This window comes from Streptomyces sp. NPDC043746 (assembly GCF_056436485.1).
This window is the reverse complement of sequence record NZ_JBWKCM010000010.1, coordinates 155,306-197,388: the sequence shown is the minus strand read 5'-3', so window position 1 is coordinate 197,388 and position 42,083 is coordinate 155,306. Positions and strand designations below refer to the sequence as shown.

Sequence of the window (42,083 nt, the reverse complement as noted above, 5' to 3'; positions counted from 1 at the left end):
CCCCCCCCCCCCCCCCCCCCCCCCCCCCCCCCCCCCCCCCCCCCCCCCCCCCCCCCCCCCCCCCCCCCCCCCCCCCCCCCCCCCCCCCCCCCTCCTCCCCCCCCCCCCCCCCCCCCCCCCCCCCCCCCCCCCCCCCCCCCCCCCCCCCCCCCCCCCCCCCCCCCCCCCCCCCCCCCCCCCCCCGGGAGTCCCCTGCGGCCACCACGCCCCGGAGGACAGGGCGCCGCGACCGGGCCAGAGGACGGACGGTCGGCAACGTACGTCGCCATCGGTGACCGGCCTCCGACCGGCACCGACAGACCGACGGGCAGGCGGGCAGGCGGGCCGACAACGCGGGGCCGGTGCGGCTCCCGCGGCCACGCGTCACCGGCGCCGGTGAGTCCTGGCCCCGGCGCCCGGCAGCGCGCGCCACGGGCCCGGTGAGCCTGAGGCGCTGTCCGGGCCCGGCTGCGTACGGTCGGGGTATGACACTCGACCTCGACGCCTATTTCGCCAGGATCGGCTGGTCGGGGGAGCCCCGGCCCACGGTGGAGGTGCTGCGGTCCCTGCACCGCGCGCACGCCCTGGGCATCCCGTTCGAGAACCTGGACGCGGTGCTCGGATCGGCTCCCTCCCTGGACCTGGCCGACCTGGAGGCCAAGCTCGTCCGCGGCGGGCGGGGCGGTTACTGCTACGAGCACAACACCGTCCTCGCCACCGCCCTGCGCCAGCTCGGCTTCACGGTGACGCTGCTGGCCGCCCGGGTGGTCCTAGGTGCGGCGCCCGGCGACACCCGCCCGCGCAGCCACATACTGCTGCGGGTGGACGTGCCGGGCGTGGCGACCCCCTACATCGCCGATGTCGGGTTCGGGGACGTCGGCGCGCTCCTGGAGCCGATCGAGCTGGTCCCGGGCGCGGAGCTGCACGACGCACCGCGCCGCCACCGGCTCGTCACGGTGGCGCACGACGGGCCGCTGGAGATGTGGGAACTGCGGGCCGAGCAGGGCGGGAGCTGGGAGCCGCAGTACACCTTCACGCTGGAGCCGTTCGAGGGCCCGGACTTCGAGATGATCAACTGGTACGTGGCGACGAGCCCGCGCTCGCCGTTCCAGCAGGCGGTGTACGTGCGGCGCACCCGGCCCGACGCGTCCCACCTGGCGCTCGCCGGGCTCGACCTGGTCGAGCGGGCCGAGGACGGCACGGTCAAGGAACGGCTGCTGTCGGGCCGCGACGAGGTGGTGCGGGTGCTCCGGGACGACTTCGGCATCCGCGTACCGGAGGGCGCCGAGCTGCCGGCGTAGGCACGGGCGGCCACGCGGGCGGAACGCACGCGTACGGGCGCCGCGTCCGTCACCTGTGCGGGCGACGCGTCACCCGCACGGCACACCGCGCGCGGCCCACCGCCACCGCCCGCGTGGCGCATCTCACCCGCCCGGGCCGCTCACGCCCCATTCCAAGCCGCGACGCCGCCCTCACCGGCCCTTCCCACGGTCCGGGGCCGGGGCGGCCTTGCCGTTGGAAGCCGGAGCACGGCGACGGACGGGGCCGGAGCCCCGGGAACGGCGCAATCTCCGCGCACCCCGCGAAACACGGCCGTAAGCTCGCGGACATGCAGGTCATCCAGTCCACCAAGCTCGCCAACGTCTGTTACGAGATCCGGGGCCCCGTGCTGGAGGAGGCGATGCGGCTCGAAGCGGCCGGTCAGCGCATCCTCAAGCTCAACACGGGCAACCCGGCCGCGTTCGGGTTCGAGTGCCCGCCGGAGATCCTCGAGGACATCCTCCGCAACCTCTCGGGCGCGCACGGTTACGGCGACGCGAAGGGGCTGCTGTCGGCGCGGCGAGCCGTGGTGCAGCACTACCAGACCAAGGGGATCGACCTCGATGTCGAGGACGTCTACCTGGGCAACGGAGTCTCCGAGCTGATCCAGATGTCGATGCAGGCCCTGCTCGACGACGGCGACGAGGTACTCGTACCGGCTCCGGACTACCCCCTGTGGACGGCCTCGGTCGCACTGGCCGGCGGGACGGCCGTGCACTACCGGTGCGACGAGCAGGCCGACTGGATGCCGGACCTGGCGGACATCGAGCGGAAGATCACCGACCGCACCAAGGCCCTGGTGATCATCAACCCGAACAATCCGACCGGCGCGGTGTACGACGACGAGATGCTGCGCGCTCTCACCGAGATCGCCCGCCGCCACAACCTCATCGTCTGCTCCGACGAGATCTACGACCGGATCCTGTACGACGGCGCCACCCACACCCCGACGGCGGCGCTGGCCCCCGATCTGATGGTGCTGACGTTCAACGGGCTCTCGAAGAACTACCGGGTGGCCGGCTACCGCTCCGGCTGGCTGGCGGTCTGCGGCCCGAAGGCGCACGCCACCTCGTACATCGAGGGGCTCACGATCCTGGCCAACATGCGGCTCTGCGCCAACATGCCCTCCCAGCACGCCGTGGCCACCGCGCTCGGCGGCCGGCAGTCCATCGAGGACCTGGTGCTGCCGGGCGGCCGGATCCTGGAGCAGCGGGACGTGGCGTACGACCTGCTGACCTCGATCCCCGGGGTGACCTGCGTGAAGCCGAAGGGGGCGCTCTATCTCTTCCCCCGGCTCGACCCGAAGGTCTACAAGATCAAGGACGACCGGCAGATGGTGCTGGACCTGCTGCGGGCCGAGAAGATCATGGTCGTGCAGGGAACGGGGTTCAACTGGCCGGAGCCCGACCACTTCCGCATCGTGACGCTGCCCGCGACGGAGGAGCTGCGGGACGCGGTGACCCGGATCGGCTCGTTCCTGGACGGTTACGGGCAGCCGTAGGGCGAGCACGGCGGGGGGCGGGGACCGGGCGAGGCCGGACCGAATGTCAGATCGGGCGTAAACTTAGACTCGATCCAATGTAGGATGGATACCCAGCATCACCGGGAGGCCATCCATGTACGAGCCGATCCGCACCCCCTCGGTCCACAGCACGGCCGACGACGCGGACTTTCCGCACCGCAGCCGCGAGGAGGAGCTGGACATCCAGCTGGCCGGACACCTCGCCGCCCTCCTCGCGGTCACCGACGAACTCGGCTTCGGCGCGGCGGGCGACCGCATCGCCGAGCAGGTGGCGCGGCTGCGCGGCGCCCCGCCCGCCCGGCACGCCGCCCTGACCGACGCAGCCCCGGCGGCCCTGCACCGCCGCGCCCACGCCCTGGCGGGCCGCGCGCTGGTGGTGGCGGCCTCCCGCGCCGACACGACCGCGTCCATCCTCTCCGCCCAGCGGATGGACGCCCATGCCGAGGCCCTCGCCCCGGCATCCGCCGACAGCGCCGCCTCCGGGCAGCTGGTCGGCGCCCACTGACGGCCCCGGTCCGCGTGCCGGCAGGGCGCGCGGACCGGGCGCCACGTTTCCCCTCCCCCGGCCTCCGTTCTCCCCCTCCGCCCTGCGTCCTGCGTCGGGGCCGTCGCGTGCCGGCATGGCCGCTTCGTCTCCCGTACACCCGACGCAGCCAGGAATGTGGGCTTCCGGGCGCACGCTGCGTACGTGACGCGTCGTGGGAACCATCCTGGCGGTCCTGCTGGACCCTCGCCGCCAACGGCCTCGCCCGGCTGAAGACCGACGGCACCTCCGGCTTCGCCACCCGGGGCACACTGCTCATGGGCCCCCACCTCAAGGCGGCCGAGGCGGACCGGGCCTGGCGGCAGCTCGAAGGGGCCCTCGGGCAGGCCGAGTTGAGCGGCACGCTCTTCATCACGAGCACCGACCCCGCCTCGTCCGACCCGGCCTCCCGGTCGGACCGGCTGCGCAAGGCTTCACCACCCTCCGGGAGTAGCCGACCCAGGTGGACCTGCCACCGGCCGCGACCGAACATCTGGACTCGCTACGGGAGCGCTGGAGGGACTCCTGACGCCTGGCCGGGTCTCCGAGCCGCTGGCACGGGGCTCGGAAGGCGTGCACGTACTGGCCCGTGCGGTGCACCGGAGTCTCCCGGCGTCCGTGGACGCCCGCGTACGGACTCGGTGGTGGACCCGGATGGCCCCGCCGGCAGGACCCCGAGGAGCAGCTGGTGCGCCAACTCGCCCTGCTCGACGGAGAGGTGGAGGAGCTGGTGGCGGGGTTGCGGGAGGCGGAGGAGATCCGTCGGCAGAGCCCTACGCGCTACCTGGAGGACCGGGGCGCAGGCCGTCCCCGAAAGGCCGGAGAGCCGGGGGAGCCGAAGAGCCGGAAAGGGACGGCCCCCGGAACCTGAGGGGGTTCCGGGGGCCGTCAGGGCGTCCTTGGTCGGGGACTCCCTCGGGGGCTGGCGTCTTTGACAGCCCCCGTTCCGCGGCGGGTCGTCGTACCCACAGGTCAGGGCGGATGTCCGATGGACCCGGCCGCGGGGCTCGGAGTGCGGGACTGCGAGAGACCGGAGTCCGGGCGACCGGACCTCGGCCCGGCGCCCCGGTCCGGGGCTCAGCCCAGGCGGTCCACGAGCTTGCGGTACTCGTCCCACAGCTCCTTGGGCGTGTGGTCGCCGAAGGTGTTGAGGTGCTCGGGGACCAGGGCGGCCTCCTCGCGCCAGACCTCCTTGTCGACCGTGAGCAGGAAGTCGAGGTCGGCCTCGGCGAGGTCCAGGCCCTCGGTGTCCAGCGCGCCCTTGGCCGGCAGGATGCCGATCGGGGTCTCGACGCCCTCGGCCTTGCCCTCCAGGCGCTCCACGATCCACTTCAGCACGCGGCTGTTCTCGCCGAAGCCGGGCCACACGAACTTGCCCGCGTCGTTCTTGCGGAACCAGTTCACGTAGTAGATCTTCGGCAGCTTGGCCTGGTCCTTGTCGGCGCCGACCTTGATCCAGTGGTTCATGTAGTCGCCCATGTTGTAGCCGCAGAACGGCAGCATGGCGAACGGGTCGCGGCGCAGCTCACCGACCTTGCCCTCGGCGGCGGCCGTCTTCTCGGAGGCGACGTTGGCTCCGAGGAAGACACCGTGCTGCCAGTCGAAGGACTCGGTGACCAGCGGTACGGCGGAGGCACGGCGGCCGCCGAAGAGGATGGCCGAGATCGGGACGCCCTTGGGGTCCTCCCACTCGGGCGCGATGATCGGGCACTGCCCGGCGGGGACGGTGAAGCGGGCGTTGGGGTGGGCGGCGGGCGTGGTGGACTCGGGGGTCCAGTCGTTGCCCTTCCAGTCCGTGAGGTGGGCGGGCGCCTCCTCGGTCATGCCCTCCCACCAGACGTCGCCGTCGTCGGTGAGCGCGACGTTGGTGAAGACGGAGTTGCCCCACATGGTCTTCATGGCGTTGGCGTTGGTGTGCTCGCCGGTGCCGGGCGCGACGCCGAAGAAGCCGGCCTCGGGGTTGATCGCGTAGAGGCGGCCGTCCTCACCGAACCGCATCCAGGCGATGTCGTCCCCGATGGTCTCCACGGTCCAGCCGGGGATGGTCGGCTCCAGCATGGCCAGGTTGGTCTTGCCGCAGGCGGACGGGAAGGCGGCGGCGACGTACCTCGACTCACCGCGCGGCGGGGTGAGCTTCAGGATGAGCATGTGCTCGGCCAGCCAGCCCTCGTCGCGGGCCATGACGGAGGCGATGCGCAGGGCGTAGCACTTCTTGCCGAGCAGGGCGTTGCCGCCGTAGCCGGAGCCGTACGACCAGATCTCGCGGTCCTCGGGGAAGTGCGAGATGTACTTGGTGGTGTTGCAGGGCCACGGGACGTCCTCCTGGCCCTCCTCCAGGGGTGCGCCCAGGGTGTGGACGGCCTTCACGAAGAAGCCGTCGGTGCCCAGCTCGTCCAGGACGGCCTGGCCCATGCGGGTCATGGTGCGCATGGCGACGGCGACGTACGCCGAGTCGGTGATCTCGACGCCGATGGCGGAGAGCGGGGAGCCGACGGGGCCCATGCAGAAGGGCACGACGTACAGGGTGCGCCCGCGCATGGAGCCGCGGAAGATGCCGTTCTCCCCCGTGAAGATCTCCCGCATCTCGGCGGGGTCCTTCCAGTGGTTGGTCGGACCCGCGTCCTTCTCCTCCTTGGAGCAGATGAACGTGCGGTCCTCGACGCGGGCGACGTCGCTCGGGTCGGACGCGGCGTAGTACGAGTTCGGCCGCTTGATCTCGTCCAGCTTGGTGAACGTGCCCTTGGCGACGAGCTCCCCGCACAGGCGCTCGTACTCGGCCTCGGAGCCGTCGCACCAGACCACCTGGTCCGGCTGGGTGATGGCTGCGATCTCGTCGACCCAGGAGATCAGCTCCTGGTGGTGGGTGGGGACAGTGAGGGGAGCCGCGATGTCGCGCGCCACGATCGCTCCTTGAAGAGGGTGTGTGTTGTCAGGTGCCCCGTGGGGGCTGCGACCCGGATGCTTCGTACCCTTCGATCCCCTGGCGCTCATCCGGTGCCGACCGCACTCATTTGATCATCCGACCGTTTCGCCCATCTGTCCAGGGGGCCTCACACGTGAGCATCACCACTCGTATCCGTTACCTACGGTTGCGTAGGTAGCATGCCGATATGACTGACGCCGCTGCTGCCGCCGCGACCACCGGCCCGATCGAGGCGACGAAAGGACCTGTCGCCCTGGACCCCCCTCCCGTCAAACCCCGCCTGCGCGGCTGGCTGCACGCCGGAATGTTTCCCGCCGTACTGATCGCCGGGATCACCCTGATCGCGCTGACCGACAGCGTCGAGGGCCGGATAGCCTGCGCGATCTACGTGGCGACGGCCTGCCTGCTCTTCGGCGTCAGCGCGGTCTACCACCGGGGCACCTGGGGCCCGCGCGGCGAGGCGGTGCTGCGCCGGCTGGACCACGCCAACATCTTCCTGATCATCGCCGGGACCTATACCCCGCTGACCCTGCTCCTCCTGCCCGAATCCACCGGACGGCCCCTGCTCTGGGCGGTCTGGGCAGCCGCGGCGGCGGGCATCGCCTTCCGGGTCTTCTGGGTCGGCGCCCCGCGCTGGCTCTACACCCCGTGCTACATCGCGATGGGCTGGGCGGCGGTCTTCTTCCTGCCGGACTTCATGCGGACGGGCGGCATCGCGGTGCTGGTGCTGGTCGTCGTCGGCGGGCTGCTCTACAGCGCGGGCGGGGTGATCTACGGGATCAAGCGGCCGAACCCGTCGCCGCGCTGGTTCGGCTTCCACGAGGTCTTCCACTCACTGACGCTGGCGGCGTTCGTGGCGCACTACGTGGGCATCTCGCTGGTGGCGTACCAGCACGGATAGCCCGTCGGGGTACGCGAAGGGGCTGATCCGTACGGGCAGGGAAAGGGGCCGGTCGCAGCAGGCGACCAGCCCCTCGCGCACCCCTCCCCTTCGGCTCTACCCGCCGAGCTTCACAGCCAGCTCCCCCGCCTCCGTGGTCGGCGCGTCACAGGCGAAGTGCCGGCACACATAGGCGGTCGGCCGCCCGTCCTTGAGCGGCCGGTCCGCCAGCAGCGGGAACTCGGCCCCGGCACCCGGCCCCTCCCCCGCCGCGACGACCGCGCCCGGGGCACGGCCGAGCAACGCCGTACGGTGCAGCTCACCGCCGACGGGCCCGGCGACGGCCACCTCGCGGGGCCCGTCCAGCAGCGCTTCGGCCACGGCGAGACCCCACCCGATGAACCGGGGCGCACGCGGGGCGAGCGCCTTCACCACACCGAGCGCCCCTTCGGCGGCGGTGCGGTGGGCGTCGGACCCGGTGTACGCGGCGTACGAGAGCAGCGCACCGGCCGCCGCCGTCCACCCGGCCGGGGTGGCGCTGTCGGTCGGATCCTGCGGCCGGCGGATGAGCCGCTCGGCGTCATGGGCGGTGTCGTAGAGCTGCCCGCCCTCGCCGGTGAACTGCTCCAGCACGACATCGAGCAGGAACCCGGCGAACTCCAGCCAGGCGCCCTCACCCGTGACAGCGGCGAGTGCGAGGAACCCCTCGGCCACATCCCCGTAGTCCTCCAGCACCCCGGCGTTGTCTCCCGCGCGCCCGTCCCTGGAGGTACGCGTGAGCCGGGCGACCTCGCCCAGGTGGACCCGGACCAGCAGATCGGCGGCCTCGGTGGCGCGCTCGACCAGGTCGGGCCGGTCGAAGTAGGCGCCGGTCTCGGCCAGCGCGGCGATGGCGAGCCCGTTCCAGGCGGCGACCACCTTGTCGTCCCGCCCCGGCCGCGCCCGCTCCTCACGGGCCGCCAGAAGCCGCGCCCGCACGTCGGCGACGCGCGCGGCGTCCACGGGTCCGGCGTCCCCCGCCAGCCGGAGCACGGAAGCGCCCCCCTCGAAGGTGCCCTCCTCCGTCACACCGAAGTACGCGGCGGCGAAGGCCCCGTCCTCCTCGCCCAGCACCGCGCGCAGCTGCGCGGGAGTCCACACGTAGAAGGCGCCCTCGACGTTCTCTCCCTGCGGGCCCTCGCTGTCGGCGTCGAGCGCGGAGGCGAAACCGCCCTCGGCGGTCCGCAGCTCCCGCACCATGAAGTCGGCGGTCTCCAGGGCGATGCGGCGGGCCTCCTCGGACCCGGTGGTACGCCAGAGATGGGCGTAGACCCGGCAGAGCAGCGCGTTGTCGTACAGCATCTTCTCAAAGTGGGGAATCAAAGGTCCACCGACCCTCGGCGTGAGCACGTACCGGTGGAACCCGCCTCCCACCTGGTCGTACAGGCTCGAACGAGCCATCGCGCCGCACAGCCCCTCCGCCATCTCCAGCGCGGCCACGGAGCCGGCCCGCGCGTGGTGGCGCAGCAGGAACTCGATCACCATCGACGGCGGGAACTTGGTGTCTCCCTTGAACCACCCGCTCGCGGGATCGATGTCCCGGGTCAACTGGAGGAGCGCCAGGGCCTGAGTCTCCTCGGTGGGCGTCCCGGCATCCCTGGTACTCAGTTCCCGCGCGGCAAGGTCCCGAGTGATCTTCCCCGCGACTTCTCCCACCTCGTCCCGGCGGCTCGTCCAGGCGTTGTGCACGCCTTCGAGCACCTGACGGAAGGACGGCATGCCGTGGCGGGCCTCAGGCGGGAAGTAGGTGCCGAAGTAGAACGGCTCCCCGTCGGGGGTCATGAACACGGACATGGGCCAGCCGCCCTGCCCGGTGGCGGCTTGCACCGCCTCCATGTAGACGGCGTCCACGTCGGGCCGTTCCTCGCGGTCCACCTTCACGGACACAAAGTGCTCGTTCATGTACGCAGCGGTGTCGTCGTCCTCGAAGGACTCGTGCGCCATGACGTGACACCAGTGGCAGGCGCTGTAGCCGACGCTCAAGAACACGGGGACATCGCGCCGCCGGGCTTCTTCGAACGCGGCGGTCTCCCAGGGGCACCAGTCAACGGGGTTGTCCGCGTGCTGGAGAAGGTACGGGGACGTGGCCTGGGCAAGTCGATTGGACATACCCCCATCCTTGCGCACCCGCCGACGCCCGCCCATCCGCCACGGGGCAGCGTACGAACGGAGCCGGGCCGAACCGCCGAGCTGTCTTGCTCGCCGTCGCTCAGCGGGCCGGGGTCGGGTCAGCGCGGGTCACCCGCGCATGGTCGGTGTACCCGCGTCGGTAGAGGTCGTGGCCGGGATTCAGGCCGGTGTGCCTCAGCGCCCAGTCTTGGGCGGTCTCGGGATAACCCTGCGGCCCGGACGACTCGCCGCACCCGATGGCCGTGCAGAACAGTTCTGCCGTAATGCCGCCCTCAGGCGCGTGCTGGATCGTGTGGGCCACGTAGCGGTAGACGGCGCGCGTCATCAGCGCCGCCGGTACTTCTCGGCACACTTGGTGTGCCGGTAGACCACGGCGGGCGGTCCAGAGGCCGTTCCGCGATGCCCCGGCGGCAGATTTCAAGAGATCCGATCGGCTGGTCGCACTCGGGGCACGCCTCCCCGGTCGGGGCGAACGTCGCGTACTCGTCCCTGCGTGCGTCGGTATCGCTGGTGCTACTCGCCATCGCTGGTGTCCCCTCACGTGGTCCGATACCGACCACACCAGGAAGACCGGAACCCCAACTCACAGCCGATTGCACACGATTGCGAGCCACCTACGCGAGGGAGTCACGCGCCTTGGCCAGCAGCGCACGGGCCTTGTCGCCGTAAACGGCCATGTCGGCCAGCGTGGCGAACGTGTCGGCGTACGCCTTCACCTCACTCGGCTGAGTGATCGTGAGGTAGCCGGACACAAGCTCAACGCTCACTTGCGCCTTGTCGTAGATCCAGAACCCTTCAACGGGCATACGTGCCCGCTCAAGCCGCGCTGGGACCACGCCCAAGGTCACGTTGGGCAACTCGCCTTCAGCGAGGGAACGCAGGCGCGCTAGCTGTTCTGCTTGGGTATCGGCGTCGCCGTAGCCGTTCCTCAACACAGACTCCTCCACCAGGAACGCGAACCGGCGTTGCCCCTCGATGAGCACCCGCTGTCGTTCCATGCGGACGGCCACAGCGTCGGCCACGTCATCGACTGGCACGCGGCGTCGCTGGACGGCACGCGAGACAGCTTCGGTGTAGCTGTACGTCTGAATCAGGCCGGGCACGAGCCAGGAGGAGTAGGCCCGAAACCAACGGGTGCGCTCGAACAGTGGCCGCACGGATTCTTGCGCCCGTCGCAGGCCGGCGCGCTCCATCCGACGCCAGGACACCCACATGCCCTCAACGGCCCGTAGAGAGGCAATCAGGTCCTCTGTCTGGTCCTGAGCGCCGCAGGCTGCGCACCACGCGCGAAAGTCGTCCTCGCTGGGCTGCGTCTTGGCTGTTGAGATCCTAGACACCTTGGACGGGTGCCAGCCGCACAACGCGGCCAAGTCTTTGCCGTCAAGCCCGGCATCCTTGACCAACTCTCGTAGGCGGTCAGCAAGGAGTTGCCCGGCTTGCTGGACGCTAGATGATGCTGATTGGGGCATGACTCACTGGACCGGCTTGTACTCCCCGTGGGGCGTTGCACGCTCCCACACCATCTCGAAGGCAGACGCGACAAGTTGAGCGACTTCCGGTTCTGTCCGCCACTCCCGGTCAACGACTTCCCCGACGCCAGAGAAGTACGTGAACAACACCGCCTCGCCATCGAACATCCAGAGGTCAGTGCCCGGCAAGGGAATGTCAGCGGCCCGACGCCGAGGGAGCCAGCGAACCAGCTCACCCGCCGCGACATTGGCGAACGTCATGTCGTGCTCATACCTGATGTAGTCCGTGACCGGCTCCGAGACGATCCGGGCCCGCCGCATGACGACCCCGCGCGCTGTCGTCTCCTGCACTAGGTCACGCCAGGTACCCCACCAGTCCGGCAGCTTGGCCGGGTCGCTGTTGTACCTGTGGCCATCACGCCAGCGGGCAAACTCCGGATCGTCCGGGGTGTAGCTGTCGCGCATCTCCAGGTGTACGGCCGAGTGCCGGGCCTTGGAGAGCCCTTCACGTACGGGGTACTTCACCGTTGCCGTCCTCCGGTCGCGGGATGTACTTCAGCATCACGGCGGGGAGACGAATGATCGCCTCGTGATCCGGCACGTCCGTGCTGTGACCGGGGATGGAGCCGATCTCCTGGCACGCCTTCACCTCATCCTCGGTGGCCCTGTAGGACTGGATCAGCAAGTCTCCCGTGTCCTCATCGAACCAAATGGTCGGCGAGTCGTCCACGGGCGTGTTCGGGATGATCCCGAGGAACCTGAGCTTCATGCCCGTCCTCTCCCTGCGTCGATCCGATTGCCGCCGATTGCTTGACTCTCAGCCGCCAGCGGGAGCCCGTCAAGACCGCCTGTTCGGACAACATGAAAGCCCCCGGCGACCACCCAGTACGGCCAGCCATCGGGGGCTTCGGTGGTCCTTCGCCGGGCTTGTCGACCCGTTAACGGGTCTCTTTCTCGGTGGCCCAAACAGGGTCTTGCCCAGCAGCCGCAAGGGTCGGCCGTCTAAAAAGGGAGCCACACGCAGGGCGCGTTTTCCGAGCCGGGGCCGGGATTGCCGGCGGGCACGCGTGGAAACTTCCGGGCCGCTCTCCCCTACCCGGGCGGGACCGCCGGGCACCGCAGGCAGTCGATGACCCATGCGTGGGCAGCGCGTGAGCGGCGGGAAGCGCGAGCGGTGACGAAGTGATGAAGTGACCCTGAATCCGGGTTACCCCTATAGATAGTGTTTTTGGTTCTATGTATGGAACAGAACTAAACGTCATTCCGTCACTTCGTCACCTGGCCCGATGCCCGGCCTTGCGCTTCGAACTCACTTCTTGGTGGTTGCGTCCTTCTTCGACAGCCAGTCGAACTCAAGCCGTTCCAAGATCGGGGTGTGATCCCCCTGCCGCGCAGCGGGTTTGACCGTGATGGCCTTTTTTCCAAGGGCGCACTTCAGGAGCATCCGCTTGTCCGCCATATCCGCCGCCTCCCACGCCTCACGCAGGGTGGCAACCTGGGTGAGCGGCGATAGGTCTGCCTCCGCGTCCAACGCGTCGAGGGTCGCGGTGGTGCTCTCGATGACGGCGCGCTGCCCTTCGCTCAGTTCCTCGAAGCGCTCTTCGTCCATCTTCCCGTACACATAGAAGTCGTCTTCGAGCTTCTTCACACGACGCTGGGCCGCCTCAAGCGCCTTCTGAGCCTCGTCCTTCTTCGCCTGCGTTTCGGGGTCCGCGAAGGCGAGCCACCGGCGGGCTATCTCGATGACCACCGGGTCCCCCGGCTCAAGGGCTGTGATGTGGTGGATCCACGCCTGTCCAACCGCGTGGTCGATGCGGTCGGCGAGGGTCACCACTCCCTCGCAGATCGACTTGCCCCGCGTCTGCCGGACCTCGCACCGGTAGCGTCCGCCACGGTGGCTCATCGAGCCGCCACACGGTTCGAGGTCGCCCGTGCCCTTCTTGTCCCGCAGCCGCCCGCATCGGTAGCTCCCCGTCCCCAGGTACTTCGCCTCCGGCTTCCCCTTGGCCCACCGTTCGTCGGTCCGTTCTGCGATAAGGGCCTTGATTTTGAACCACTCGCCCGGCGTCACAACCCCCTTGCCGCACATGACGACTTCACCCTTCTCGTTGCGCAGGGGCTCGCCGTATCCCTCCCAACTGTCCAAGGGGTTGCCGTACTCGTCCGTCTTGCGCCGCCGGACCGGGACCATGCCCGCGAAGAGCGGGGACTGAGCGAGCTTGCTCACCGCCGTGGGCGACCAGGTGGCACCGCTCCGGGTGCGGTACCCCTCCTCATTGAGCTGGTGGGCCGTGTCCTTGGTCGTCTTCTTGTCGAGCAAGAGATCCACCAGCCTGCGAGCTGTGCCGTACTCGTCGGGATGGGGTTCGACCTTGCCGCTTCCAGGGGCGCTGTAGAGGCCGAACGGTGGCCTGCCCGTTCCTCTTCGGCCTTCCGCCTTGTGCGAGTCATGGCCGATCTTCACGCGCTTCGCTGTGTCCTTCGCTTCCTCCCTGGCGCGTTCGCTCAGGATCGCGAAGACCATGCGGCCACCCTGTGATGAGTCCAGCCCTTCGGACACGGAGACGAGGCGAGATTGCCGGCGGTCGAACTCGTCGAGCATGCGGCCCACCGCCCCCATGCCGCGCCGGTCGAAGCGGTCCGTCTTCCACACACCGAGCGTCTTGGACTTGCCGTCCATGATCGCTTGTGTGGCCTTCTCAAACTCCCTGCGCCGCACGTAGGTCTTGGAGGCCGAGAGTTGTTCAACCCAGACGTGCCGGATCTGAAGCCCGTTTGCCTCCGCCCAGCGCACCACGTCTCGCAGGTGCCCCCGCAGCGTGGCCAGGTCTTCCTTTTTGTTGCTTCGTCGCAGGTAGGCATCCATGAGTCCGGACGGCTCGGCCGTCGCGGGCTTGTCCAGTCCCAGGGCTTCCAGTTCCTCAGGGCTGAGCCCCAGCCCGACCAGCGTCGCGTGATCCTCGCGCACCACAACCCCCTCTGTTCTCAGGGGAAATGGTACGGAAGCAATGGACCCTAGACAGCTACTTTCTCGAAGTGCGGGACCACCCACTCCCGGTCCACGGAGTACCGCGCGAACCCGCCGCCGAGCTGGTCGTAGATCCCGCCCCGGGCCATCGCCGAACAGGTGTCGGCGGCCATCTGAAGGGCCCCCTCGGCCCCCGTACGGGCGTAGTGCCGCAGCAGGAACTCCACCACCATGGACGGCGGGAACTTGGGCGCGCCCCCGAACCCCCCGTACTGCCCGTCGTACTCCCGCGTCAGCCCGAGCAGCGCCTGCGCCACCTCCGACTCCCCCGGCACCCCGTCCCCGCCGTGCGCCAGCGACCGCCCCGCCAGATCCGCGACGATCCGCCCGGCCACCTCGGCCACCTCCTCCCGCCGGTCGGCCCAGGCGGCGCTCACCCCTTCGAGCACCTGCCGGAAGGAGGGCGAGCCGTGCCGCGGCTCGGGTGGGAAGTAGGTCCCGAAGTAGAAGGGTTCGGCATCCGGGGTGAGGAACACGGTCATCGGCCACCCGCCCTGCCCGGTGGCCGCCTGCACGGCCTCCATGTAAACGGCATCGACGTCGGGCCGCTCCTCCCGGTCCACCTTGACGGAGACGAAGCGCTCGTTGAGGTAGGCGGCGGTGTCGTCGTCCTCGAAGGACTCGTGCGCCATGACGTGGCACCAGTGGCAGCTGGCATACCCGACGCTGAGCAGCACGGGCACATCCCGCTTCCTGGCCTCCTCGAACGCCTCGGGCGACCAGGGCCACCAGTCGACGGGGTTGTCGGCGTGCTGGAGGAGGTACGGGGAGGTGGTCTGCGTAAGTCGGTTGGCCATGGGCCCAATCCTCGCGCACCCGTCCCCACGACACCCGCGCGCCACGGGACGGAAGGCGAACGGTCAGGGGGACGTGGGTTCACGCCTGCCGGGCCGGTGGATCGATCGTACCGGTGCCTGGCGGTGGGGAGAAACGTGCACCGTGTCGCCGTGCACATGGCGCGGGTGGACAGAGTCCGGGGGCTCTGGTGGGGTGAGGGAGTTCTGAGAACACGGAAGGGCGATCCTCAGTAGCCGACTTCCCTGCCTGCGGCGGCGCTTGCTGTCCTCTAGCTCGATTGTCGAGGCTGAATCAATGACAACGGCCCTCTTGAGCGTGGCCATCATGACTCATCCGGCCCGTTCCGCGATGGCGGGGAGTCTGGCCGGGTTACTCGGCGGCGACGTCAGGGTGGTCACGGATCCGGAGCCCGGTGGGACGCCCAATCCGCTGCGTACGAGCGTCGAGGCGTGGGCGGCCTTCGGTGAGGGTGCGACTCATCACATGGTGTTGCAGGACGATGTCGTGCCGTCGGGCGAGCTGTTGTCCGTCGCGCGTGACGCAGCCGCGCGGTTTCCCCGTTCGGCCGTGGCGTTCTACACGAACTGGGACGGCCCCGACGGCGCGGCGGTCCGCGTGGGGGCGCTGGCCGGTGCCGGGTGGGTGTCGGCGATCGACGACATCTACACCCCCACTCTCGCCCTCATGCTGCCCGTGGATCACGCGGCCCGTTTCTCCGAAGAGGCGCGTCCCCTCGTGTCGACGCGCCGCGAGGACGACGCGGTGATGCTGGACTACCTGGAGCGTCATCGTGTTCCCGTCCTTCTGTCCGTACCCAATCTGATCGAGCATCAGGGAACGGAGAGCATCGCCGGGAACGCCGGTGAGCGGTGGCGGTCGGCTTGCGTGTACCGCGGTGCCGATCGGCCGCGTAACGAGGTGCTCGGCGCGTTGACCGCCGTACCGCACTATCGCGACGGCGCGGCCTATGTCCTTCGGTACGAGGGGGAATCCGCGGGCCGCCGCGTCTGGCGACGGACGCCCTGGCGCCAGGCGGCGGACGCGTTCGGGGTGGACGTCGGGCGGGTCGACTCCGCTTGGGACGAGTGGTCCGGCAGCGATCCCGCGGCGCGGGCCGTCTGCGAGCTCATCGGCCGGCCCGAGACGCGTGAACTGTGGGCCATGGCCTGTCTGCTCGGTATCGCGAGCGAGCGGGTGCGTCCCCGTGAACGGGCCGCGGACGATCGCCTCCGCTCGACAGCGCTGAGCACGCTCGGAGTCGGCGGTCTCATTCCGGTCGTCACATGGCGTGAGCTGAACGGAGCCCGGCCCCTGATGCACCGCCTGGCCATGGCCGGGGCGGAGTACGGTGCGGCTTCCGCGCTCGGGGGTGCCGCGTGTCGGCGTTGATCAGGGCGGAGGGGCTGACCAAGTACTACCGGCGCCCGCGTCGCCACGAAGGGGCGTTCGGCGGGCTGCGGACCCTGGTCACCCGGCAGTACGACGAGGTGCGGGCCGTCGACGGCGTGGACTTCACCGTGTCGGCCGGCGAACTCGTCGGCTATCTCGGCCCGAACGGCGCGGGAAAGAGCACGACCATCAAGATGATGACCGGGGTCCTCGTCCCGACCGGCGGTCTCATCGAGGTGCACGGCACCGCCCCCTGGCGGAACCGGGAGAAGAACGCGATGCACATCGGCGTCGTGTTCGGGCAGCGCAGCCAGCTCTGGTGGGACCTGCCCCTCGTGGACTCCTTCACCCTGCTGGGAAAGATGTACCGCATGTCCGATGCGGGCTATCGCCGCAGGCTCGACGAGTTCGTCGACCTGCTCGACCTGGGTCCGATCCTCGACCGGCCGGTCCGCCAGCTGAGCCTGGGCCAGCGCATGCGGGGCGACCTGGCCGCGGCCATGCTCCACGAGCCGTCCGTCCTCTACCTGGACGAGCCGACCCTCGGTCTGGACGCCGTGGCGCGGGACAGGATGCGCGACTTCATCGCGGAGATGAACCGGGAGAGCGGCACCACCATCGTGCTCACCACGCACGACCTCGTCGACGTCGAGGCCCTGTGCGAGCGGGTCGTCTTCATCGACCAGGGGCGGGTCCTGTACGACGGGAGCGTCGCGGCCCTGAAGGCCGCGTACGCGCCCCACCGCACGCTGGTCGTGCAGCTCGCCTCCGGACTGACGGCGGGCCGGGCCGCCGAGCTGCTCGGTCCCGACGTCCCGGGCGAGGTGACCGTGGAGGAGGGATCGACGCTGCGGATACGTTTCGAAGCGCACCGGATCTCGGCCCAGGAGGTCATCTCCGCGGTGACGAGCCGCTATCCCGTGACCGACCTCTCGATCGTGGAGCCCGAGCTCGAGGACGTCATGCGGACCCTGTACGGCAACCGCGGGATCACCGTATGAGCGTCAGCCGGACCACCCGCCTCGACGGTCCCCTCCGCAACCTCCCCGCCTACCTGCAGATCATCCGCGGCCGGCTGCGCATAGCCCTGACCTACCGTCAGAACGCGCTCTTCATGCTGCTCGTCGTCATCGTCCAGATCTTCATCCTCCGCAAGGTGTGGACCGCGTTGTACGGCGACGCGGGAGTGGTGAAGGGAGTCGCGCTGGCCGATGTCCTCGTCTACCTGACGATCGCCAACCTCCAGAACTGGGCGATGCAGGACTCGGCCGTCGGCTCCTACCTCTACTCACTGGTACGGGAAGGACGCATCGCCTTCGACATCCTGCGGCCCGCCGGCTTCGTCCAGCAGATGCTCGCCCATCTGGTGGGGGGAACCCTGTCGATGGTGCTGTTCGCGACGGCGGCGCTGCCGCTCGTCGCGCTCGTCGGCACGCTCGGGCCACCCGCCTCCCTCGCGGCCTTCGGGTACTGGCTGCCCAGCCTCCTCGTCGCGTTCGCCATCTCCATGCTGCTCAACCTCATCGTCAGCCTGGGCGCCTTCTGGACGACCGAGCTCGGGGCGTTCAGCATGCTCTACACCCTCGTCAGCCAGTTCCTGGCGGGAGTGCTCGTGCCGCTGTACTTCTTCCCGGACTGGCTGCGGACGGTGGCCGAACTCCTCCCCTTCCAGGCGATGACGTTCACCCCCGTGGCGATCTACGGAGGTCAACTGGCCGGCGGCGAAGCGGTCCGGGCGATCGGCGTGCAGCTGCTCTGGGTCGCCCTGCTGGCAGGCGCCGTACGGCTGATCTGGTCGCGGGCACTCCACCGTGTCGTGGTGCAGGGAGGGTGACGGCCGTGGGAAGCATGCGCATGACGTTCCTGCTCTACCGGGCGGCGGTGCGGGGCGAGACGCAGTACCGGCTGAACTTCGTGATGCTGCTCGCGCTGGGGCTCGTCTACCAGGGCAGCGGCATCGCCTTCGTCTGGACCGTGCTCCGCACCTTCGACAGCATCGCCGGCTGGACCTTCGGAGAGCTGGCGTTCCTCTACTCACTGCGGCTGATGGCGCACGCCGTCTGGGTCGTCCCCTTCAACCAGGTCGCGATCATGGACACCACGATCCGCGAGGGACGGTTCGACCGCTATCTGGTGCGGCCGCTGAACCCGTTCCTCCAGATCATCACCAGCCGGTTCCGGATGAACGTGATCGGCGACGTGATGGCTGCGGTCATCCTGTTCGCCATCGCCGTGAGCCTGGTCGACATCGACTTCTCGCCGCTGAGCGTCGCGTACCTCGTGTTCGCGGTCATCGGGGGCGCGCTGGCCGAGGGAGCGGCCGCGGTCCTCGTCTCGTCGCTGAGCTTCCGCTCCGTGCAGACCTGGGCGGCCAGCCAGCTCGTCGACAACATCTACTTGATGTTCGGTTCCTATCCGACGCACGTCTTCGGCGGTGCGTTGACGTGGGGCCTCACCTGGGTGATGCCCGTGGCCGTCGTCGCCTACATCCCGTCGAGCGTCCTGCTGGACAAGACCGACGCCCTCCACCTCTCGGCCCCCGTGGCCGTCGCCGCGCCCCTGATCGGCCTGCTGTGGTTCGCCGCCGCCCTCGCGTGGTGGCAGAGGCGGATGCGCGGCTACCAGAGCGTCGGGGCGTGAGCCGTGGACAGGGCCGGAGGCTCCGGACACGTCCGGCCCGGATGCCCCCGCGGCATCTGCTCCCGGAACTCGCGAATGGTCATCCGCCCCGGCGGGGCCGCCCCCGTCAGGTCGCGGCGGCATCCACGCCGCGGTGGACCAGGCGCAGACTCCGACTGCCGTCCGGCTCCACGAACGCGATCAGGCTCGGGTCGTGCCGGCTCTCGTGGCCGGGGAGGGCCTCGCCCTCGCTCCACTCGCCGTCCTGGTGGACGGCGTGGTGCAGCGAGTCGCCGTCCAAGGACGGGTAGACGGCGTGCAGCCTGCCGTCGTACGAGGCGAGGGACGCGCCGCGGCGGCTCGTGAGGCCGTCGAGGGCGACGGCCCCGCTCCACGTGTCGCCGTCGTAGGTGGCGTGCCACAGGCGCTGGTCGTACTCCTGGCGGTAGAGCAGGTTGAGCAGGCCGTCGTGCTCGGTCAGGGCGTAGTTCCCCGGCGGGCGCATGCCGGCCGCCTCCGCCGCCTCTTGGCGCTCGGCGTTCACCACTGCGAGGGGTTCGCTGCCGCGCCCGTGCCGGACCGGCGTCCACGCGCCGTCCCCGGCGAGTGTCGCGTGCTGGACGGTCGCGCCCTCCGGGCCCTCGGGGCCCGTACCGGTTCCGCTGACGGCGAAGACCAGGTGGAGCCGGCCCTGGTAGACGGCCAGGCCCGGCCAGCGGCCCGGTCCGGTCCCGCGGGACTCCTCGTGCCTCCACGCCGTCTGCCAGGGGCCGCCCGCCGGGCGGCGGGTCGTCGCGAGGCCGCCGCGGCCGTCGTCCCAGAAGCGGTGGTACACGGCGTACACACTGCCCTCGTACGCGGCGAGGGCGGGGGAATGGAAGGCGAGGTTGCCGTTGCCGAGGTCGGCGTCAGGGGTCCACCGGCGGGGACCCGGCCGGCCCCGGTCGTCCGCCGACGTGTGGGAGGTCCAGCGCAGCGGGTTGTTCTCCGCCACTCCGTGACGGGCTCCCCGGTGGACGCAGACCAGGTCGTCGCCGTTCTGGGCGAGAGCCGGTGCGGCCGCGCTCAGGTGGTCGAGGAGGATTCCGGCCTCGCTCCAGCCTTCGGCGGTGCTGTACGTGGAGAGCCAGAGGTGCTGTTCGTGCTCATGGGCGATCGCGGCAGGCATGCAGACTCCTCATGTGGACGTGTCGGTTCCCCGACCCTCAAGCCTGTCGGCGAGCTCCTGCCACGCCGCCGCGCACCTGCGGGCGACGTCGGCCACCGCGTTGGCGGAGTGCGGGGGGATCGTTTCGATCACCCTCTCCCACGTGTCGGAGGTGAGGGCGTGCAGGCTCAGGCTGCGCAGCAGGAACCGTCCCGTCTCCGTCGACCTCAGCGAGGGGTCGCGTTTGAGCTTGAGCCAGCTCGGTCCGCGGGTGTCGAGGGGAATCGACGACACGGCCGTCGCGAGGGAGCGCAAGGAGGACCTGTTCCCGGTGTCGGCCTCCATGAGTGAACCGACCTTCTCGGCGGTCGGCTTGAGGAGAGGGGTCCGTCCTTCGCGCAGGCTGTTCCGCACCCTCCTCGCGGTGTTCGGCGACACGCCCGCGGCCCGTGCGATCTCGCGCAGCGAGGCGTCCGGGCGGTCGGCGATGACCTGGCTCGCCCGGAGGCGCCCGTAGTTGACGTCCATCGGGTGGGACCGACCGTCCTTTCCCACCCTGCGCCGCTGCTTCTCGGATCCTCCTGATTTCTGAACGCGCAGTTTAGCGACCGTCTTGTCAGAGAGTCTGGTGATCTCGGAAATGGCTCGGTTCGACCATTCCGGATGGATGCAGAGTATGCGGAGGGCAGCATTTCTCCGGTCCGCGAGTTGCAAAGGAAGGCCGTGCGTGGTGTTGAGCTTCACCGCCAGCAGGTAGGCCTGGTCGTCACTGCCCCTGAAAAAGCGGGCCCGAATTTTCCGCTCCCCTTTGAGGATGGCCGCCTGTACTCGGTGGAGGCCGTCGATCACCTTCATCGACTCGTAGTGCACGAGAATGGGAGGGAGAGCGGCGTCGGTTTCCGTGAGGGTGTGGACGTGGGATGCGCAGATTCCTTGCGAACGGGGCGATTCAGCGAGGATCAACTCGGTGACCGGAACTTCCACCACTGGTAGATCTTCATCGGGTGAAAACTGCCTCAGTACGGCTTCGACATCATGCTGGGTCAGCTCAATTTCAGGCGTACTCATGAAACGACTCCCCCACTGGTGCGTCCATCGATGATCGTGCGTCATGCACCGAGATGAGGTCAATGGGGAGTCGGCCTGGAACACCATATTCCACTTTTCGAATATTGCAGCTTAGTTGTTTAAAGATCGCGCAAAAGCGCGCATGTTGACGTGTTTAGGTCGGGCGTGGCCGATGTGCCGATTGGGCGGTTCCACCCACACCGGAGCGCACCAGCCGCCCTCTGTCTCCGTGGTCCTGGGTATCACCTGGGGTGGTTCGCCGAAGCGTGGACGTGCCCCTTCACGCGTTCACCGAATTCACCCGGGAAAGGTAGTTTCGGCCCAATCTCACGGAAGCTTCACACCGTGTCGCGAGCGGTTGTGCAATCGCGGAAATCCGCATCTGCACAGGGCGAGCCGGTGCGGCGGATGCCCTCGCGGCCCCGAGTGTCCAACTGTCGGCATGCACGGAGAGCGGCTCTGCTCCCGTGGTGCCGGCGGACCTTGCGATGGCGCCACGGGGCGTGCTCAGATGGGGAACACGCCGAGTGCGGACCACATCGCCACCGCCGACCGTTCTCCTCGACGGGAAATACCGAGGGGAATTCCGTGGCGAAGAATATGACGGAACGACAGGGCGGCAGCGAGGGCGATGCGCGCCCCTTTCTCGCGGCGGTTCCGTGCACCGCCTCCAAGGTGCTCGCCGAGACACGACGCCACCTTCCCCTTGCCGGTTCGCGCCATCTGTTCACGCTCGAATGTGAAACGCTGAAATGAGAGGGCATCGGAGTGGAATCCACAACGAAGTCGCCGACAGCGACGATCGAGATACAGCCACACGAAGCCGAAGAGCTGTGGCAGGCCATCGGCACGCTCGTGGGCAGCAGGGACCTCGAGACCCTCACCCCCGATGAATTCGTCGACCTGGCGCTCGAAGCGAACGCGTTCCTGCCGGCCTCCGTACGCCGCCACGTCACCGCCTACCGGCGCTACGCCCCGGACGGGGACGTCATCCTCCTGCGCGGCCTCCTGCCGGACAGCGCCGAGCTTCCCGAGACTGCGGTGGCGCCGTACGCACCACCGCCGCCCGGCCCGGCACAGCGCGCCTCACTGCTGCTCACCGCGGTGACAGTCATGCTCGGCGAGCCCTTCAACTACGCGAGCCTGTACAAGGGGCGCATCGTCCAGAACATGGTGCCGGTGCAGAAGATGGAGTTCACCCAGACCAGCCAGAGCAGCACCGGCATGCTCGACTGGCACTGCGAGGACAGCTTCCGCGAGGACCGCTGCGACTACGCGGGCCTCCTCTGCCTCCGGGGCGACACCTCCGCGGCGTCCAAGTACGCCCGCGTGAAGGACGTCGACCTCCCCGCCGAGCAGATCGCGATCCTCCGGCAGCCGCGCTATCACGTGCGGCCGGACCCCGCCCACGTACTGCCCGACGACATGCCGAAACGCCCCCTCCCGATCCTGACGGGCTCGGAGGCGTCGCCGGAGATCGCCTACGACACCCACCACCTCGAAGTGGTCGACGAGGCCGACGCCGAGGCGGCGGCGGCCCTGCGGGACCTGGGCGTGGCGCTGGACAAGGCCGCCGTCTCCCACGTGATGGAGCGGGGCGACCTCCTGATCTTCGACAACAAGCGGGTCGTCCACGCCCGTACGCCGTTCACCGCACGCTTCGACGGAAAGGACCGCTGGCTGATGCGCACGATGATCTGCGGCAGCGCGCTGACGTTCCGCCGCTGGGGCACCCGCATTCCGGAGTAGCAGAGCCAGAGGAACCGTAGAGGACAGAGGAGGACCCACACACATGACCGTGGTACCGGATACGAAGTCCGCAGCAGACCTTGGCACCGACAGTGCGCCGCGACCGGAGTTCGGGGCGAAGGCGGTGAACTCCTGGGACGAGTTCAGCCCGCTGCGGGAGATCGTCGTCGGCGACGCGACAGGCGCGGGCGTTCCGTCGCAGACCGACGTGTCGGCCTGGCTCAACGACTACCCCGAGCTCACCCCGTCCGAGCGGGAGCAGGTCGGCGGCCAGTTCCCGAAGCGTGTCATCGAGGAGACGAACGAGGACCTCGCCGACCTCGTGACGACCCTGCGCGAGATGGGCGTGGTGGTGCACCAGCCGCCCGCGTCCGATCACGAGCAGGAGTTCGGCGGCCCCGGCTGGAAGACCAAGGGCCGCCACTCCTACTGCCCCCGGGACCTCGCCCTGGTCATCGGTTCGACGATCATCGAGGCGCCGAGCCCGTCACGCGGCCGGTACTTCGAGCTGTCCAACATGAGGGACCTCTTCCAGGACTACCTGCGGCGCGGCGCCCACTGGCTCGGCGCCCCCCGGCCACAGCTGCGGGACGAGCTGTTCCCCACCGACGAAAACGGCAACCCCACCCTGGGCGAGGCGGAGCCGGCCTTCGAGGCGGCCAACGTCCTGCGGCTCGGCCGCGACGTCTTCTACCAGGTCTCCCGCAGCGGCAACGAGATGGGCCTCCGCTGGCTGGAGTCGATCCTGGAGCTGCTGGGCGACATCCGCGTCCACCCGTTGCGCGGCCTCTACCAGGGCACACACATCGACAGCACGATCACCTTCCTGCGGCCGGGCCTCGTGCTGCTCAACCCCGAGCGCGTCACCGAGGACACCATCCCGGAGCCGCTGAAGGGGTGGGACGTGATCTGGTGCCCGCCGATCAACGAGCCGGTGGCGCCCCTCCTCCCGCGGACGCTGAGCACCCCCTGGGTGGGGATGAACCTGCTCATGGTCAGCCCCGAGCTGGCCGTCGTCGACGGCAACCAGACCGAGCTGATCCGCGAGATGGAGAAGAAGGGCATCACGGTCGCGCCGCGGCGACTGCGCCACTCGCGCGTGCTCGGCGGCGGATTCCACTGCGTCACGTTGGACACCGTCCGCGAGGGCGGCCCCGAGCGCTACCTGGACTGACCGGCGCGGAGTCGCCCCTGGGGGCGGAGTTCTCCGGTGATGTCCCCTGCCCGGGGCGGCGGCGTCGCGGCGGCACGGCCCCGGGCAGGGGCGGCGGCGCTCTCGGGTGCGGTCCCTCTGAAAGAAGCAGGGCAAGCGGAAACAGGAGTAAGAGGAGCAAGTGGATTCAATGACTGTGGGATTCCCGAACCGGCGGCCCCTGCTGAGCCTGGCGGACCTCAGCCCGGAAGAGATCACGGAGATCGGCGAGCTCGCGTTCCGCTACGGACAGGATCCGGAACCCTTCGCGGGCCGCCTGGCCGGGACGAAGGTAGGCCTGGTGTTCACCGCGCCGTCGACCAGGACCCGGACGTCGTTCTGGAGCGCGGCCCGCACCCTGGGCTGCGACGTCCTGCACCTCGCCGAGGCCGACCTCCAGATCTCCACGGGGGAGACCTGGAGCGACACGGGCGCGATGCTCGGCCACTACCTCGACGTCATCGTCGCCCGCACGAACGGCCCGCAGCGCCACCTGGCCGAGCTGGCGGAGCACGTACCGGCGACGATCGACGCCCTCACCTACGAGCAGCACCCCACCCAGGCGATCGCGGACCTCTGCGCGCTGCGGGACCACTTCGGCGACGTCACCGGTCTGCGCCTGGCCTACCTGGGCGAGGTGAACAACACGGCTCGGGCGCTGGCGCTGCTCGTCTGCAAGCTGCCCTTCCGCGGCCTCGACGTCTACAGCCCGGCCGGCTCGGGGTTCTCCGCCGAGGAGATCGCGTCGCTGAACGCCATCCGGGGCGAGGATGTCGTCCGCCAGCACCATGCGGTGCCCGACACGCCGGACGCGGTCGACGCGGTGTACACGACGCGCTGGCAGTCGATGAGCGCGGCTCGCCACGATCAGGCCTGGCTGGCGCGTTTCGAGGGGTTCGACGTCACCAAGGACCTGATGCGGCGCTTCAGCGGATCAACCGACGCCGTGTTCATGCACGACCTGCCCGCGGTCCGCGAACAGGAGGTGACATCCGACGTCCTGGACGGGGTCAGCGTGACCTCGCTCGTGCAGCGGCAGGCCCACCACAAGGCGTCCGCCGCCGCGGCGGCGCTGCTATGGACGTCGGGTGTGCCGTCGTGACCAGCACCGAGCGGCTCGACTCCGAGGTGCGCAGCTACAGCCGACGGTGGCCGGTGGTCTTCGACCGGGCCGCGGGAAGCCGGCTCCACGGGGTGGACGGCAGGTCCTACCTGGACTTCTTCGCCGGGGCCGGCACGCTCAACTACGGCCACAACACCCCCGTACTCAAGCGCGCACTCCTCGACTACGTCGAGAACGACGGGGTCACGCACGCCCTCGACATGTGGACGGTGGCCCGAGAAGGCCTGCTGGAGGCGCTGGAGGAGAGGATCCTCGCCCCACGAGGGCTGGCGTACAAGGTCGTCTTTCCCGGTCCCGCCGGAGCGAACGCGGTGGAGGCGGCGCTCAAGCTGGCGCGGAAGGCCACCGGACGGAAGTGGGTCGCCCACTTCGGCGGCGCCTTCCACGGCATGACCCTGGGCGCTCTCTCGGTGAACGGCGATCCGGCGATCCGCCGCAGCGCCGGGACGCCCCTCGTGGACCGCGTCCAACTGCCCTACGACGACGGGGCCGACGTCGCGGACGTCGAGGCCCTGCTGGCGGCCACCGAGGGCGGTCTCACCGGCACGGCCGCCGTCATCGTGGAGACCGTGCAGGGGGAGGGCGGGATCAACGTCGCCCGCCTCACGTGGCTGCGGAAGCTCGCCGCCGTCTGCCGAAGCCACGGCATCCTCCTCATCGTCGACGACATCCAGATGGGCTGCGGCCGCGTCGGGGCCTTCTTCAGCTTCGAGGACGCCGGGATCGAACCGGACATCGTCTGCCTGTCGAAGAGCATCAGCGGTTACGGGCTGCCGATGGCGCTCACGCTGATCCGGCCCGAGCTGGACGTGTGGCGGCCGGCGGAGCACAACGGAACCTTCCGCGGCTTCAGCCTGGCCTTCGTGACCGCGGCCGAGGCGATGCGCCACTACTGGAGCGACGACGAGCTGGAGAGGTCCACCAGGGACAAGGGAGAACACGCTCTCGGAGGCCTTCGGCAGATCGTGGCCTCCTACCCCGGGGAGGGCCTGGCGGCCCGCGGGCGCGGCCTCGCCCTGGGTCTGGCCACCGCCGACGGCGCCACGGCCGACCGGATCAGCGCGGCTGCGTTCGAACGCGGACTCCTGCTGGAGACGTGCGGCCCGGACGGCAGGGTCGTGAAGCTCCTGCCGCCGCTCACCGTCTCCCGCGGCGACCTCGACCTCGCGCTGGACATCCTCGACGCCTCCGTGAAGTCGGCCCTCGTCACGCACGTCTGAGGCCACCGCGACGCCTGGAGCCGTGGGTGACACCGCAGGCACATCGAACTCAATGGGAGAAGGACCATGACGCAGTACGAGGGACGTGTAGTGGTCACGGGCGGCGGCGGCTTCGTGGGCTCGCACCTGTGCGAGCGACTCCTGCGCGAAGGCTTCGCGGTCGTGTGCATCGACGACTTCAGTACGGGCTCGGTGCGCAACGTCGAGCCGCTGGACCGCCACTCCGGCTTCCATCTGCTGGAGGCCGACGTGTCGACCGGCTTCGACATCAGGGGTGCGGTCGACGCGGTGCTTCACCTCGCCTCCCCCGCCTCCCCCGTGGACTACCTGAGGCGTCCGCTGGAGACGATGCGGGCGGGGTCCACCGGGACCCAGCACGCCCTGGACCTGGCCTGCCACAAGGGCGCGCGCTTCCTGCTCGCGTCCACCAGCGAGGTCTACGGCGACCCCCAGGTCCACCCCCAGCCGGAGAGCTACTGGGGCCACGTGAACCCGGTGGGCCCGCGCGCCGTCTACGACGAGGCCAAGCGGTTCAGCGAGGCGCTGACCGTCGCCCATCGGGACGCACGCCGCCTGGACGCCCGGATCGTGCGGATCTTCAACACCTTCGGGCCGCGCATGCGCGCCGACGACGGCCGGATGATCCCCAACTTCATTCGCCAGGCCATCGCCGGAGAACCGCTGACGGTGGCCGGGGACGGCAGCCAGACCCGCTCGTTGTGCTACGTGAGCGACACCGTGGACGGCATCCTCCGGCTCCTGTGGGCACCGGGCGAACAGGGGCCGGTGAACATCGGCGGGACGCACGAGATGACCGTCCTCGCGACCGCCGAGATGATCCGCGACCTCGTCGGCTCGTCCTCGTCCATCGAGTTCGTCGCCCGCCCCCAGGACGACCCGGGCCTGCGGCGGCCGGACATCAGCCGGGCCGAACGGTCCCTCGGCTGGCGGCCGGAGGTGAGCGTCGAAGCCGGGATCAAGAGAACCATCGACTGGTTCCTGGAGAACAGCGTCCTCCTCGGCTCCTGACCTGTCCGTACGGTTCCCCGTGCCTCGTCGCGCTCGGCAGTACGGGGAACCGTACGGGTCAGGGGCGTGGCGGACGTCGCCGGAACGTCAGCCCAGGGCGGCCATCAGTCCGGTGACGTAGGTGTCCAGACGCCGTTCCAGGACGCTCGTCGTGAGATCGGTCCGCCCCGCGGCCTGGTAGGCCTGCGCCCACAGGTCGACCTCCTCGGAGCACGACAGCGCGTCCCGCACCAGCCAGTACAGGCGCTCGCCCGGCTTCGTCGCCAGCGTCCCGCCCGCCTCCTCGTACGCCTCGGCGAACCGCAGCCCCCACGACGGGTCGTGGAGGAGCGCGAGGTTGGTGGAGCAGTGGGCGACGTCGAGGTCCGCCGGACCCCAGGAAGGCTGTGACCAGTCGACGACGCCGATGATCCGGGCCTCGTCCGGACGGGACGGCGGCACGTCGAACAGGACGTTGCCCGGCTGGAAGTCGCGGTGCAGGAAACGGCCTTCGTATGACGGGGCGGGATCGCGGATCACGTCGATCGCCGCGGACCAGGCGACCTCCTGGCCGCCCTTCGGCACGACGACCGACTCCGGCGTCGTCAACGTCGTGAACGTTCGGGGTCGCTCGACGGGCTGGAGCGCGTGGATGCCGACGAGTTGACGGGCCAGCAGGGGAGCGCGGGTCTCGACGCCCTCGTCGTCGAGGACGGAGCGGCCCTCCAGGTACGTCATCAGCAGCGACGGGTACTCGCAGTGCGCGGCCGTCGGGTCGACCGCGACCAGATCCGGCGCGAGCACCCCGGTCCCGCCGAGGAGTTCCAAGGCGCCGGCCTCCCTGGTCAGCCACTCCTCGGCATTCCCCAGGTAGAACGCGTCGACGAAACTGCGCAGCACGAGGTGCCGGGTGACGGCGTCCTCGGTACCGATGGTCAGCTTGCGCATTTCCGCGGTCATACCGCCGTGCAACGTCGTGGCTTTGACGACCCGTTCGCCGCTGCCCAGATGTCGGTTCACCCAGGCGAGAGTCTTCGGCCGCAGATTCATGTCGTCATGAAAAGTATTCACGGGGTCATGTGAACACGCGGGCGCCAGACGGCGCAAGTGTGTCCAGCTGGCCTCAACTCACTTACGCAAAAGGCGACTTCGTTGCACAGGTGGCGAGGTCGACCCTCTGTTATGGTTCCGTCGAAAAGACGAGGCCGACCGAAGAATTGCAACCCGCATCAGGGTGGACGGAGCTCTTCATGACTCGTTGGGACAATGTCTATATCGCGGCGACGGCAGTAGACCTGCCGCCCGTCGTCCCGGTATCCGAGGCTGTGGCGGACGGCAGTTATCCGGAAAAACTCGCGCGGCGCACACGACAGCGCACCGTCGCGGTCGCTCCGGCGGACGAGCCCCCGGCGGCTTTCGCCGCCCGCGCGGGGAAAGCGGCCCTGGCGGAGTCGGGGTACACCTTCGACGACGTCGGGCTGCTCGTCCACACGTCGGTCCTGGACCCGTCTCCCCGGATGTCGAATGCCGTGATGTGGCTCGAGCGGGAGCTCGGACCGGGCGGCTTCCGGGACGTGGCGCAGCTGATGAACGGCTGCGACGGGGTGGTGAACGGCATGCGCTGGGCCGCCGCCCGTCTCACCTGCGAGGGTGAACACGGCGCCGCTCTGGTCACCGCCGCCGAGAGCTGGCAGCCGAAAGAGGTGATCGACCGGTGGACCGTCGACCCGGACACCCCGTTCGGAGACGGCGGAGCGGCGCTGGTCATGTCCAGGGACCACGGAATCGCCCGCCTTCTCGCGGCGGTCAGCCACACGCAGCCGCATCTCGAAGGGGTGCACCGAGGCCCCCGCGTGTTCGGCCAGGGCGTCAGCCTTCCGGTGGTCCTCTCGCAGCGTTCCCGCGCCTTCTACGAGACGTCCGACATCTCTCGCGAAGAAGCCTGGAAGATGCGCGGAGACGGAATCGGCGCCGTCATCGACAAAGTGCTGGCCGATGCCGGCATCGCACGCGAACAAGTGGCCCGTGTGGTGCTGCCTTTCAGGGGACACCAGGTCCTCGAAGAAGAGTATTTCCCCTATCTCGGAGGCCTCGAACCCGCGCGCTCCAGCGAGGAACGGGGACGCGAGATCGGGCATCTGGGCGGGGCGGATCCCATCGCCGCCCTCCACTACGCGATCGCGTCGGGCGAACTCTCCCCGGGGGACCACGCCGTCGTCTTCAGCGAGGGCGTGGGAATCGTGCAGTCCGCCGTACTCGTCGAGGTCGTCTGAATGACCACGCCATTCGGATACGGGAACGTCCGCGTCGCCACGGCCACACGGACCGGCACCGCCGCCCCCAGCGGAGACGCGGTCGCCGTCCACGTCCAGACCGACGGCACCACCGCCGCGGCCGTGGTCGACGGCATCGGCCACAGCAACCGCGTCGCGTCCGTGGCGGAGCTGCTCGCCACCGTCATGGCACGGGTCGCTGCGCGCCGGGGGAGCCTCGCCGGCCTGCTCACCGGCACCGAACTGGTGGCCGACAAGGGCGCAGGCAACGAACCGGAGCCGGACGCCGTCGCGGTGGTCGCTACGGCGTCGTGTTCGACATCCGGGTCGACGTCCGCGTCGGCCGAAGAGGAGCGGATCCGCGTCGCGTGGGTCGGCGACTGCCGCGCCTACGCCCTGGAGGGCGGACGGCTGCGGCCGCTGACCGCCGACCACAACCTCGCGGAGCACCTGGCCCTGTGCGGGTACACCGGCGAGATCCCACGCCAGGCCGCCAAGTGGGTCCGCACGACCGTGCGGAGCGCCGCCGTCGCCACCGTGTCGGAGGCCTGGACCCGGTCCCCGCTGGTGGTGCTGATGTCGGACGGGGTCCACGACCAGGTGCCGCACGGCGCGATGGAGGCGCTGGCCCTCCGGTACGAGGACGATCCGCAGTCCCTGTCGGAGGCCCTGGTGGCCGCCGCCGCGACCGGCGCGGACGGGGTCAGGGACGACGCCACCACCCTCGTGATCCGCCGCGGCTGAGGCGGTCGCGGGCACGGCAGCGCGCCGGTACGGCACCGCGGCGGCAGAACATCTCACCCGTGACCAGCGAGTCACGGGGCAATCCTCAGGGAGGGTACGTGTCGAGCAACGAGGGCATCATCGTGCTGACCACCAGGGAGAAGGAATGGTGGCTGAGCCTGCAGGAGATCATCCCGGCCATCGAACGCGTCTGGGACCTCATCGGCCGGTCCGAGCGGCAGACCGTCAGCACGTTCTGCGTGCCGCTGCCGCCCGCCATGGAAGAGCGCCTCCGCGCCCGTGCCGCGCGGGTGGAGCGCGTCGTCCTCACCACCGTGACGCCTGGCACGGTCAAGGCCGCGCTCTCCCTGCGGGCGGAGGCGGAGGAGCCCGCGCCGATGACCCTCTACGTCCACGGGGACGGCCCCGAAGGGTTCGAGGCCTTCGGGGCCCTCGTGGACGCGCTCACCGAGCGGGACACCTTCGTCGTGACGTGCGAGGCGGAGGCAGCGACGGTCCGGGCGTGTCTCCCGAACGCCCGGATCGAGCAGATCCCCTTCCCGCTGGTCGACCTGTTCAAGGTGAACAGCCGGAAGCGGCGGCCGGAGGGCGAGGTCACGCGGCTGGCATACGTCGGGCGCGTCTCGGAGCAGAAGAACCTGCACACATTGCTGTTCGCCCTGTGGCTCATGCGGGACTCCGCCGCCGGGGCGCCGCCGGTGACCCTGGACGTGTACGGCGGCGAGGACAACCTGGGCAGCCCCAACATGGGGCTCAAGAACTCCGACTACGGCACGTTCCTGCGGGAACTCGCCGAGACCCTGGGCCTGGCGGACGTGGTCACCTGGCACGGACCCCAGCCCCGCGACTGGGTCTTCTACGACGTCCACCAGGAGCCGCACGTCCTGGTGTCGCCCACGGTGCACTCCGACGAGAACTTCGGCTCGTCCGTCCTCGCGTCGCTGGTCAACGGCCATCAGGTGGTGACGACGTCCTGGGGCGGCCACCGAGGCTTCCAGGAGTGGTTCCCCGAGCAGCTGACGCTGGTCCCCGTCCACAGGTCCGCGCTGGGCCCGGTCGTGCACCCCGCCGCCCTGGCCGAAGCCCTCACGGCCGCAGTGCGCAGATCGACGACCGTCGTGGACGAAGCCGCCCTCGACCGGGGCCGGGCGGCCTTCTCCGAGCGCGCGGTGGCGGAACGCACCCTGGACATGCTCGGCCGGCCCGACCGCGCTCCCGTGCCGCTGGAGAAGTCACCGGTCCAAGCGGACATCGACGAGCGCAGGGTTCGGTTCGGCGGCGCCCGCAAGATCTACGCCGACTACGCGGACCCGATCGCGCGAATCTTCTTCGAGGCCTACGGCATGGACGAGCCGCTCAGCTTCGACGCGGGGGCCGACTACGCCCTGGCTCCCTGGGTCAGCTGCTCCGACGGCTTCGTCCGAGTCGCCGACCCGCACCGCGGACACCGGAGCTTCCCGGTCGCCGCCGACGCGTCCACGCCGTGCGACGTCCTGATGGTCCCGTCCCTGAAGACGCGCCCCCTGCCGGAGGACCTCGTGAGGGAACTGGTGGACCTCGGCTACGCGTTCTCGATACGGGCCCTCAGCCGTTGAGCGGATCGACGGCGAGCAGCCTCATGGTGATGAGGCGTCGAGGAGCGGTCGCACACGGGGCTTTCGTCGAGGTCGAGGTCGTACGGACTCCATGGCCATCGCCAGGGACAGGAGCGGCCGGCACAGGGACAGCACCGCCGTGACGGCGGACTCGGCCGGGCGCGCACCGTACCGCGTCCGAGCCGGCAGGCATCATCGGCGTGCTGGAGGAGGTACGGGGAGGTCTCCCCCACGAGTCGATTCGGCATCCCCCAACCCATGCCCCGCCCGCGTCACCCCACCCCGCCGGTCAGGAACGGCGTGCCGCGGTCAGGTGGGAGGGCGTCCGCGGCCGGCGGGCTCTCTGGTGGGTTGCCGGATCGGCAGGATGCTCAGCAGCCCGCAACCGTAGGACTTGCCTCTTCCGATTCCCTCCCGCATGGCTCGCCGCAGGGCGGACACGTCGTGGATCTCCGCCTCCCCGTCGAACTGTGCGAGGTGAGATCGGAGGCCCGCACGTGCACGGAGTCGGCTGACGAGCGGATGCCGGGGGGCACGAGCCCGGACTGGAGACGGAGCCCCGCCTGGTCGCACGCGACCTCCACCACTCCTCGGCGGCCTCCCCGTGCAAGGCCACCCGCTGGCCGGCCCGGCCGCCTCCCGCCGAGGGCACGGCCAGCTGTTTCGAAAGGTTGGCAGCGATCCGATAGCGCACCCGCATGCCCCCCGTGAGCATGTCGAGGTACGACTTCAGGTGCAGCACCCCGTCTCGGCGTAGCCCTCGGGCAGGCGTCCGATATCGGGCCGCACGTGACTCTGCACGAGGACCTGTACCGCGTCTCGCAAGGGCTCCGTCCGGTAGAGGGCACCCACGTCGCTGCGGGGGGTGTCGGAGAGGCGGTCTGGGAAGAGGGACATGACGCGGCGGTGCCTCAAGTGGGCGTCATTCAGGTCGTTCAACACCCCCTCTGCGCAGATCGGGGGTCAACCGGGTCAGCCAGAGGCTCATGCTGTTCCCACCTGTTCGGGCTTCGAGGTGGCCGCCGGCTGCCGTGGGAGCATCGGAGCGGTCAGAGGGACGTGACCGACACGTACCACCCGCGTTCCGTGCCGCCGCCGTGCCGAGAATGAGATCGGGTGATCGTGGCGCAACTCGGCTCCTACGAACATGGGCACGGTGTCGCGCACGGTCCGCAGGTGCGGCGGTGTACCTGCGTCCAGGCGCTCGGGTGCACGGCGCAGGCTGTGAAGCCATCCCGCCCCGGAACCACCGAGAACATCTCTGTGTCCATGCCCGCCGAGCTGGTCAGCGAGCTCCGCTCCCGAACCGGTCGACGCGGGCTGTCCAGCTACATCACCGAAGCTGTCAGGCACCAGCTCGCCATGGACGGACTCGCCGAGATCGTGGCATCCCACGAGAAGGAGCACGGCGCGCTCACGGAGCAGGAGATCGAAGCCGCACGTCGCGAGCTGTTCGGAGACGTGAAAGCCGAGGATGTCGAGCGGGGCGCCGCGTGAAGGAGCAGCCAGCCCGCTCACTGGTGCTGGACTCCGAGGCGCTCTCTCTGCTCCTGCGCAACGACCGCGGCATGGCGGCTCTCATCGAGGCATCCCGGCAGGCTGGAGTTCCCGTCCTCCTGTCCACCCTGACCATTGTTGAAGCCGTACAAGCGAAGACCGACCTTGCACGGTTGAAGTGGCTGCTCTCCCGGCTGCGGGTGGAACAGGTCAGTCAGGAGGATTCCCTCACCGCAGTGGCGCTGCTCCGGGACGCAGCCGGGCTGCATGGACACAAGTACGCAATCGACGCCCTCGTCGCCGCGCTCGCGCTCCGTGTCCCAGCCCCCGTGATCGTTCTGACTTCCGACCATGACGACTGGTCGAAGCTCTGTGGGAAGCGCGTGGTCATCAAAGAGGTGTGAGCACGCCCCAGCTACTGGGTTCGCGAGTTCACTGGCACCAGTGGCACGCCGAGGCCGACCGACAGCAGAACGGGCACATCGCGCCGTTTTGCTTCCTCGAACGCCTCGCGTCCCCACGGCCACCAGTCGACCGGATTGTCGGCGTGCTGAAGCAGGTAAGGCGAGGTCGTACCAGCCAAACCGCGCGTCGGGCGGGACCCGTCCGGCGATGACGGCGACGGCACCGACCGGCGGCTGCGGCAGGAACTGCTCCCAGAGCCAGCCCCTCCAGGCCCTGGCAGCGCTCGAAGGCGTCGACCAGGAGTACGGCTCCGGGCTCGCTGACCGCCTCCTTGGCCGCTTCGGTGAAGTCCTCCGGCGTGGGAGGGACGGTGCGACCGTCGACCTCGACGACCGGGCGGCCCGCCTGCCGTGCCTCCTGTGCGAAACACCGCAGCAGCGCGGACTTGCCGATGCCGCCCGGACCGTGCAGATAGTGCACCGGAGCGGCACCCGGCCGCTCGCTCAGGGCTGCCTGGAAGAGGTCCTGCTCGGCTTCCCGGCCGACGAACAGTCGTTCGCGCGCCGCGGTCAGTCGACCGGCGAACGAGCCTCGTCGTTCCCGACCCGTGGCCACCTCACTGTGCCTTTCGGGTGATCTGCGTGCGGTTGGTGCAGCGTACGCGTTCGACCCGTTGCACTCACTCGCGCAGATGGTGGGGGCACGGGCGCGAGGAGCCCGCCGTCGCCCGCCCGGTTCCCCGTCAGATGCCGGAAGGGGGCCGTGTCCTGCGCGATGAAGATGCTGCGCGACCGCGTCTTCGGGGCCGCCGCGGTCGGCGGCCGTCGTCCGCGGCCCGGAAAGAGGATCGCCGGGATCGGTCCACTGAGCCATTCCTCCTCCGAGGACCCCGTCGGACAGCGGCTCGGCGGGGCCGTCCGTCACCGGTCCGGCGCGGCCGAGCCGGTCGACGGCGGCTCCGCGATCCCGGCCGCGATCACCTGCGTCACCGCCGCCGCATGGGAGTTGAGGTAGAAGTGGCCGCCCGCGTACACCTTGAGTTCGAAGCCGCCGGCCGTGTGCTCGCCCCAGGCCTCCGCCTCGTCGAGCGTCACCCGGGGGTCGTCGTCGCCGGTGAGGGCGACGACGGGGCACTCCAGCAGCGGGCCCGGGACGTGGCGGTAGGTCTCCACCGCCTTGTAGTCGCTCCTGACGGCCGGGAGGACCATCCGCAGTATCTCCGGGTCGCCCAGGATCTGGGAGTCGGTCCCGCTGAGCTTCTTCAGCTCGCCGACGAGGCCGTTGTCGTCGAGCTGGTGCACGTTCCCCTGCCGCGGGCGTGACGGGGCGCGCCCGCCGGAGGCGAAGAGGCGCAGGGGCTTGACGCCCTGGCTCTCCAGCCGCCTGGCGACCTCGTACGCCACCATGGAGCCCATGCTGTGACCGAAGAGGGCCAGCGGCCCGGGGGTCAGCGGCAGCAGCTCCGCGACGACGCCGTCGGCCAGGCCACCGATGTCGCCGACACACGGTTCGCCGTGCCGGTCCTGCCTGCCCGGGTACTGGACCGACAGCACCTCGATCGAGCGTGGCAGCATACGGGAGAAGGGGAAGTAGAAGGTGGCCGAGCCTCCCGCGTGCGGGAAGCAGACCAGCCGGACGTCGGCATCCGGTGCCGGGTGGAATCGGCGCAGCCACGCTCCGTCGCGCCTGGTGGTACTGGTCATGGTTCCTGAACGTCCCCTCTGTCATGCGGCCTCGGGGAGGCGCGGTCGACACCACGGCGTCGGCGGTGGCGGATCTCGCGGGGCGGATGGTGCGCCCGGCCGCGCGAGCGCGGCGCGGGGCGGTCGCCCGTCCCAGCCGCCCACACCGGCGGAAGCCGATGACGCCTTGGCCTTTTCGCGCCCGGGCCCGCCCCTGCCCCCGGCTCTTCCCAGGCGCCCTCGGCGTGGGCGCCGACCCGCCCTGCGGGCGGTGAAGGCCGCAAATCGTGGACAAGCGTAGCGAGTTCGGGGCCCGTGGGCGACGATGTTGAGCGACCTGACGGGGACGTGAGTCGGTGGGCGGGCGGGGTATGGGTGGGCTGGGATGAGGGCGGTTGAGCCCGGGGAGCGGGTCGGGCGGTTCACGGTGCTCGCGGAGTTGGCGAGCGGGGGCATGGGTCGGGTGTACCTGGCGCGGTCGCCGGCGGGGCGTACGGTCGCCCTCAAGACGTTGCTCACGGACGGGGCGGACGACCGCAGGCGGTTCGTCCGTGAGGTCGAGTGCGCGCGCCGGGTGCGCGGGGTCTACACGGCGAGCGTCGTGGACGCCGACCCGGAGGCCCCCGTGCCGTGGATGGCCCAGGAGTACGTGCCCGCCCCCTCGCTGAAGGACCTGGTCGAGGAGTGCGGCACGCTGGGGGTGGACGCCCTGCACTGGGTGGGCGCCGGGATGGCGGAGGCGGTCGCCTCGCTGCATGCCGCGGGGCTCGTGCACCGGGATGTGAAGCCCTCGAACGTGCTCCTGCCCGTCGAGGGGCCCCGCCTGATCGACTTCGGCATCTCGCAGGCGCACGACCTCACCCGGACGCAGTCGGCGCTCGGCACCGTGGCCTACGCCTCGCCGGAGCAGGCCCGCGGGGAGCCCACGGGCGAGGCGTCGGACATGTTCTCCGTGGGAGCGACCCTGTTCTACCTGGCGGTGGGCCGACCGCCCTACCGGGACATCGAGCACATCTCCGCGATGGAACTGCTCGTGCGCGCGGCCACCGGGGACGTCGACACCTCCGGTCTCCCGGCAGCCCTGGACCCCCTGGTCCTGCCCTGCCTCGATCCCGATCCGCGCTCCCGCCCCACCCCGGCCGAGGTCATCGCCTACTGCGCCGACCACCTCGGCGCCAGCCCGGCGGCACGCGGCGGCGGGGCGCTGCTGGACGCCCGCTGGACCGACGCCATCGAACGGCACCGGGCCGAGCGCACCGAAGCCCTGCGCCACGCGATTTGCCGCGTCGACGCCTCCGCGGAGCTTCCGGCCGCGCCGGAGAGCGCCGGAGAGGACGAGCCGACCCGGCCCGTCGGCTCCCCGCCCGCCACGGCGCGCCTCCCGGGTCCGCCGGAGAGCCGTGCGGCGTCGGGCGGTCCGCGCCGGTGGGCCCTCGCCGCGTCGGCCGTGGCCGCACTGCTGGTGGCGGGCGCGCTGATCTGGCAGCCGTGGAGCCGTGCCGACGCGACGGCGGGCGCCCCGGACACGCCGGTGCGGTTCCTGGAAGTGGAGAGGGAGCAGCCCGGGGCCTGCCCCGCCCCGGGTGAGACCGACGACCCGCTCACCTCGCCGCGTCCCGTGCCCACGGGGAGGGGTTTCACCTCGGACGACCGTGAGCTGTGTGTCGTCGTCTCCACCGCGACCGGCCTGACGGTGGACAGGTTCAAGCAGGTGACCGCCTTCGAGGACGAGGCGCTGGCGGGGTGGTCGGTGCGGGTGGTGTTCCAGGACGCGGACGCCGCGAAGTTCGCCGAGCTGACCGGCACGGTCTCCGGCCGGACTCCGCCCGCCAACACCCTGGCCGTCGTCCAGGGCGAGAACCGCCTCCTGGCCAAGGTCGCCGTCCTGGACCGTCTGGCGGGCGGCAACGCGGTCATCGCGACCCGGCTCGGCCGCAACGAGGCCCGGTTCCTCGCCCATGTGCTGGGGGCGCGGTAGGGCACGCCCGTTCGGCCGGAACCTCCGCGCGCCCCGCCTTCGGCCGACAGCCTCCGTGCGCCCGCGTCCGGCCGGACACCCGGTCCCACCTCGCCTCGACGGGGCCGGCCCGCCCCTGCGGGCGGCCGGTGTGGGCGCGGGAGCGGGTGACCCGACAGCAGGGGGCCCACGGTGAGGGTGAGCGCCGCCGCCAGGACGCGAACGACTGGGTCCGGGGCCGCTCCGGCACGTGACCGGCCACTTCGGCCCCGCCCCGGCCCGTCCGGCGTTCGAGGGCGGAAGCCCGCGCCCGGGGGCCCCGGCCCTACTTCTCGGCGGAACTCCCGGAGGTCCCGTGCTCGGCGGCGACGGCCGCCCCCGGCTCCGGGGCCTCCTCGAAGTTCACCCGCCCCATGTGCCGGCTCATCGACTTCATCAGCTGCCACACGCCGACGGCGAGGACCGCGAAGACGAGGAAGCCGAGGACACCGGGGGTGACCTTGTTCTTGTCCAGCTCGGCGGCGAGCGGGACGACGTGTGTCAGTGCCTGGGTCGCGTACATATCAGGCATTGTCGCGGATGCCCGCGAAGAGGTCGCTCTCGGGGAGGGAGGTATCGACCAGAGACTTCGCCAGCTCGTACTCCTCGGTCGGCCAGACCTCTCGCTGGATCTCCATCGGAACGCGGAACCAGCCGCCCTCCGGGTCGATCTGCGTGGCGTGCGCGATCAGCGCCTTGTCACGGATCTCGAAGAACTCGTCGCAGGGGACGTGCGTGGTCAGCGTGCGCTCGACCCGCTCGAACTCCTTCCACCGCTCCAGCCACTCCCCGTACGGCGACTCCAGGCCGCGTGCGAGCAGCGCCTCGTGCAGCGCGACGGTGCGCGGCCGGTTGAAGCCCTGGTTGTAGTAGAGCTTCCGCGGCGTCCAGACCGGGCCGAACTCGTCCTCCGGAAAGGCCTCCGCGTCGGCCGCACCGTCGAACGCGATCATCGAGATCGTGTGCGTCATGATGTGGTCGGGGTGCGGGTAGCCGCCGTTCTCGTCGTACGTGGTGATGACCTGCGGCCGGAACGCCCGGATCTTCGCCACCAGCCGCCCGGCCGCCAGCTGCGGGTCCTCCAGGGCGAAGCAGCCCTCGGGCAGCGGCGGCAGCGGGTCGCCCTCGGGGAGCCCGGAGTCGACGAAGCCCAGCCACTCCTGCTGGACGCCCAGGATCTCCCGGGCCTCGTCCATCTCCCTCTTGCGCACCTCGTGGATGTTCTTCTCGATGTACGCGTCGCCCTGGAGCTTGGGGTTGAGGATGGAGCCGCGCTCGCCGCCCGTGCAGGTCACGACCAGCACGTCCACCCCCTCGGACACGTACTTGGCCATGGTGGCCGCGCCCTTGCTCGACTCGTCGTCGGGGTGGGCGTGAACGGCCATCAGTCGCAGCTGCTCAGTCAAAGCTCGATCCTCGGTTGTCATTGATCCTGCTGTGGTCGTGTCGGGGCGCGGTCGGATGACGAACGGGCGACTTCTATAGTGACCGAACGAGGAGGGGGAAAATTCCTCGTTTTTCTTTGCCCGGAGGGAACGATCATGACGGCGGCGCGCGAGGCCACGCCCCAGGGGCGCTACGGCAGGACGGACGAGCAGCGGACCGACCGTACGCTGAAGATCGTCGGTTCGGTGCTGGGCGTGGGGCTGCTCGCCCTGATCGCGTGGATCGGTCACGGCTACGTCGTCGGCAAGGGCATCAGCGCCGAGCTGATCAAGTTCGAGATCGTCTCCGACGTCCGCGCCGACGCCCATCTGGAAGTGCGCAAGAACAGCGGGACCGTCGGCTTCTGCACCGTACGGGCGCTGAGCAAGGACGGCAGCGAGGTCGGCCGCAAGGAGACCCGCTTCGAGGCGGGATCCGACCGGATCGACGAGCTGGTGGTGATGCGGACCCGCGCCCGGGCCACCGCGGTCGAGCTGACCGGCTGCACGGCCGACGACTCCCCCGCCGGCTGACCCTCCCGTCCGCCTCCGCACCCCCTCTGACCTGCTCCTTCCAGCAGGAAACCCGGTCCACCCGGACGTGTGACGGTTTACCTTCTCCCTCTTTTCCTGGGGAATTGTTAGGCTCGTGGTTTCGCCCACCCGAGGAAGCACATGCTTCCGGGTAGGGCGATCGTTTGTATTCCCAGCACCGACGAGGAGCACCTGTGACTCAGACCAGCGAAAACGTCACCTGGCTCACGCAGGAGGCGTACAACCAGCTCAAGGCCGAGCTGGAGTACCTGTCTGGTCCCGCGCGCACGGAGATCGCCGTCAAGATCGCGGCGGCCCGTGAGGAGGGTGACCTCCGGGAGAACGGCGGGTACCACGCGGCCAAGGAGGAGCAGGGCAAGATGGAGCTGCGCGTACGCCAGCTCACCCAGCTCCTGGAGCACGCCAAGGTCGGCGAGGCGCCGGCCGACGACGGCGTGGTCGAGCCCGGCATGGTCGTCACGATCGCCTTCGACGGCGACGAGGACGACACGACGACCTTCCTGCTCGCCTCCCGCGAGTACGCCAGCGGAGACATCGAGACGTACTCCCCGCAGTCCCCGCTGGGCATCGGCGTGAACGGCAAGCGGACGGGTGACGAAGCCCAGTACGAGCTGCCGAACGGCAAGACGGCCACGGTGAAGATCCTGGCCGCGAAGCCGTACACGGGCTGACACCCCGCCCGGCCCCACCGCGCCCCGGCACGAGCACGACACACCCGACGCGGGTGTCCGGCCCCTTCGGAAGGGCGGGACACCCGCGTCGGGTGTGTCCGGGGTGCGAACGGATCGGTCAGCGGCTGGACCGCCGGTACTTGCGGACCGCGAGGGTCCGGAAGACCACGATGATCAGCACCGACCAGAGCAGCGAGGCCCAGACGGGGTGCTGCATGGGCCAGGCGCTGGAGTCGACCACGCCGGGGTTGCCGAACAGCTCGCGACAGGCCTGGACGGTGGCGCTGAAGGGGTTCCAGTCGGCGACGTGGCGCAGCCAGGGCGTCATCTGGCTGGAGTCGACGAACGCGTTCGAGATGAATGTGACCGGGAACAGCCAGATGATCCCGCCCGAGGTCGCCGCCTCCGGGGTGCGGACCGACAGCCCGATCAGGGCGCCGATCCAGGTGAAGGCGTACCCCAGCAGGAGCAGCAGGCCGAAGGCGGCCAGTACCCGTCCGGCGTTGGTCGGCTCGGCGGAGCCGGGGCGCCAGCCGACGATCAGCGCGACGATCGCCAGGACAGAGAGGGTGATACAGGTCTGCGCGAGGTCCGCGACCGTCCGGCCGGTGAGCACCGCGCCGCGCGCCATGGGGAGGGACCGGAAGCGGTCGACGAGACCCTTCTGCATGTCGTCCGCGATGCCCGCCGCCGACCCCGCCGTGGCGAAGGTGACGGTCTGCGCGAAGATGCCGGCCATCAGGAAGTTCTTGTAGACGTTCGGGTCGGTCGTGCCGCCGATGCTCATCGAGCCGCCGAAGACGTACGTGAACAGCACGACGAACATGATCGGCTGGATGATCCCGAAAAGCACCATCTCGGGAATTCGGGACATACGGATCAGATTCCGCTTGGCGATGACCAGCGAGTCCCTGACCGACTGCACCACTCCTCCGGCCGGCCGGGGTGCCAGGACGGGCGCGTCCTTGATGGTGACGCTCACGGGGTCTTCTCCTTGTCCGTTTTCTCGCCGGGCCCGCCGGTCCCGCCGTTCTCGTCCTCGTGGACCTCGGCCGCGTGGCCGGTCAGCGAGAGGAAGACGTCGTCCAGGGTCGGGCGGCGCAGGGCGATGTCGTCGATCTCGACGCCCCGGCCGTCCAGGTCGCGGATGATCTCGGCGAGCAGCTTGGCCCCGCCGCTCACCGGGACGGTCAGCTTGCGGGAGAGCTGGACGACGGTGACCTCGCCCTTGCCGAGGGAGGCCAGCGCGGCGCGGGCGGGCTCGATCTCGTCCGGGCGGTGCACGACGACCTCGACGCGCTCGCCGCCGGTACGGGCCTTCAGCTCGTCGGAGGTGCCGCGGGCGATGACCCTGCCGTGGTCGATGACGCAGATGTCGTTGGCGAGGCGGTCGGCCTCCTCCAGGTACTGCGTGGTCAGCAGCAGCGTCGTCCCCCCGGCCACCAGGTCCTCGATGACGTCCCACAGCTGCTGCCGGTTGCGCGGGTCGAGGCCGGTCGTCGGCTCGTCCATGAACATCACGGGCGGCGAGACGACCAGGGCGGCGGCCAGGTCGAGGCGGCGGCGCATACCGCCGGAGTACGTCTTGGCCGTACGGTCGGCGGCCTCCGCGAGGTTGAACCGCTCCAGCAGCTCTCCCGCCCGGGCCTTCGCGGCGCGGGAGCTCATCTGGTAGAGCTGGCCGACCATCTGGAGGTTCTCGCGGCCGGTCAGATACTCGTCGACGGCGGCGAACTGGCCGGAGAGCCCGATCGAGCGGCGCACCTCGTTGGGCTTCTTCAGCACGTCGATCCCGGCCACGGACGCGGAGCCGCTGTCGGGGCGGAGCAGGGTGGTGAGGACGCGTACGGCGGTGGTCTTGCCCGCGCCGTTGGGTCCGAGCAGCCCGAGGACGGTGCCCTCGGGCACATCGAGGTCGACTCCGTCCAGGGCTCGTACGTCACCGAAGGTCTTGACCAGACCTTCGGCGTGGATGGCACCTGGCATGGAGGGGCTCCCCGTCGCTCGCTCGCGGGTACGTGTGTCGGTACGCCGTCCGGCACCTCGTCCGGTACGTCGTTCGGTGAGCGATCCTAGGATTCGCGGAGCCTCACCGCGCGGTGAATAACGCGTTTC

General features: G+C 70.1%; 40 protein-coding genes and 3 pseudogenes. 23 read left to right on the top strand and 20 right to left on the bottom strand.

The genetic code is table 11. From position 1 onward, the window contains the following. Positions 1–464: 464 nt before the first annotated feature. The 4 genes from AC0682_RS14295 to AC0682_RS14280 all read left to right on the top strand — a co-directional run bounded on the left by AC0682_RS14295 (position 465) and on the right by AC0682_RS14280 (position 4,215). Entirely contained in the window at positions 465–1,280 is an 816-nt protein-coding gene (locus tag AC0682_RS14295) for an arylamine N-acetyltransferase family protein (protein ID WP_478533028.1), read from the top strand. A 308-nt stretch (positions 1,281–1,588) separates the two neighbouring features. Next, on the top strand, positions 1,589–2,800 hold the full coding sequence (locus AC0682_RS14290) for a pyridoxal phosphate-dependent aminotransferase (protein WP_254811810.1): 1,212 nt from the start codon (positions 1,589–1,591) through the stop codon (positions 2,798–2,800). Positions 2,801–2,915: 115 nt separating this feature from the next. After that, positions 2,916–3,326 (top strand): SCO4983 family protein, encoded by a 411-nt coding sequence (locus tag AC0682_RS14285; protein WP_478533027.1) that lies wholly within the window; start codon positions 2,916–2,918, stop codon positions 3,324–3,326. A 706-nt stretch (positions 3,327–4,032) separates the two neighbouring features. Continuing rightward, positions 4,033–4,215: a hypothetical protein gene (locus AC0682_RS14280; protein WP_478533026.1), complete on the top strand. Its 183-nt coding sequence runs from the start codon at positions 4,033–4,035 to the stop codon at positions 4,213–4,215. A 206-nt stretch (positions 4,216–4,421) separates the two neighbouring features. On the opposite strand, the gene AC0682_RS14275 is transcribed toward AC0682_RS14280, so the two are convergent. Beyond that, a complete protein-coding gene (locus AC0682_RS14275; protein ID WP_478533024.1) occupies positions 4,422–6,245 on the bottom strand; it encodes a phosphoenolpyruvate carboxykinase (GTP) in 1,824 nt (607 codons plus the stop codon). Between the two features lie 209 nt (positions 6,246–6,454). On the opposite strand from AC0682_RS14275, the gene trhA reads away from it, so the two are divergent. Next, positions 6,455–7,168, top strand: coding sequence for a PAQR family membrane homeostasis protein TrhA (gene trhA, locus AC0682_RS14270; protein ID WP_254811813.1), 714 nt, complete (start codon positions 6,455–6,457; stop codon positions 7,166–7,168). A 96-nt stretch (positions 7,169–7,264) separates the two neighbouring features. Here the strand turns inward: trhA and AC0682_RS14265 are convergent, their stop codons facing one another. From AC0682_RS14265 to AC0682_RS14235, 7 genes and pseudogenes are all read right to left on the bottom strand, one after another. Continuing rightward, a complete protein-coding gene (locus tag AC0682_RS14265) occupies positions 7,265–9,295 on the bottom strand; it encodes a thioredoxin domain-containing protein (RefSeq protein ID WP_478533022.1) in 2,031 nt (676 codons plus the stop codon). A 100-nt stretch (positions 9,296–9,395) separates the two neighbouring features. Then, positions 9,396–9,641, bottom strand: coding sequence for a DUF7848 domain-containing protein (locus AC0682_RS14260; protein ID WP_478533021.1), 246 nt, complete (start codon positions 9,639–9,641; stop codon positions 9,396–9,398). Between the two features lie 289 nt (positions 9,642–9,930). After that, positions 9,931–10,785: a helix-turn-helix domain-containing protein gene (locus tag AC0682_RS14255; protein WP_478533020.1), complete on the bottom strand. Its 855-nt coding sequence runs from the start codon at positions 10,783–10,785 to the stop codon at positions 9,931–9,933. A gap of 3 nt (positions 10,786–10,788) precedes the next feature. Continuing rightward, positions 10,789–11,310: a DUF6879 family protein gene (locus AC0682_RS14250; RefSeq protein WP_468142651.1), complete on the bottom strand. Its 522-nt coding sequence runs from the start codon at positions 11,308–11,310 to the stop codon at positions 10,789–10,791. Beyond that, positions 11,291–11,554, bottom strand: a complete 264-nt coding sequence (locus AC0682_RS14245) for a hypothetical protein (protein ID WP_478533018.1) — start codon at positions 11,552–11,554, stop codon at positions 11,291–11,293. The genes AC0682_RS14250 and AC0682_RS14245 overlap by 20 nt, the downstream gene beginning before the upstream one ends. 540 nt (positions 11,555–12,094) lie before the next feature. Then, on the bottom strand, positions 12,095–13,753 hold the full coding sequence (locus tag AC0682_RS14240; protein ID WP_478533016.1) for a recombinase family protein: 1,659 nt from the start codon (positions 13,751–13,753) through the stop codon (positions 12,095–12,097). A gap of 56 nt (positions 13,754–13,809) precedes the next feature. Then, positions 13,810–14,610: pseudogene (locus AC0682_RS14235) on the bottom strand (thioredoxin domain-containing protein); the annotation flags it as partial. 310 nt (positions 14,611–14,920) lie between these two features. Between AC0682_RS14235 and AC0682_RS14230 the strand changes: the two are divergent. From AC0682_RS14230 to AC0682_RS14215, 4 genes are read left to right on the top strand one after another with little or no spacing between them, the layout of a single operon-like run. Next, positions 14,921–16,000, top strand: coding sequence for a hypothetical protein (locus AC0682_RS14230; protein WP_478533014.1), 1,080 nt, complete (start codon positions 14,921–14,923; stop codon positions 15,998–16,000). Further along, positions 15,988–17,001: an ABC transporter ATP-binding protein gene (locus tag AC0682_RS14225; protein WP_478533012.1), complete on the top strand. Its 1,014-nt coding sequence runs from the start codon at positions 15,988–15,990 to the stop codon at positions 16,999–17,001. The genes AC0682_RS14230 and AC0682_RS14225 overlap by 13 nt, the downstream gene beginning before the upstream one ends. Further along, on the top strand, positions 16,998–17,834 hold the full coding sequence (locus AC0682_RS14220) for an ABC transporter permease (protein ID WP_478533011.1): 837 nt from the start codon (positions 16,998–17,000) through the stop codon (positions 17,832–17,834). Before AC0682_RS14225 ends, AC0682_RS14220 begins: the two co-directional genes overlap by 4 nt. Before the next feature lie 14 nt (positions 17,835–17,848). Then, positions 17,849–18,640 carry an ABC transporter permease gene (locus AC0682_RS14215; RefSeq protein WP_478533045.1) on the top strand — a complete coding sequence of 264 codons (792 nt, stop codon included), beginning with the start codon at positions 17,849–17,851 and terminating at the stop codon, positions 18,638–18,640. Positions 18,641–18,746: 106 nt separating this feature from the next. On the opposite strand, the gene AC0682_RS14210 is transcribed toward AC0682_RS14215, so the two are convergent. Beyond that, positions 18,747–19,787 carry a hypothetical protein gene (locus AC0682_RS14210; protein WP_478533010.1) on the bottom strand — a complete coding sequence of 347 codons (1,041 nt, stop codon included), beginning with the start codon at positions 19,785–19,787 and terminating at the stop codon, positions 18,747–18,749. Positions 19,788–19,796: 9 nt separating this feature from the next. Further along, the gene (locus tag AC0682_RS14205) at positions 19,797–20,834 is read right to left on the bottom strand and encodes a hypothetical protein (RefSeq protein WP_478533009.1); all 1,038 of its coding nucleotides are present in this window, start codon (positions 20,832–20,834) and stop codon (positions 19,797–19,799) included. A gap of 588 nt (positions 20,835–21,422) precedes the next feature. Here AC0682_RS14205 and AC0682_RS14200 point away from each other — a divergent pair. The 6 genes from AC0682_RS14200 to AC0682_RS14175 all read left to right on the top strand — a co-directional run bounded on the left by AC0682_RS14200 (position 21,423) and on the right by AC0682_RS14175 (position 27,147). Continuing rightward, a complete protein-coding gene (locus AC0682_RS14200) occupies positions 21,423–21,590 on the top strand; it encodes a hypothetical protein (protein WP_478533008.1) in 168 nt (55 codons plus the stop codon). Between the two features lie 12 nt (positions 21,591–21,602). Further along, the gene (locus tag AC0682_RS14195; RefSeq protein WP_478533007.1) at positions 21,603–22,583 is read left to right on the top strand and encodes a TauD/TfdA family dioxygenase; all 981 of its coding nucleotides are present in this window, start codon (positions 21,603–21,605) and stop codon (positions 22,581–22,583) included. A gap of 43 nt (positions 22,584–22,626) precedes the next feature. After that, entirely contained in the window at positions 22,627–23,757 is a 1,131-nt protein-coding gene (locus tag AC0682_RS14190; RefSeq protein ID WP_478533006.1) for an inosamine-phosphate amidinotransferase 1, read from the top strand. A gap of 169 nt (positions 23,758–23,926) precedes the next feature. Beyond that, on the top strand, positions 23,927–24,877 hold the full coding sequence (locus AC0682_RS14185; RefSeq protein ID WP_478533005.1) for an ornithine carbamoyltransferase: 951 nt from the start codon (positions 23,927–23,929) through the stop codon (positions 24,875–24,877). Next, entirely contained in the window at positions 24,853–26,118 is a 1,266-nt protein-coding gene (gene ectB, locus AC0682_RS14180) for a diaminobutyrate--2-oxoglutarate transaminase (protein ID WP_478533003.1), read from the top strand. Before AC0682_RS14185 ends, ectB begins: the two co-directional genes overlap by 25 nt. 66 nt (positions 26,119–26,184) lie before the next feature. Continuing rightward, complete coding sequence (locus tag AC0682_RS14175) at positions 26,185–27,147, top strand: NAD-dependent epimerase/dehydratase family protein (RefSeq protein ID WP_478533002.1); 963 nt, start codon at positions 26,185–26,187, stop codon at positions 27,145–27,147. A gap of 87 nt (positions 27,148–27,234) precedes the next feature. Here AC0682_RS14175 and AC0682_RS14170 read toward each other — a convergent pair whose 3' ends face one another. Continuing rightward, positions 27,235–28,176, bottom strand: a complete 942-nt coding sequence (locus tag AC0682_RS14170) for a phosphotransferase family protein (protein ID WP_478533001.1) — start codon at positions 28,174–28,176, stop codon at positions 27,235–27,237. Positions 28,177–28,286: 110 nt separating this feature from the next. Here AC0682_RS14170 and AC0682_RS14165 point away from each other — a divergent pair, with 110 nt between their 5' ends. The 3 genes from AC0682_RS14165 to AC0682_RS14155 all read left to right on the top strand — a co-directional run bounded on the left by AC0682_RS14165 (position 28,287) and on the right by AC0682_RS14155 (position 31,738). Then, on the top strand, positions 28,287–29,399 hold the full coding sequence (locus tag AC0682_RS14165) for a 3-oxoacyl-[acyl-carrier-protein] synthase III C-terminal domain-containing protein (protein WP_478533000.1): 1,113 nt from the start codon (positions 28,287–28,289) through the stop codon (positions 29,397–29,399). After that, positions 29,400–30,143, top strand: a complete 744-nt coding sequence (locus AC0682_RS14160; RefSeq protein WP_478532999.1) for a SpoIIE family protein phosphatase — start codon at positions 29,400–29,402, stop codon at positions 30,141–30,143. Between the two features lie 98 nt (positions 30,144–30,241). After that, positions 30,242–31,738: a glycosyltransferase gene (locus tag AC0682_RS14155; protein ID WP_478532998.1), complete on the top strand. Its 1,497-nt coding sequence runs from the start codon at positions 30,242–30,244 to the stop codon at positions 31,736–31,738. Positions 31,739–32,047: 309 nt separating this feature from the next. On the opposite strand, the gene AC0682_RS14150 is transcribed toward AC0682_RS14155, so the two are convergent. Further along, entirely contained in the window at positions 32,048–32,311 is a 264-nt protein-coding gene (locus AC0682_RS14150; protein ID WP_478532997.1) for a type I-E CRISPR-associated protein Cas6/Cse3/CasE, read from the bottom strand. Between the two features lie 156 nt (positions 32,312–32,467). Beyond that, positions 32,468–32,680, bottom strand: coding sequence for a type I-E CRISPR-associated protein Cas6/Cse3/CasE (locus AC0682_RS14145; RefSeq protein ID WP_478532996.1), 213 nt, complete (start codon positions 32,678–32,680; stop codon positions 32,468–32,470). Between the two features lie 282 nt (positions 32,681–32,962). Between AC0682_RS14145 and AC0682_RS14140 the strand changes: the two genes are divergently transcribed. Together AC0682_RS14140 and AC0682_RS14135 are read left to right on the top strand one after the other, a co-directional pair. After that, a complete protein-coding gene (locus AC0682_RS14140; RefSeq protein WP_478533044.1) occupies positions 32,963–33,235 on the top strand; it encodes a hypothetical protein in 273 nt (90 codons plus the stop codon). Further along, on the top strand, positions 33,232–33,639 hold the full coding sequence (locus AC0682_RS14135) for a type II toxin-antitoxin system VapC family toxin (RefSeq protein ID WP_478532994.1): 408 nt from the start codon (positions 33,232–33,234) through the stop codon (positions 33,637–33,639). Before AC0682_RS14140 ends, AC0682_RS14135 begins: the two co-directional genes overlap by 4 nt. 34 nt (positions 33,640–33,673) lie before the next feature. Here the strand turns inward: AC0682_RS14135 and AC0682_RS14130 are convergent. The 3 genes and pseudogenes from AC0682_RS14130 to AC0682_RS14120 form a co-directional block, all read right to left on the bottom strand. Further along, positions 33,674–33,818: pseudogene (locus AC0682_RS14130) on the bottom strand (DUF255 domain-containing protein); the annotation flags it as partial. A 254-nt stretch (positions 33,819–34,072) separates the two neighbouring features. Next, positions 34,073–34,513 (bottom strand): annotated as a pseudogene (locus AC0682_RS14125) (ATP-binding protein); the annotation flags it as partial. Positions 34,514–34,560: 47 nt separating this feature from the next. Further along, complete coding sequence (locus tag AC0682_RS14120; protein WP_478532992.1) at positions 34,561–35,343, bottom strand: thioesterase II family protein; 783 nt, start codon at positions 35,341–35,343, stop codon at positions 34,561–34,563. 364 nt (positions 35,344–35,707) lie between these two features. On the opposite strand from AC0682_RS14120, the gene AC0682_RS14115 reads away from it, so the two are divergent. Beyond that, positions 35,708–37,300 (top strand): serine/threonine-protein kinase, encoded by a 1,593-nt coding sequence (locus tag AC0682_RS14115; RefSeq protein ID WP_478532991.1) that lies wholly within the window; start codon positions 35,708–35,710, stop codon positions 37,298–37,300. A gap of 304 nt (positions 37,301–37,604) precedes the next feature. Here AC0682_RS14115 and AC0682_RS14110 read toward each other — a convergent pair whose 3' ends face one another. Together AC0682_RS14110 and mca are read right to left on the bottom strand one after the other, a co-directional pair. After that, entirely contained in the window at positions 37,605–37,841 is a 237-nt protein-coding gene (locus AC0682_RS14110) for a hypothetical protein (protein ID WP_478532989.1), read from the bottom strand. A gap of 1 nt (position 37,842) precedes the next feature. Beyond that, positions 37,843–38,724, bottom strand: coding sequence for a mycothiol conjugate amidase Mca (mca, locus tag AC0682_RS14105; RefSeq protein ID WP_478532988.1), 882 nt, complete (start codon positions 38,722–38,724; stop codon positions 37,843–37,845). A gap of 135 nt (positions 38,725–38,859) precedes the next feature. Here mca and AC0682_RS14100 point away from each other — a divergent pair, with 135 nt between their 5' ends. Beyond that, positions 38,860–39,276: a DUF4307 domain-containing protein gene (locus AC0682_RS14100; RefSeq protein ID WP_254811815.1), complete on the top strand. Its 417-nt coding sequence runs from the start codon at positions 38,860–38,862 to the stop codon at positions 39,274–39,276. Positions 39,277–39,470: 194 nt separating this feature from the next. Further along, entirely contained in the window at positions 39,471–39,968 is a 498-nt protein-coding gene (gene greA, locus AC0682_RS14095) for a transcription elongation factor GreA (RefSeq protein WP_018490078.1), read from the top strand. A gap of 118 nt (positions 39,969–40,086) precedes the next feature. Here greA and AC0682_RS14090 read toward each other — a convergent pair whose 3' ends face one another. Together AC0682_RS14090 and AC0682_RS14085 are read right to left on the bottom strand one after the other, a co-directional pair. Further along, on the bottom strand, positions 40,087–40,950 hold the full coding sequence (locus tag AC0682_RS14090; RefSeq protein ID WP_254811816.1) for an ABC transporter permease: 864 nt from the start codon (positions 40,948–40,950) through the stop codon (positions 40,087–40,089). Beyond that, the gene (locus AC0682_RS14085; protein WP_478532985.1) at positions 40,947–41,954 is read right to left on the bottom strand and encodes an ATP-binding cassette domain-containing protein; all 1,008 of its coding nucleotides are present in this window, start codon (positions 41,952–41,954) and stop codon (positions 40,947–40,949) included. The genes AC0682_RS14090 and AC0682_RS14085 overlap by 4 nt, the downstream gene beginning before the upstream one ends. Between the last annotated feature and the right edge of the window lie 129 nt (positions 41,955–42,083).

Excerpts from the sequence above, each read along its gene's own strand:
- AC0682_RS14115 (WP_478532991.1), top strand. The coding sequence starts at position 35,708 with ATGAGGGCGGTTGAGCCCGGGGAGCGGGTCGGGCGGTTCACGGTGCTC.
- ectB (WP_478533003.1), top strand. The coding sequence starts at position 24,853 with ATGGACGTCGGGTGTGCCGTCGTGACCAGCACCGAGCGGCTCGACTCC.
- AC0682_RS14160 (WP_478532999.1), top strand. The coding sequence starts at position 29,400 with ATGACCACGCCATTCGGATACGGGAACGTCCGCGTCGCCACGGCCACA.
- trhA (WP_254811813.1), top strand. The coding sequence starts at position 6,455 with ATGACTGACGCCGCTGCTGCCGCCGCGACCACCGGCCCGATCGAGGCG.
- AC0682_RS14285 (WP_478533027.1), top strand. The coding sequence starts at position 2,916 with ATGTACGAGCCGATCCGCACCCCCTCGGTCCACAGCACGGCCGACGAC.
- AC0682_RS14185 (WP_478533005.1), top strand. The coding sequence starts at position 23,927 with ATGACTGTGGGATTCCCGAACCGGCGGCCCCTGCTGAGCCTGGCGGAC.
- AC0682_RS14215 (WP_478533045.1), top strand. The coding sequence starts at position 17,849 with ATGCGCATGACGTTCCTGCTCTACCGGGCGGCGGTGCGGGGCGAGACG.
- AC0682_RS14245 (WP_478533018.1), bottom strand. The coding sequence starts at position 11,554 with ATGAAGCTCAGGTTCCTCGGGATCATCCCGAACACGCCCGTGGACGAC.
- AC0682_RS14260 (WP_478533021.1), bottom strand. The coding sequence starts at position 9,641 with ATGACGCGCGCCGTCTACCGCTACGTGGCCCACACGATCCAGCACGCG.
- AC0682_RS14100 (WP_254811815.1), top strand. The coding sequence starts at position 38,860 with ATGACGGCGGCGCGCGAGGCCACGCCCCAGGGGCGCTACGGCAGGACG.
- AC0682_RS14290 (WP_254811810.1), top strand. The coding sequence starts at position 1,589 with ATGCAGGTCATCCAGTCCACCAAGCTCGCCAACGTCTGTTACGAGATC.
- AC0682_RS14085 (WP_478532985.1), bottom strand. The coding sequence starts at position 41,954 with ATGCCAGGTGCCATCCACGCCGAAGGTCTGGTCAAGACCTTCGGTGAC.
- AC0682_RS14175 (WP_478533002.1), top strand. The coding sequence starts at position 26,185 with ATGACGCAGTACGAGGGACGTGTAGTGGTCACGGGCGGCGGCGGCTTC.
- AC0682_RS14110 (WP_478532989.1), bottom strand. The coding sequence starts at position 37,841 with ATGTACGCGACCCAGGCACTGACACACGTCGTCCCGCTCGCCGCCGAG.
- AC0682_RS14255 (WP_478533020.1), bottom strand. The coding sequence starts at position 10,785 with ATGCCCCAATCAGCATCATCTAGCGTCCAGCAAGCCGGGCAACTCCTT.
- AC0682_RS14295 (WP_478533028.1), top strand. The coding sequence starts at position 465 with ATGACACTCGACCTCGACGCCTATTTCGCCAGGATCGGCTGGTCGGGG.
- AC0682_RS14205 (WP_478533009.1), bottom strand. The coding sequence starts at position 20,834 with ATGAGTACGCCTGAAATTGAGCTGACCCAGCATGATGTCGAAGCCGTA.
- AC0682_RS14210 (WP_478533010.1), bottom strand. The coding sequence starts at position 19,787 with ATGCCTGCCGCGATCGCCCATGAGCACGAACAGCACCTCTGGCTCTCC.
- AC0682_RS14170 (WP_478533001.1), bottom strand. The coding sequence starts at position 28,176 with ATGAATCTGCGGCCGAAGACTCTCGCCTGGGTGAACCGACATCTGGGC.
- AC0682_RS14120 (WP_478532992.1), bottom strand. The coding sequence starts at position 35,343 with ATGACCAGTACCACCAGGCGCGACGGAGCGTGGCTGCGCCGATTCCAC.
- AC0682_RS14265 (WP_478533022.1), bottom strand. The coding sequence starts at position 9,295 with ATGTCCAATCGACTTGCCCAGGCCACGTCCCCGTACCTTCTCCAGCAC.
- AC0682_RS14220 (WP_478533011.1), top strand. The coding sequence starts at position 16,998 with ATGAGCGTCAGCCGGACCACCCGCCTCGACGGTCCCCTCCGCAACCTC.
- AC0682_RS14190 (WP_478533006.1), top strand. The coding sequence starts at position 22,627 with ATGACCGTGGTACCGGATACGAAGTCCGCAGCAGACCTTGGCACCGAC.